Annotated in this window: 53 protein-coding genes (1 of these 53 running past the window's edge); 22 read left to right on the top strand and 31 right to left on the bottom strand. The window is 65.3% G+C overall.

Features of this window, described 5'->3' with window-relative positions; translation table 11 throughout:
- Positions 1-745 carry the 5' portion of a sulfite exporter TauE/SafE family protein gene (locus tag E8F11_RS14270; RefSeq protein WP_280289468.1) on the bottom strand. Its footprint begins 38 nt before the window's first position, so the window shows 745 of its 783 coding nt (coding positions 1-745); the start codon lies at positions 743-745; its stop codon lies off the left edge, out of view.
- 169 nt (positions 746-914) lie between these two features.
- Between E8F11_RS14270 and E8F11_RS14265 the strand changes: the two genes are divergently transcribed.
- Positions 915-1,667: an NRDE family protein gene (locus E8F11_RS14265; RefSeq protein ID WP_280289467.1), complete on the top strand. Its 753-nt coding sequence runs from the start codon at positions 915-917 to the stop codon at positions 1,665-1,667.
- Positions 1,668-1,820: 153 nt separating this feature from the next.
- Here E8F11_RS14265 and ptsP read toward each other — a convergent pair whose 3' ends face one another.
- Positions 1,821-4,100 (bottom strand): phosphoenolpyruvate--protein phosphotransferase, encoded by a 2,280-nt coding sequence (gene ptsP / locus E8F11_RS14260; RefSeq protein WP_280289465.1) that lies wholly within the window; start codon positions 4,098-4,100, stop codon positions 1,821-1,823.
- 21 nt (positions 4,101-4,121) lie between these two features.
- Positions 4,122-4,601, bottom strand: a complete 480-nt coding sequence (locus tag E8F11_RS14255) for an RNA pyrophosphohydrolase (protein WP_083246036.1) — start codon at positions 4,599-4,601, stop codon at positions 4,122-4,124.
- Between the two features lie 144 nt (positions 4,602-4,745).
- On the opposite strand from E8F11_RS14255, the gene E8F11_RS14250 reads away from it, so the two are divergent.
- On the top strand, positions 4,746-5,399 hold the full coding sequence (locus E8F11_RS14250; protein WP_280289464.1) for an HAD family hydrolase: 654 nt from the start codon (positions 4,746-4,748) through the stop codon (positions 5,397-5,399).
- An 81-nt stretch (positions 5,400-5,480) separates the two neighbouring features.
- Here E8F11_RS14250 and E8F11_RS14245 read toward each other — a convergent pair whose 3' ends face one another.
- The 3 genes from E8F11_RS14245 to ilvA all read right to left on the bottom strand — a co-directional run bounded on the left by E8F11_RS14245 (position 5,481) and on the right by ilvA (position 8,004).
- On the bottom strand, positions 5,481-5,948 hold the full coding sequence (locus tag E8F11_RS14245; protein WP_280289463.1) for a DUF2269 family protein: 468 nt from the start codon (positions 5,946-5,948) through the stop codon (positions 5,481-5,483).
- A gap of 19 nt (positions 5,949-5,967) precedes the next feature.
- Positions 5,968-6,426, bottom strand: a complete 459-nt coding sequence (locus E8F11_RS14240; RefSeq protein WP_280289462.1) for a DUF2269 family protein — start codon at positions 6,424-6,426, stop codon at positions 5,968-5,970.
- A 63-nt stretch (positions 6,427-6,489) separates the two neighbouring features.
- Positions 6,490-8,004: a threonine ammonia-lyase, biosynthetic gene (ilvA, locus tag E8F11_RS14235; protein ID WP_280289461.1), complete on the bottom strand. Its 1,515-nt coding sequence runs from the start codon at positions 8,002-8,004 to the stop codon at positions 6,490-6,492.
- A gap of 131 nt (positions 8,005-8,135) precedes the next feature.
- Between ilvA and rpiA the strand changes: the two genes are divergently transcribed.
- Positions 8,136-8,807, top strand: a complete 672-nt coding sequence (gene rpiA, locus E8F11_RS14230) for a ribose-5-phosphate isomerase RpiA (protein WP_280289460.1) — start codon at positions 8,136-8,138, stop codon at positions 8,805-8,807.
- A 94-nt stretch (positions 8,808-8,901) separates the two neighbouring features.
- Positions 8,902-9,234 carry a YegP family protein gene (locus E8F11_RS14225; protein WP_280289459.1) on the top strand — a complete coding sequence of 111 codons (333 nt, stop codon included), beginning with the start codon at positions 8,902-8,904 and terminating at the stop codon, positions 9,232-9,234.
- Here E8F11_RS14225 and E8F11_RS14220 read toward each other — a convergent pair whose 3' ends face one another.
- Positions 9,235-10,158, bottom strand: coding sequence for an SdiA-regulated domain-containing protein (locus tag E8F11_RS14220; RefSeq protein ID WP_280289458.1), 924 nt, complete (start codon positions 10,156-10,158; stop codon positions 9,235-9,237).
- 118 nt (positions 10,159-10,276) lie between these two features.
- Here E8F11_RS14220 and E8F11_RS14215 point away from each other — a divergent pair, with 118 nt between their 5' ends.
- From E8F11_RS14215 to E8F11_RS14185, 7 genes are all read left to right on the top strand, one after another.
- Positions 10,277-11,293, top strand: a complete 1,017-nt coding sequence (locus tag E8F11_RS14215; RefSeq protein ID WP_280289457.1) for an AraC family transcriptional regulator — start codon at positions 10,277-10,279, stop codon at positions 11,291-11,293.
- 306 nt (positions 11,294-11,599) lie between these two features.
- Positions 11,600-12,649, top strand: a complete 1,050-nt coding sequence (locus E8F11_RS14210; protein WP_280289456.1) for an ABC transporter ATP-binding protein — start codon at positions 11,600-11,602, stop codon at positions 12,647-12,649.
- The gene (locus E8F11_RS14205; protein ID WP_280289454.1) at positions 12,646-13,560 is read left to right on the top strand and encodes an ABC transporter permease; all 915 of its coding nucleotides are present in this window, start codon (positions 12,646-12,648) and stop codon (positions 13,558-13,560) included. Before E8F11_RS14210 ends, E8F11_RS14205 begins: the two co-directional genes overlap by 4 nt.
- A complete protein-coding gene (locus tag E8F11_RS14200; RefSeq protein WP_280289453.1) occupies positions 13,557-14,345 on the top strand; it encodes an ABC transporter permease in 789 nt (262 codons plus the stop codon). The genes E8F11_RS14205 and E8F11_RS14200 overlap by 4 nt, the downstream gene beginning before the upstream one ends.
- 28 nt (positions 14,346-14,373) lie before the next feature.
- A complete protein-coding gene (locus tag E8F11_RS14195; RefSeq protein WP_280289452.1) occupies positions 14,374-15,417 on the top strand; it encodes an extracellular solute-binding protein in 1,044 nt (347 codons plus the stop codon).
- A 542-nt stretch (positions 15,418-15,959) separates the two neighbouring features.
- Entirely contained in the window at positions 15,960-17,351 is a 1,392-nt protein-coding gene (locus E8F11_RS14190) for an APC family permease (protein WP_280289451.1), read from the top strand.
- Between the two features lie 33 nt (positions 17,352-17,384).
- Complete coding sequence (locus E8F11_RS14185; protein ID WP_280289450.1) at positions 17,385-18,416, top strand: histone deacetylase family protein; 1,032 nt, start codon at positions 17,385-17,387, stop codon at positions 18,414-18,416.
- Positions 18,417-18,555: 139 nt separating this feature from the next.
- Here E8F11_RS14185 and E8F11_RS14180 read toward each other — a convergent pair whose 3' ends face one another.
- From E8F11_RS14180 to E8F11_RS14165, 4 genes are all read right to left on the bottom strand, one after another.
- Positions 18,556-18,903: a NirD/YgiW/YdeI family stress tolerance protein gene (locus E8F11_RS14180; RefSeq protein WP_280289449.1), complete on the bottom strand. Its 348-nt coding sequence runs from the start codon at positions 18,901-18,903 to the stop codon at positions 18,556-18,558.
- A 133-nt stretch (positions 18,904-19,036) separates the two neighbouring features.
- Positions 19,037-19,969: an SdiA-regulated domain-containing protein gene (locus E8F11_RS14175; protein WP_280289448.1), complete on the bottom strand. Its 933-nt coding sequence runs from the start codon at positions 19,967-19,969 to the stop codon at positions 19,037-19,039.
- An 86-nt stretch (positions 19,970-20,055) separates the two neighbouring features.
- Complete coding sequence (locus E8F11_RS14170) at positions 20,056-20,721, bottom strand: fumarylacetoacetate hydrolase family protein (protein WP_280289447.1); 666 nt, start codon at positions 20,719-20,721, stop codon at positions 20,056-20,058.
- A 61-nt stretch (positions 20,722-20,782) separates the two neighbouring features.
- Positions 20,783-22,174 carry an FAD-binding oxidoreductase gene (locus E8F11_RS14165; RefSeq protein ID WP_280289446.1) on the bottom strand — a complete coding sequence of 464 codons (1,392 nt, stop codon included), beginning with the start codon at positions 22,172-22,174 and terminating at the stop codon, positions 20,783-20,785.
- Positions 22,175-22,361: 187 nt separating this feature from the next.
- On the opposite strand from E8F11_RS14165, the gene serA reads away from it, so the two are divergent.
- Positions 22,362-23,591, top strand: coding sequence for a phosphoglycerate dehydrogenase (gene serA / locus E8F11_RS14160; RefSeq protein ID WP_280289445.1), 1,230 nt, complete (start codon positions 22,362-22,364; stop codon positions 23,589-23,591).
- A gap of 186 nt (positions 23,592-23,777) precedes the next feature.
- Here serA and E8F11_RS14155 read toward each other — a convergent pair whose 3' ends face one another.
- Positions 23,778-24,209 (bottom strand): DUF4399 domain-containing protein, encoded by a 432-nt coding sequence (locus E8F11_RS14155; protein WP_280289444.1) that lies wholly within the window; start codon positions 24,207-24,209, stop codon positions 23,778-23,780.
- A 127-nt stretch (positions 24,210-24,336) separates the two neighbouring features.
- Between E8F11_RS14155 and E8F11_RS14150 the strand changes: the two genes are divergently transcribed.
- Positions 24,337-24,873: a transporter substrate-binding domain-containing protein gene (locus tag E8F11_RS14150; protein ID WP_280289442.1), complete on the top strand. Its 537-nt coding sequence runs from the start codon at positions 24,337-24,339 to the stop codon at positions 24,871-24,873.
- 4 nt (positions 24,874-24,877) lie between these two features.
- Here E8F11_RS14150 and E8F11_RS14145 read toward each other — a convergent pair whose 3' ends face one another.
- Positions 24,878-25,369: a DUF523 domain-containing protein gene (locus E8F11_RS14145; RefSeq protein ID WP_280289441.1), complete on the bottom strand. Its 492-nt coding sequence runs from the start codon at positions 25,367-25,369 to the stop codon at positions 24,878-24,880.
- 224 nt (positions 25,370-25,593) lie between these two features.
- Here E8F11_RS14145 and E8F11_RS14140 point away from each other — a divergent pair, with 224 nt between their 5' ends.
- Positions 25,594-26,151 carry a DUF6160 family protein gene (locus tag E8F11_RS14140; protein ID WP_280289440.1) on the top strand — a complete coding sequence of 186 codons (558 nt, stop codon included), beginning with the start codon at positions 25,594-25,596 and terminating at the stop codon, positions 26,149-26,151.
- Positions 26,152-26,162: 11 nt separating this feature from the next.
- Here the strand turns inward: E8F11_RS14140 and E8F11_RS14135 are convergent, their stop codons facing one another.
- Positions 26,163-26,792: a 2OG-Fe(II) oxygenase gene (locus tag E8F11_RS14135; protein WP_280289439.1), complete on the bottom strand. Its 630-nt coding sequence runs from the start codon at positions 26,790-26,792 to the stop codon at positions 26,163-26,165.
- Between the two features lie 193 nt (positions 26,793-26,985).
- Between E8F11_RS14135 and E8F11_RS14130 the strand changes: the two genes are divergently transcribed.
- A complete protein-coding gene (locus E8F11_RS14130; RefSeq protein ID WP_280289438.1) occupies positions 26,986-27,741 on the top strand; it encodes a hypothetical protein in 756 nt (251 codons plus the stop codon).
- 46 nt (positions 27,742-27,787) lie between these two features.
- Here the strand turns inward: E8F11_RS14130 and E8F11_RS14125 are convergent, their stop codons facing one another.
- On the bottom strand, positions 27,788-28,729 hold the full coding sequence (locus E8F11_RS14125) for an alpha/beta hydrolase (protein WP_280289437.1): 942 nt from the start codon (positions 28,727-28,729) through the stop codon (positions 27,788-27,790).
- A gap of 122 nt (positions 28,730-28,851) precedes the next feature.
- On the opposite strand from E8F11_RS14125, the gene E8F11_RS14120 reads away from it, so the two are divergent.
- Positions 28,852-29,427, top strand: coding sequence for a DUF6436 domain-containing protein (locus E8F11_RS14120; protein WP_280289436.1), 576 nt, complete (start codon positions 28,852-28,854; stop codon positions 29,425-29,427).
- Here E8F11_RS14120 and E8F11_RS14115 read toward each other — a convergent pair.
- A complete protein-coding gene (locus tag E8F11_RS14115; protein ID WP_280289435.1) occupies positions 29,424-30,464 on the bottom strand; it encodes an AraC family transcriptional regulator in 1,041 nt (346 codons plus the stop codon). The two genes, E8F11_RS14120 and E8F11_RS14115, sit on opposite strands and share 4 nt — an antisense overlap.
- Before the next feature lie 110 nt (positions 30,465-30,574).
- Between E8F11_RS14115 and E8F11_RS14110 the strand changes: the two genes are divergently transcribed.
- Complete coding sequence (locus tag E8F11_RS14110; protein ID WP_280289434.1) at positions 30,575-32,956, top strand: penicillin acylase family protein; 2,382 nt, start codon at positions 30,575-30,577, stop codon at positions 32,954-32,956.
- A 340-nt stretch (positions 32,957-33,296) separates the two neighbouring features.
- On the opposite strand, the gene E8F11_RS14105 is transcribed toward E8F11_RS14110, so the two are convergent.
- From E8F11_RS14105 to E8F11_RS14070, 8 genes are all read right to left on the bottom strand, one after another.
- Positions 33,297-34,181 carry an ABC transporter permease subunit gene (locus E8F11_RS14105; RefSeq protein ID WP_280289433.1) on the bottom strand — a complete coding sequence of 295 codons (885 nt, stop codon included), beginning with the start codon at positions 34,179-34,181 and terminating at the stop codon, positions 33,297-33,299.
- 73 nt (positions 34,182-34,254) lie between these two features.
- Positions 34,255-35,136: an ABC transporter permease subunit gene (locus E8F11_RS14100; protein WP_280289542.1), complete on the bottom strand. Its 882-nt coding sequence runs from the start codon at positions 35,134-35,136 to the stop codon at positions 34,255-34,257.
- A gap of 23 nt (positions 35,137-35,159) precedes the next feature.
- Positions 35,160-36,302 carry a polyamine ABC transporter ATP-binding protein gene (gene potA, locus E8F11_RS14095; RefSeq protein WP_280289432.1) on the bottom strand — a complete coding sequence of 381 codons (1,143 nt, stop codon included), beginning with the start codon at positions 36,300-36,302 and terminating at the stop codon, positions 35,160-35,162.
- A gap of 140 nt (positions 36,303-36,442) precedes the next feature.
- Positions 36,443-37,516: a polyamine ABC transporter substrate-binding protein gene (locus tag E8F11_RS14090; protein WP_280289541.1), complete on the bottom strand. Its 1,074-nt coding sequence runs from the start codon at positions 37,514-37,516 to the stop codon at positions 36,443-36,445.
- Between the two features lie 158 nt (positions 37,517-37,674).
- Positions 37,675-38,775 (bottom strand): polyamine ABC transporter substrate-binding protein, encoded by a 1,101-nt coding sequence (locus tag E8F11_RS14085; RefSeq protein ID WP_280289431.1) that lies wholly within the window; start codon positions 38,773-38,775, stop codon positions 37,675-37,677.
- A 158-nt stretch (positions 38,776-38,933) separates the two neighbouring features.
- Complete coding sequence (locus tag E8F11_RS14080; RefSeq protein ID WP_280289430.1) at positions 38,934-40,301, bottom strand: aspartate aminotransferase family protein; 1,368 nt, start codon at positions 40,299-40,301, stop codon at positions 38,934-38,936.
- 63 nt (positions 40,302-40,364) lie between these two features.
- A complete protein-coding gene (locus tag E8F11_RS14075) occupies positions 40,365-41,723 on the bottom strand; it encodes a glutamine synthetase family protein (RefSeq protein ID WP_280289429.1) in 1,359 nt (452 codons plus the stop codon).
- Between the two features lie 144 nt (positions 41,724-41,867).
- A complete protein-coding gene (locus E8F11_RS14070) occupies positions 41,868-42,620 on the bottom strand; it encodes a gamma-glutamyl-gamma-aminobutyrate hydrolase family protein (protein WP_280289428.1) in 753 nt (250 codons plus the stop codon).
- A 278-nt stretch (positions 42,621-42,898) separates the two neighbouring features.
- On the opposite strand from E8F11_RS14070, the gene E8F11_RS14065 reads away from it, so the two are divergent.
- The 5 genes from E8F11_RS14065 (at position 42,899) to aguA (ending at position 48,582) form a co-directional block, all read left to right on the top strand.
- The gene (locus E8F11_RS14065) at positions 42,899-44,278 is read left to right on the top strand and encodes a glutamine synthetase family protein (RefSeq protein WP_280289427.1); all 1,380 of its coding nucleotides are present in this window, start codon (positions 42,899-42,901) and stop codon (positions 44,276-44,278) included.
- A gap of 149 nt (positions 44,279-44,427) precedes the next feature.
- A complete protein-coding gene (locus E8F11_RS14060) occupies positions 44,428-45,486 on the top strand; it encodes a polyamine ABC transporter substrate-binding protein (RefSeq protein ID WP_280289426.1) in 1,059 nt (352 codons plus the stop codon).
- A 182-nt stretch (positions 45,487-45,668) separates the two neighbouring features.
- Positions 45,669-46,313: a TetR/AcrR family transcriptional regulator gene (locus E8F11_RS14055; protein WP_280289424.1), complete on the top strand. Its 645-nt coding sequence runs from the start codon at positions 45,669-45,671 to the stop codon at positions 46,311-46,313.
- A gap of 197 nt (positions 46,314-46,510) precedes the next feature.
- Positions 46,511-47,389: an N-carbamoylputrescine amidase gene (gene aguB / locus E8F11_RS14050; RefSeq protein ID WP_280289423.1), complete on the top strand. Its 879-nt coding sequence runs from the start codon at positions 46,511-46,513 to the stop codon at positions 47,387-47,389.
- An 86-nt stretch (positions 47,390-47,475) separates the two neighbouring features.
- Positions 47,476-48,582, top strand: coding sequence for an agmatine deiminase (aguA, locus tag E8F11_RS14045; protein ID WP_280289422.1), 1,107 nt, complete (start codon positions 47,476-47,478; stop codon positions 48,580-48,582).
- A gap of 205 nt (positions 48,583-48,787) precedes the next feature.
- On the opposite strand, the gene E8F11_RS14040 is transcribed toward aguA, so the two are convergent.
- The 7 genes from E8F11_RS14040 to E8F11_RS14010 all read right to left on the bottom strand — a co-directional run.
- On the bottom strand, positions 48,788-49,003 hold the full coding sequence (locus tag E8F11_RS14040; RefSeq protein ID WP_280289421.1) for a molybdopterin-binding protein: 216 nt from the start codon (positions 49,001-49,003) through the stop codon (positions 48,788-48,790).
- 36 nt (positions 49,004-49,039) lie between these two features.
- The gene (gene ssuB, locus E8F11_RS14035) at positions 49,040-49,864 is read right to left on the bottom strand and encodes an aliphatic sulfonates ABC transporter ATP-binding protein (protein WP_280289420.1); all 825 of its coding nucleotides are present in this window, start codon (positions 49,862-49,864) and stop codon (positions 49,040-49,042) included.
- Positions 49,861-50,646 (bottom strand): aliphatic sulfonate ABC transporter permease SsuC, encoded by a 786-nt coding sequence (ssuC, locus tag E8F11_RS14030; protein WP_280289419.1) that lies wholly within the window; start codon positions 50,644-50,646, stop codon positions 49,861-49,863. Before ssuC ends, ssuB begins: the two co-directional genes overlap by 4 nt.
- Before the next feature lie 10 nt (positions 50,647-50,656).
- Positions 50,657-51,820, bottom strand: a complete 1,164-nt coding sequence (gene ssuD / locus E8F11_RS14025; protein WP_280289418.1) for an FMNH2-dependent alkanesulfonate monooxygenase — start codon at positions 51,818-51,820, stop codon at positions 50,657-50,659.
- 98 nt (positions 51,821-51,918) lie between these two features.
- On the bottom strand, positions 51,919-52,881 hold the full coding sequence (locus E8F11_RS14020) for a sulfonate ABC transporter substrate-binding protein (protein WP_280289417.1): 963 nt from the start codon (positions 52,879-52,881) through the stop codon (positions 51,919-51,921).
- A 100-nt stretch (positions 52,882-52,981) separates the two neighbouring features.
- Entirely contained in the window at positions 52,982-53,620 is a 639-nt protein-coding gene (locus tag E8F11_RS14015) for a peroxiredoxin (RefSeq protein ID WP_280289416.1), read from the bottom strand.
- Between the two features lie 313 nt (positions 53,621-53,933).
- Positions 53,934-55,235, bottom strand: a 1,302-nt coding sequence (locus E8F11_RS14010; protein ID WP_348529782.1) for an OprD family porin, incomplete at its 5' end; no start/stop codon positions are given.

Here is a 55,235-nt window from a genome sequence, read left to right as displayed (position 1 = left end):
GGGCGAACAGGCGTTTCAGCAGGCGCGGCGACAGCCGATGGGCCAGGCGCGCGCCGAAACGGGCGAAAAACATGCTGGTGACGGCGATGCCCACCAGCGCCGGAAGGTAGACGAACCCCAGGCTCCAGGGCGGCAGGTGGGTTTCGTTCCAGCCCAGCACCATGAAGGACAGCGCGCTCGCCGCGGCGATCGGCAGCCCGCAGGCTGCGGACGTGGCCACCGCCTGCTGGATCGGTACGCTGCGCCAGGTCAGGAAGGGCACGGTCAGTGAACCGCCGCCGATACCGAAGATGGCCGAGGCCCAGCCGATCACCGCTCCCGCAAGGGTCAGCCCCGGCTTGCCGGGCACGTCGCGGCTCGCCTTGGGCTTCAGGTCCAGCCCCATCTGCAAGGCTACCAGTATGGCGAAAACCCCGATGATCCTTTGCAGCATCGGACCCTGGATCGCCGCCGCCGTGAGGGAGCCGAGGCCGGCACCGAGAAGGATGCCCACGGCCATCCAGGCGAAGATCGGCCAGCGCACGGCGCCCTTGCGATGATGCTCGCGCACCGAGTTGATCGAGGTGAAGATGATGGTCGCCAGCGAGGTGCCGACGGCCAGGTGGGTGAGGATGCTGGAATCGAACCCCTGCGCCGTGAAGCTGAACACCAGCACCGGCACGATGATCATGCCGCCACCGACGCCGAACAGCCCGGCCAGTACTCCAGCGCAGGCGCCGAGCACCAGATAGAGCAGGAATTCCATGGACACCCCCGAAAACAAAGCGGCATGTTAACGGAAGGCCGTTCTACGCTCCACTTGGGACGATGGACGCTTGCCAAAACCTGCCGATAACCCAGAGGAAATCCTTTTGCAGCTGATGTAGTTTTCCTACAGGCTGCTACACTCCGGCTCATAAAAAGGAGACGACTCCATGTGCTTGATCGTATTCGCATGGCGCCCCGGACACGAAGTCCCGCTGGTGCTCGCTGCAAACCGCGATGAATTCTACGCACGTCCCACCCTCCCCCTTGCGAAGTGGGAAGACGCGCCCGGTGTACTCGCAGGCCGAGACCTGGAAGCCGGAGGTACCTGGCTCGGCGCAGGATCCAAAGGCCGCTTCGCCGCCCTCACCAATATCCGCGACCCGCGAACGCCTCCGGTCGGTCGTACCCGCGGCGAACTCTGCGTGCAGTTCCTGCGCGGCGAGATGGGGCCAGGCGAGTTCCTCGCCGATGCGCTGCGACGGGCGGGCGACTATTCAGGCTTCAACCTGCTGGTGGGCGACGACCGCGAACTCTGGTTCCTCAACCCGCGCAGCGGTGGGCCGATCAACCTCAAGGCGGGTATCTACGGCATCTCCAATGCCGACCTGGACACGCCCTGGCCCAAGGTGGAACGCGGCAAGGCGGCCCTCGCCGAATGCCTGGACCCGCCGTCCACCGACTCCCTGTTGAACCTGCTGCATGACCCGGAGCAGGCTCCAGACCACATCCTGCCGGAGACCGGCGTGGGGCTGAACACCGAGCGCATGCTCTCCAGCGTGTTCATCGCCACCCGCACCTACGGAACCCGCGCCAGCTCGGCACTGATCGTCCGCGCCGACGGCAGCCGCGAACTGGTGGAGCGCAGCTATGGCCCCTATGGCGCCAAGCTGGGGGATGTACGCATGGAGCTGCGCGACTGATCTGTCGCCCGGGGCGGGGCGGGCGACGCTCCGCCCTGCCTCCTGACGGTTTTTCCTGGCAAGGCTCGATGCAGTTGCGCTATTGCTTGGCGCGATAGAGCTGCTTCCAACCATGAGCACAGCACATGCGCTGGCCAGCTGCCTGCCGGCGGCTCAGGCCTGGATGGTAGCCGCCGGGTTGATCACTCGGCCGAGGCCGAGGTTGCGCAGGGCGAGATGCAGCGAACTGTGGATGACCTGCGGGTTGTCGATGGCGAGCAGCTGCGCCAGCAGCTCCCTGGCCTTGCTCATGGTCACCTGGCGCAGCAGCCACTTCACCTTGGGCAGGTTGGTGGCGTTCATCGACAGGCTGTCGAAGCCCATGGCCAGCAACAGCACGGCGGCAGCCGGGTCGCCCGCCATCTCGCCGCAGATGCTCACCGGCTTGCCTTCGGCGTGGGCGTCGTCCACCACCTTCTTCAGGGCCTGGAGCACCGCGGGGTGCAGGTAGTCGTAGAGGTCGGCCACGCGCGGGTTGTTACGGTCCACGGCCAGCAGGTATTGGGTCAGGTCGTTGGACCCCACCGAGAGGAAGTCGACCTGGCGCGACAGCTCCTTGGTCTGGTACACCGCCGCCGGAATCTCGATCATCACGCCGACAGGCGGCATGGGGATGTCCACGCCTTCGTCGCGCACCTCGCCCCAGGCGCGGTGGATCAGGTGCAGCGCCTCTTCCAATTCATGGATGCCGGAGATCATCGGCAGCAGGATTTTCAGGTTGTCCAGGCCTTCACTGGCCTTGAGCATGGCGCGCACCTGGACCAGGAATATCTCCGGGTGGTCAAGGGTGACGCGGATGCCGCGCCAGCCGAGGAAGGGGTTGCTTTCCTTGATCGGGAAGTAGGACAGCGCCTTGTCGCCGCCGATATCCAGGGTGCGCATTGTCACCGGCAGCGGATGGAAGGCGGCGAGTTGCTCGCGGTAGATGGCGAGCTGCTCCTTTTCGCTGGGGAAGCGCTCGTTGATCATGAACGGCACTTCGGTGCGGTACAGACCCACGCCCTCGGCGCCACGCTCCTGGGCGCGGGTCACGTCGGCCAGCAGGCCGGTGTTGACCCAGAGTGGCATGCGGTAACCGTCGAGGGTTTCGCAGGGCAGGCTGCGCAGGGCCTCCAGGCCCTTGACCAACTGGCGGTCTTCCTCCACCACGTCGCTGTACTGCTTGCGCAGCTCGACCGAGGGGTTGGTGAAGACTTCACCGTGGTAGCCGTCGACGATCATTTCGATGCCGTCGACCTTGGAATACGGCAAGTCGACCACGCCCATCACGGTGGGGATGCCCATGGCGCGGGCGAGGATGGCGACGTGGGAGTTGCCCGAACCCAGCACCGAGACCAGGCCCACCAGCTTGCCTTCCGGCACTTCGCCGAGCATGGCCGGGGACAGCTCCTCGCTGACCAGGATGGTGTTCTCCTGGTAGACCAGGTTCTGCTTGCGCTCTTCCTGCAGGTAGGCGAGCAGGCGACGGCCGAGGTCCCTGACGTCGGAGGCACGCTCGCGCAGGTAGGCGTCGTCCATCAGCTCGAAGCGGGTGACGTGCTCCAACACCACCTGGCGCAACGCACCCTGAGCCCATTGGCCGGTACGGATCACGCGCTTGACCTCCAAGCCCATGGAGGCGTCGTCGAGCATCATCAGGTAGACGTCGAACAGCGCGCGTTCCTCGGGGCGCAGCTGGGTCTCGAGCTTGCTCGAGAGTCGACGCATGTCCGCGCGCACGGCTTCCAGGGCCTGTTTGAAACGTTCAACCTCGGCCTCGATGTCGTCGACCGTGCGATCAGGCACCACATCGAGATCAGCTGGCGGCAGCACCACCACGGCCTTGCCCACGGCCGCACCGGGAGAACCCGGTACGCCGACGAACTTGGCTTCCTGGATGCCCTTGCCCTGGCGACCCAGGCCGCGAATGGAACCCGTGGCCTCGGCATGGGCGATGACGCCGGCGAGTTGCGCGCTCATGGTGACGAGGAAGGCTTCTTCGCCCTCGTCGAACTGACGACGCTCCTTTTGCTGCACCACCAGTACACCCATCACCCGGCGGTGGTGGATGATCGGCGCACCGAGGAAGGAGGCGAAGCGCTCTTCACCGGTTTCGGCGAAGTAGCGATAACGGGGGTGATCGGCGGCGTGCTCGAGGTTCAGCGGCTCTTCGCGGGTGCCCACCAGACCCACCAGACCTTCATTGGGGGCCATGCTGACCTTGCCGATGGAGCGCTTGTTCAGGCCCTCGGTGGCCATGAGCACGAAACGGTTGGTCTCTGGATCCAGCAGGTAGACCGAGCAGACCTGGCTGCCCATGGCCTCCTTGACCCGCTGCACAATGATCGCCAACGCCGCCTTCAGGTCCTTGGCGGCGTTCACTTCCTGGACGATCTTGCGCAGGGTATTGAGCATGGCTAGGCAGCCTTTCTCCGGTCAGTCTTGCGCCAGCAGGCGCGGTGCTAGTTCCTTGAGGGCTCGGCGATAGACTTCACGCTTGAACGTCACCACCTGACCCAAGGGGTACCAGTAACTGACCCAGCGCCAGCCGTCGAACTCGGGCTTGCCGGTCAGGTCCATCCGTACCTTGTTCTCGTCCGACTGCAAACGCAGCAGGAACCACTTCTGTTTCTGGCCGATGCATAGCGGCTGGCTGTTGGTACGCACCAGGCGCTGGGGCAGACGATAGCGCAACCAGCCGCGAGTGCAGGCAAGAATCTTCACATCCTGCTGTTCCAGGCCGACTTCTTCGTTCAACTCCCGGTAAAGGGCCTCTTCGGGTGTTTCCCGCGGATTGATCCCGCCCTGCGGGAACTGCCAGGCATCCTGATTGATACGCCGCGCCCAAAGCACCTGCCCGGCATCATTGGCGAGAATGATGCCGACATTCGGGCGGAAACCATCGGAATCGATCACGGCACACAACCTCGCAAACGCATGTTCCGGCATTGTTCCATAAAGCCCGTAAATGCGGCAATGCGAGCATTTCGCGCAATGGGCAGCCCTGGTAAAAGCCGCTATTCTGGCCGCCTTCCGAAGCTCTGCTGCAAGGTAAACGACGTGCGTTTGGCTCTTTTCGATCTCGACAACACCCTGCTGGCCGGCGACAGCGACCACGCCTGGGGAGACTACCTGTGCGAACGCGGCATCCTCGACGGGATCGCCTACAAGGCACGCAACGACGAGTTCTATCAGGATTACCTGGCCGGCCGCCTGGACATCCAGGACTACCTCAACTTCAGCCTGGAAATCCTCGGGCGCACCGAAATAGCGCAACTCGACCAATGGCATCGCGAGTTCATGCGCGACTGCATCGAGCCGATCATCCTGACCAAGGGCGAGGCCCTGCTGGCCGAACACCGCGCCGCCGGCGACAGGCTGCTGATCATCACCGCCACCAACCGTTTCGTCACCGGCCCCATCGCCAGGCGCCTGGGTGTCGAGACCCTGCTCGCCACCGAATGCGAGATGCAAGACGGGCGCTACACCGGCCGCACCACTGACGTACCCTGCTTCCGCGAAGGCAAGGTGACACGCCTCGCGCGCTGGCTCGAAGAAAGCGGCCTGAGCCTGGAGGACAGCAGCTTCTATAGCGACTCGCTGAACGACCTGCCGCTGCTGGAGCAGGTAACTCGCCCGGTCGCGGTGGACCCGGACCCGAAACTGCGCGCCGAAGCGGAAAAGCGCGGCTGGCCGGTCGTCTCCCTGCGCTAAGACATGACGGTAGGGTGCGCCATGCGCACCATGGGCCTCGCGCCCGGATTTCGGTGCGCGCAGCGCACCCTACGGTTGACGTCAGAGCGGCTTGACCACCATCAGCGCGTACACCGCCACCAGCAGCGCCAACGCCAGCACCGCCAGCCAGCTACGCAGCGCCACCTGGCGGGCCACCTGCGAAGCGAGAGGCCTGCCGTCCCGCAATGCCTGGCGCGCCTGGTTGCGGATGCGCACCTGCAGCCAGAACAGCAGCAGCCAGCAGAGCGCCGCCAGCAGGTAGATCCCGGCACTCCACAACAGCCAGAGCTGGCCCAGCGGCCACCCGCCCACCTTGGCCAGGGCCAGGCCACTGAGCGGCAACAGCAGGGCGGAGCTGGCGACGAACCAGAGTTCCAGTCGCACCAGTGAAGAGAAAGTGGCGGCTATTTGCTGGAGATCGCCGCTTTTCCATGCACGAAGCACGAAGAACAGCCCGCCCAACGCTGTGCCGACAAGCACTGCGGCGAGCAGGCCATGGAAGGTCTTGAGCAGGAAGTAGAGGGTCATGCCAGGAGCGGCAGCCGCATCAGAGCGGTTTGGCCAGCATCAGCGCCAGCACCGACAGGAACAGCAGCAGGCCGACCAGGCCATAGGCGGCGCCGAACTTGAGGCTGCGCCGGACCTGGGCCGAGCCCGGCCCACCTTCGGCCTGGGCCTGCTCGCGCAGCCGTGACAGGCGGCCAAACAGCAGCAACCAGGCGATGCAGCCGAACAGGTAGAGGATGGCGCCGCCCAGCAGCCAGGTCTGGCCCAGGGGCAGGCCGGCCATATCCACCATCCACCAGCCACTGACCGGCAGCGCCACGGCACTGAGAATCAGCAGCGGCACACCGAACAGGAGGATGCGCCGCAAGCTCAGGCCGACCAGCGCGGCATCGCCGGCGCGAAAGTTGCGCCAGCCATACCAGCCGAGCCCCGCCAGCCCGCCGAAGAACAGCAGGGTGGCAGCGCCATGGAGGATTCGGAACAGGAGGTAGTTTTCCATCGAACGCGTCCTTGTCAGCGTGGGCGGCTGAGTCCAAGCCTAGCAGCCGCCACTCCGGAGCTCTCAGCCGAGGAAGAGCTGGTAGGCCGGGTTATCGCTCTCATCCCAGTGGGGGTAGCCGATCTCTTCCAGGGCTGCGTGCACCAGGGCGCGCTCCCCGGCCGGCACCTGCAGGCCGGCAACCACGCGACCGTCGGCGGCGCCGTGGTTGCGGTAGTGGAACATGGTGATGTTCCAGCGCCCGCCGAGCTTGTTGAGGAAGTTGAACAGCGCCCCGGGGCGCTCGGGGAACTCGAAGCGGAACACCATCTCGTCGCTGATGCGCACGGCATGGCCGCCGACCATGTGACGGATGTGCAACTTGGCCAGCTCGTTGTCGGTCAGGTCCAGCACCGGGAAGCCCTGGCTGCGCAGGTTCTCCACCAGCGCCGCACGCGGGTCGGTGTCCGGGTGGGTCTGCACGCCGACGAAGATGTGCGCCTCGGCATCGGTGTTGTAGCGGTAGTTGAACTCGGTGATCTGGCGCTTGCCGATGGCCTCGCAGAAGGCCTTGAAGCTCCCCGGCCGCTCCGGGATGGTGACGGCGATGATGGCTTCGCGCTTCTCGCCCAGCTCGGCGCGCTCGGCCACATGGCGCAGGCGGTCGAAGTTGATGTTGGCGCCGGAATCGATGGCCACCAGGGTCTGGTCGCGCGCGCCCTCGCGCTCCACGTACTTCTTGATCCCGGCCACCGCGAGGGCGCCGGCGGGCTCGGTGATGGAGCGGGTGTCGTCGTAGATGTCCTTGATCGCCGCGCAGATCTCGTCGGTGCTGACGGTGATGACTTCATCGACATGGTGTTTGCAGATATCGAAGGTGTGCTGGCCGATCTGGGCCACGGCGACGCCGTCGGCAAACAGCCCGACCTGGTTCAGCACCACACGCTCGCCGGCGGCCATGGCGGCCTGCAGGCAATTGGAGTCGTCGGGCTCGACGCCGATCACCTTCACCTCGGGGCGCAGGTATTTGACGAAGGCGGCGATCCCGGCCACCAGGCCGCCACCGCCGACCGGGACGAAGATGGCGTCCAGCCGGCCCGGGTGCTGGCGCAGGATCTCCATGGCCACGGTGCCCTGGCCGGCGATCACTTCCGGGTCGTCATAGGGATGGATGTAGACGAAGCCTTTCTCTTCCACCAGCTTCAGCGAATAGGCCAGGGCCTCGGGGAAGGCGTCGCCGTGCAGCACCACTTTGCCGCCGCGGGCGCGCACGCCCTGCACCTTGAGATCGGGGGTGGTGCGCGGCATCACGATGGTGGCCTTGATCCCCAGCTCGCGGGCCGCCAGGGCCACGCCCTGGGCATGGTTGCCGGCCGAGGCGGTGACCACGCCGCGGGCCAGTTCCTCGGGGGACAGCTGAGCGATCTTGTTGTAGGCGCCGCGAATCTTGAAGGAGTAGACCGGCTGCATGTCCTCGCGCTTGAGGAGGATCTGGTTGCCCAGGCGCTCGGTGAGCTGGCGGGCGAGCTGCAGCGGGGTTTCCACGGCGACGTCGTAGACGCGCGAGGTCAGGGTCTTCTTCACATATTCTTCGAGCATCTGGGCTTCACTGGCGGGCATTTCACGGGTGGGCGGAGTCTACCCCAGGGATTCGTCGGGCGACCACATGGATTGCGGGGTTTAGCGGCTATAATCCGCGCCCTCGACACTCCTCCATTCGGACCCCCAGCATGACCCAGGACCAGCTCAAGCAGGCCGTCGCCCAGGCCGCCATCGACTTCATCCTCCCCAAGCTCGATGAGAAGAGCATCGTCGGCGTCGGCACCGGCTCCACCGCGAATTTCTTCATCGACCTGCTGGCCCAGCACAAGATGGCCTTCGACGGCGCCGTGGCCAGCTCCGAAGCCACCGCCCAGCGCCTGAAGGCCCACGGCATCCCGGTGTACGACCTGAACAGCGTCAGCGACCTCGAGTTCTACGTGGATGGTGCTGACGAGAGCAACGAGCGTCTCGAACTGATCAAAGGCGGCGGCGCCGCGCTGACCCGCGAGAAGATAGTCGCGGCCGTGGCCAAGACCTTCATCTGCATCGCCGACGAGAGCAAGCTGGTACCGCTGCTCGGCGCCTTCCCGCTGCCGGTGGAAGTCATCCCCATGGCCCGCAGCCACGTGGCCCGCCAGCTGGTCAAGCTGGGCGGCGACCCGGTCTACCGCGAAGGGGTGCTGACCGACAACGGCAACATCATCCTCGACGTGCACAACATGCGCATCGACAGCCCGGTACAACTGGAAGAGCAGATCAACAACATCGTCGGCGTAGTCACCAACGGCCTGTTCGCCGCCCGCCCGGCCGACCTGCTGCTGCTCGGCACCAAGGACGGCGTGAAGAGCATCAGCCTCTGAGGGCCGCCTCCCGGCCTGCGGTAAACCGTCTAGATTTGATGGCTACGGCGCCCCATGCGGTGCCGTCTTCCGCCACTGAATCAGGAGAAACCCCATGGCCGGGAAATTCCATCTGAAGAAGGCCAACGATGGCCAGTTCCATTTCAACCTGAACGCCGGCAACGGCGAGACCATCCTTACCAGCGAACTGTACAAGGCCAAGGATTCCGCCTTGAACGGCATCGACTCGGTGCGCAAGAACGCCATTCGCGAAGGCGCCTTCGAAAGCAAGACGGCCAGCAATGGCAAGTTCTACTTCGTGCTCAAGGCCAGCAACGGCCAGGTCATCGGCCAGAGCCAGATGTACGCCAGCGCCGCCAGCGCCACTGCGGGCATCCAGTCGGTGAAGAGCAACGCCCCGGACGCCACCCTCGACGACGACAGCTGATCAATCGCGGGGCTGTTTGCGGAACGCGTAGAACAGGTTCGGTTCGCTGACGACGTAGAGATTGCCGTCGTTGTCCATCGCCACGCCCTCGGCCTGCGGCACTGTCTGCTGCAGGCCGTGCATGCCGCGCAGCAGCGACAGGGTGCTGATCGGCCGGCCATCGGCGTTCAGCTCCAGCACCAGCCGCGATTCGTCCGACAGCGCCAGCAGGTGGCCGCTGCGATCGTCGTACTGCAGGCTGGAAAGGTCGCGGAGGAAGAGCCGGGCATCGCGCTTCGGGTCATCCACCACATGCACGGCGAACGGCTTGTCCGGGTTGGTGTGGGGGAAGCCGTGGATCTCGTAGATGCGCACCGGGTCGCGCTCCTTGGCAACGAACAGCCGTTGCCCGGCCGTGTCGTAGGCCAGCCCCTCGAAACCCTTGTTGCCGGAAAGGCCGATGCCCAGGGACAGCTGCTGGGCTTCGTCGGCATCGATGGACCTGGTGTTCTCATCCAGGCGCACCTTGATCAGGCGCTGCCGGCGCTCGTCGGTGATGACGTAGACGCCCTTGCTGATGTACTCGATGGCCTCGGGATCGCCGAAGCCCACCAGCGGGATGCGGCGAATCAGATGGCCGTCCAGGGACAGCTCGATGAGTTCCGGGCGCTGGTTGGTGACGGTGAAGAGGCTGTGGCGGTCCGGATCATAGGTCAGGGCGGAAACATCGTCCGACAGGCCTTCGATGGGTTTGGCCTCGATGACCACCTGGTAGTCGGGCAGCCAGATGGAACGATCCCGCCACTCCGACGCATGGCGCCATTCTTGCAGGTTGAAGAAGCCCCGCTCGAACAACCGGAACTGCTGGGCGGCGACGCCAAGCAGCGCCAGCACCAGGAGCAGGAGAGAGATGACCAGCCGCCACGGGGTCAGAAGTGAACGCATCGATAGGGACTCTGGGGTTCAGGGCGCAACGAGGATACAGAGCGCGCAGGGCTTCTACCTGAATTGAAGCTTAATGCCCGGAAACCGGACATCACGGGCGTTACAAAAGGGGACGGAAATGGCCACTGCACTGCTACCGGAAGAGCGCGCGCTCACCACCTTGCACACCATTGCCCTGGCGGTGGCGACCCTGGCCAGCAGCGGCATTCCCCGCGAGTGCCTGCTGGAGGGCAGCGGCGTCGCTTGTACCGACCTCGATACCCCCGACAAGCTGATCAGCCATGCCCAGGAACTGCGCGTCTTCGCCAATGCCCTGGCCTGCACCCAGGATGCGGCCCTCGGCCTGTCCCTCGGCCTGCGCATGCATGTCTCGGCCTACGGCATCCTCGGCTACACCATGCTCGCCAGCCGTACCCTGCGCGATGCCCTGACCCTGGCCCTGGGTCATTCGGCACTGCTGGGCACCTACTTCAAGCTGAGCCTGGAAGAGGACGGAGAAGAGGCGCGCCTGGTGGCCGGCGGCTACCGCTACGCACCGGAACTGACGGTATTCAACAGCGAGCTCTGCCTGACCTCGCTGCTGACCGTGGTGAAGGACCTGCTGGGCATGGCCATAGGCCCGACGCGGGTCTGCCTGTCCTACCGGCCACCGCTGCATGCCGCCGGCTACGAACAGCTGCTGGGTTGCCCGGTGGAATTCGGCGCATCCGGCAATGCCCTCTGCTTCGATGCCGGGCTGCTCGACCGCCCCCTGCCCCTGGCCGACCCGGTGACCTGCCACTACGGCCTGCAGCAATGCCTGAAACTGGACGCCCAGCTCAACAGCCGCCACGACGTGCTCGACCAGATCCGCCAGCACCTGGCCGGCAACCTGCGCGAGGCCCGCGACCTGGACAGCGTGGCGCGCCAGCTGCACCGTTCCGAGCGAACCCTGCGCCGCCACCTGCAGCAGCTGAACACCAGCTTCCAGCGCCTGCTGGACGAAGTGCGCTACGACAAGGCGCGCCAGTTGCTGATCCAGACCGACCTGCCCATCTACCTGATCGCCGAGCAGCTCGGCTACAGCGAGACCGCCAGCTTCCGCCACGCCTTCCAGCGCTGGAGCGGGCAGTCGCCGAGCCTGTATCGGCGGTAGGGTTGCCCCGGGGTCAGAATCCCTTATGGGGGCGAATTCATTCGCGAAGGGCGGCGAAGCTGCCCCTGCGATGCCGAAGGGCAGACCTGCGGTCTGCTTAGCGAATGAATTCGCCCCCACAGGTGTTTCCCGTCCTCTCTGCAAGCTTCACCAGGGTTCACAACTTGGCCGAAAATATCCCCTTTTGACCTGAACTATCGTTCTGCACCAACTAGGCTGCTGACAGAATCGGGACAAACAAGCGCCGCTTCACCAGCAGAAAAATAAAAGCCCAATAAGAACAAATCCTTAGAGCTTGTGATAAGCATGACCAGCGCGATCAGTGTCGACCGTGTGTGCATGGAGTTCGGTGATCCGGGGCAGGGCGTGAAAGCCCTCGACGATGTTTCCCTGGAGATCCGCGCCAACGAGTTCTTCACCCTCCTCGGCCCGTCCGGCTGCGGCAAGACCACCCTGTTGCGGCTCATCGCCGGCTTCGAGCAGCCCAGCTCGGGGGCCATCCGCCTCTATGGCGAACCCATGCAGGGCTTGCCGCCCTTCCGCCGGCCGGTCAACACCGTATTCCAGAGCTACGCCCTGTTCCCCCATATGACGGTGGCGCAGAACATCGCCTTCGGCCTGGAAATGCGCGGCCTGAGCCGCAGCGAAATCGACGCGACGGTGCAGCGCATGCTGGAGCTGGTGAAGCTGCCGGATGTCGGCCGGCGCCGCGCCGACCAACTCTCCGGCGGCCAGCAGCAACGCATCGCCCTGGCCCGCGCCCTGGCCAACCAGCCCAAGGTGCTGCTGCTCGACGAATCCCTCTCGGCGCTCGACCAGAAGCTGCGCAAGGACATGCAGATCGAGCTCAAGCGCCTGCAGCACGAGACCGGCATCACCTTCATCTTCGTCACCCACGACCAGGAAGAAGCCCTGACCATGTCCGACCGCATCGCGGTGATGAGCCGCGGCCGCATCCTCCAGGTCGGTACACCGACGGAAATCTACGAGGCGCCGCTGAACCGCACGGTGGCGGACTTCATCGGCGAGACCAACTTCCTCGAGGGCGAGGCCCTGGAGCGCGGCGTGCTGCTGCCCGACGGCCAGTTGCTCAGCGCCTTCAGCCCCAGGCGCGGCGCCGTCACCCTGGCGATCCGCCCGGAACGCACCAGCCTCGACGAGCAAGGCAACCTCGCCGGCGAGATCGAGAACGTGGTCTATGTCGGCACCGACACCGTCTACCACCTGAATATCGCCGGACAGAGCGGCTTCCGCGTGCGCCAGCAGAACCGTAACGGCGCGCTGAACGCCTACGCCGCCGGCGAACGGGTGCGGGTGCAGGTGCCCAGCGAAGCCATCCGGGTCCTGACCGAATGAGCACCCTGCGCATCCAGGCGGAACGCCGCCAGCTGCGCCGGCGCCTGCTGCTCACCAGCCCGGCCATGCTCGCCCTGCTGGTGTTCCTGGTGCTGCCGCTGGGGATCATGTTCCTGGTCTCGGTGCTCGCACCCGGCGACTACGGCGGCGTGAAGTGGGACCAATATTCGCTGGAGGCCTACATCAACTTCCTCTACGAACGCGACCTGGACGACAGCCTGGTGTTCAATACCGACTACCTGCAGATCTTCCAGCGCTCCTTCTGGCTCTCGGTACTGACCACCTTCGGCTGCCTGCTGATCGGCTTCCCCACCGCGCTCTACCTGGCGCTGCAGAGCGAGCGCAAGCGCAACCTGCTGCTGTTCCTGGTCACAGTACCCTTCTGGACCAACCTGCTGGTGCGGGTCTATGCCTGGATTCTGCTGCTGCGCAACGGTGGCCTGGTGGACAGCGGCCTCGGCGTGTTCGGCCTCTCCGACGGCGCCCTCGGCCTGCTCTACACCGATGTCGCAGTGGTGATCGGCCTGCTCTACACCTTCCTGCCGTTCATGGTGCTGCCCATCTACACCAGCCTGGAGAAGCTCGACTGGCGCCTGGTGGAGGCGGCCTTCGACCTGGGCGCCAACCGCTTCCAGGCCCTGCGCCGGGTGATAGTCCCGCTGGCCATGCCAGGCATAGTGGCCGGCGCGATCCTGGTGTTCATTCCCTCGCTCGGCAACTACATCATCCCCGAGCTACTGGGGGGCGGTAAGGCGCTGATGATCGGCAACCTGATCCAGCTGCAGTTCGGCGCCTCGCACAACTGGCCGCTGGGGGCGGCGCTGTCCTTCGCCCTGCTCGGCTTCGTGCTGCTGGCGATGCTGCTCTACAGCCTGCGCTTCAAGCAGCCCACCGCAGGGGGCCATCCATGAACCTGCAGAACCCGCTCTGGCGCTTCACCGGCGTGCGGCCGACCGCCTGGTTGTTCTTCGCCTTCCTCTATGTGCCGATCCTGGTGCTGGTGGTGCTCAGCTTCAACGGCGGACAGTCGGCGACCATCTGGGAAAGCTTCAGCCTGAAGTGGTACGCGGTGGTGGCCAACGACCCGGAGATCGTCCGCGCGGCGAAGAACTCGCTGATAGTCGCCACCTTCGCAACCCTGATCGCCACCTCCCTGGCCACTCTCGCGGCGCTGGGCATGCGCGGCCGCGCCTTCCGTGGCCAGACGCTGATGAACGGGGTGCTCGGCCTGCCGCTGCTGGTGCCGGAGATCGTCACGGCGGTGGCCACCCTGATGTTCTTCGCCTTCATCGGCCTGAAGCTCTCGCTCTTCACCATCCTCATCGCCCACGTGGTGTTCTGCATCCCCTTCGCCTACCTGCCGATCCGCGCCCGGCTGGAGGGCATGGACCCGCGTCTGGCCGAAGCCGCCGCCGACCTCTACGCCTCGCCCTGGAAGGCCTTCTGGAAGGTGACCTTCCCGCTGCTGATGCCCGGCATCCTTTCCGGCGCCATGCTCGCCTTCATCATCTCGATGGATGACTTCGTCATCACCTACTTCGTCGCCGGCGCCGGCGCCACCACCCTGCCGGTGTACATCTTCAGTTCGATACGGATGGGCATTTCGCCGAAGATCAACGCCATCTCCTCGATCATCCTCGTTATTTCCATAGCATTCGTTGCATTGTCCTACTACGTCGGGCAGCGCAAGCGCTGACCCGTCACGACCAGCAAGGAGCTTGACCATGACCCGCCGTACCCCGCTTGCGCTCGCCATCCTGCTCGCCGCCGGCCTGGCCGGTTCCGCCCAGGCTGCAGGCACCCTGCATTTCGCCAACTGGTCGGACTACTACCCGCCGGAGCTGCTGAAGAAGTTCGAGCAGGACACCGGCATCAAGGCCACCCTGGACGCCTACGACAGCAACGAGACCCTGCTGGCCAAGCTCAAGGCCGGCGGCGGTGCCTATGACGTGGTGGTGCCGTCGGACAGTTTCATCCAGATCATGGCCGGCGACGGCCTGCTGCAGAAGCTGGACAAGAGCAAGCTGCCCAACCTGAAGAACCTCAAGCCCAACTTCCAGACCCTGGGCTTCGACCCCGGCCACGACTACAGCGTGCCCTACCTCTGGGGCACCACCGGCTACAGTTACGACGGCAAGCAGGTGCCGGGCGGCACGCTCGACGAGAGCTGGAAACCCTTCTTCGAGCCACCGGCCGAGCTGAAGGGCAAGGTGGTGGCGCTGAACTCGATCGAAGACCTGTACATCGCCGCGTCCCACTACCTGTCCATCGACCAGTGCACCGAGGACCCGAAGGACGCGAAGAAGATCCAGGACCTGCTGCTGGCGCAGAAGCCGCTGCTGGCCATGTACAACAGCGACGGCACCATCGAGCGCATGGCCGCTGGCGAAGTGGCCATGCACCAGCAGTGGAACGGCGCCTTCCACCGCGCCCACGCCCAGCGCGAGAGCCTGGTCTACGTCTATCCGAAGGAAGGCATCCACGTCTTCATCGACAACCTGGTGATCCCCAAGGACGCGGTGAACGTCGAGGAGGCCCACGCCTTCATCAACTGGATGATGCTGCCGGAAAACATCGCCGCCGCCTCCAACTTCGCCAAGTACAACAACGCCATCGAAGGCTCGGACAAGTTCATGGAGAAGGAGCTGTTCGACGACCCCGCGATCAATACCCCGCAGGACAAGCTGGACCGCCTGAAGACCTTCAAGCTCTGCTCGCCCAAGGCCCTGTCCCTGCGCAGCAAGGTCTGGACCAAGCTGAAGAAATAAGTACCGCGCCTCTGCTCCTGTAGGTTGGCGCAGAGCGCAGCGAAGCCCAACGCTTGGTGGCTCGCCCCGCTGATGGGTATCGCTGCGCTCCACCCATCCTACGAAGCTGGCCACGCTCACCCTGCGAGTCGCTGTCGACCCGTAGGGTGCGCCGTGCGCACCAGCCGGTCCGCGCGCAATCCACGGTGCGCACAGCGCACCCTACCCCATCAACCGGCCATTCAAGTTGGCCACTTCGATCCCTTTTTGACCCTTTGCAGGGTTCTGCCCCCGGTGCGGCGCTGACAGAATCGAAGCGCCAGGCGAACCACGGCCCGCTCGAACGAGGCCGATCGAACAAGAACAATCGCTAGAGAGATATGAAGATGTCCCGCGCACTTCCGATCCGCACCGCCTTCCCCTCTTCCGCCCAGCGGACGCCCATGCTCCCCCCTTACTGACTGCCCGCGCACAGCCGGATGCGCAACGGACCCGGCCCTGCACGCGCACGGATGGCTTGCAACGCGAACCAGACGCCGCCCAGTAAACCGGAGAGAACAATAATGGCTACCCCTTCCGCCAACCTCAGCACCAGCGGCAGCCTGCCGAACGACTACACCCACAGCGCCCAGGGCACGGCCCTGCGGCGGATACTCGGACTGCCCGCCCTGGTGTTCTTCGGCCTGGTCTACATGGTGCCGCTGACCATCTTCACCACCTACGGCGTGGTCACCGAGATGACCGGCGGGCGCACCGCCCCGGCCTACCTGGTCACCCTGCTGGCGATGATCTTCACCGCCTTGTCCTACAGCTTCATGGTCCGCCGCTATCCCATTGCCGGCTCGGCCTACTCCTACACCAGCCTGAGCTTCGGTCCCGGCGTGGGCTTCCTTGCCGGCTGGTCGCTGCTGCTGGATTACCTCTTCCTGCCGATGATCAATTACCTGGTGATCGGCCTGTTCCTCAATATCGCCTTTCCCGAAGTGCCGGCCTGGGTCTTCGTGGTCGGCTCCATCGCCCTGGTTACGGTGCTGAACATCCTCGGCATCAGCTCGGTGTCAGGGATGAGCAACCTGATCGTCACCGCCCAGGTGGTCTTCGTCCTGGTGTTCCTGGCCATGGCCGGCAAGAGCCTGATGGCCGGACCCATCGATTTCGCCGCGCCCTTCGTCGGCGACGGCAGCCAGCCTGGGCTGGCGCCGCTGATGGCCGGCGCTGCGGTGCTCTGCCTGTCCTTCCTCGGTTTCGACGCCGTCTCCACCCTGGCCGAGGAAGCCCGCGACCCGAGACGCGACATCCCTCGCGCCATCGTCATCACCACCCTGGGTGCCGGCGTGCTTTTCTTCGTGCTGGCCGTCGCCAGTCAGCTGGTGTTCCCCGGCAGCAGCTTCCAGGACGTGGACGCCGCCGCCAACGAGGTGATGCTGAAGGCCGGCGGCCAGTTCCTCGCCGCCTTCTTCACCGCCACCTATGTGGCCGGCGCGGCAGGTTCGGCCCTGGCCTCCCAGGCCTCGGTATCGCGCATTCTCTACAGCATGGGCCGCGACGGCATCCTGCCACGGAGCCTGTTCGGCACCCTCTCCGAGCGCTTCAAGACGCCCACCATCGCCATCCTGATCGTCTCCCTGGTGTCGCTGCTGGCAGTGGTCATCGACCTCGCCACCCTGGCTTCGATGATCAGCTTCGGCGCCCTGGTGGCCTTCTCCGCGGTGAACCTGGCGGTGATCCGCACCTACCTGTTCGACGGCCGCCCGCGCACTGGCGCCGACCTCCTGCGCTACGGGCTGATCCCGCTGATCGGCTTCGCCTTGATCGCCTGGCTCTGGACCAGCCTCTCCGCCCTGACCCTGGGCATCGGGCTCGGCTGGTTCGCCATCGGCCTGGCCTACCTGGCCGTGCAGACCGGCGGCTTCCGCCGCAAGGCGCCAGAAGTGCAATTCTCCGAATTCGAATGAACCCGATTGACCGCTAGCCGCGAGGAGACGCTGATGCTGACGATCTATTCCGACGACCACCACCTGCACCACGGCAAGCACGAGCTGATCGGTGGCCAGTTCACCCCCTGCTTCGAGAAGCCGAGCCGCGCCGACATGGTGCTGGACCGCGCCAAGGCGGTGAAGCTGGGCGCCATCCAGGCACCGGCGGACTTTGGCCTGTCACCCATCCTGCGGGTGCACAGCGAGGGGTTCGTCAATTTCCTGAAGAATGCCTGGAGCGACTGGCAGGCCAAGGGCCGCAGCCACGACATGCTGCCCATCGCCTGGCCGACCCGACGCCTGCGCCAGGTGGAACCTACCGATATCGACGGCCGTCTCGGCTACTACTCCTTCGACGCCGGCGCACCCATCACCGCCGGCACCTGGCAGGCCATCACCAGCTCGGCCAACGTCGCCCTCAGCGGCCAGGCCGAGTTGCGCAAGGGCGCGCGCGGCATCTTCTCCCTGTGCCGCCCGCCGGGCCACCACGCCGCCGCCGACTACATGGGCGGCTACTGCTACCTGAACAACGCGGCCATCGCCGTGCAGGCCATGCTGGATGCCGGCGCCAAACGGATTGCCGTGCTGGACGTGGACTACCACCACGGCAACGGCACCCAGGACATCTTCTACGACCGCGCCGACGTGCTCTTCACCTCGATCCACGGCGACCCGCGCTTCGAGTACCCCTACTTCCTCGGCTTCGCCGACGAGAAGGGCGCGGGCGCGGGAGCCGGGTTCAACTTCAACTACCCGCTCGCCGAGGGCAGCGACTGGGCGGTATGGAGCCTGGCCCTGCAGGACGCCTGCCGGCAGATAGCCGAATACGCCCCGGACGCGCTGGTGGTGTCGCTGGGTGTGGATACCTTCAAGGAAGACCCCATCTCGCAGTTCAAGCTGGACAGCCCGGACTACCTGCGCATGGGCGAGATCATCGGCAAGCTCGGCCTGCAGACGCTGTTCGTGATGGAGGGGGGTTACGCGGTGGAGGAGATCGGCATCAACGCGATCAATGTGCTGCAGGGGTTCGAAAGCGTGGCGTGACGCCAACTGAGGGCCCAATGAATGTGGGGGCGAATTCATTCGCTGAGCAGGCCGAAGGCTTGCCCTTCAGCATGTCAGGGGGGCAGCTGCGCTGCCCTTTGCGAATGAATTCGCCCCCACAGGATTTCGTCGCAGTGGATCAGTTCACCCGCTCGACGAACTCCACATCCACCTCGCGGCCCATCAGGTCGCGGTCCACTTCGCCGGTCAGCTTGACGGTGTCCTTCTCGCCGATGGCCTGGGGCGGCCAGTCTTCGTCGTCGATTTCCACCTTCATGGTGCCGGTGGCGTCCTTGAACTCGTAGATATCGCCTTTCACGCGGCGGACGATCTGGCCCTGCAGCACCACCGGGGCGTCGTCGGCGGCTTCCAGGGCGGCAGCGACGGTACTGATCTGGGCGGTGGCGCCGGGGCCGGTGTAGCTGCTGGCCATGACGGCGGTGGAGAACAGCGGGGCGGCCAGCAGGGCGAGGTATTTGGCTTTCATGGTGATGATCCCGTTTCGTTGTGAAGATGGGATCAGGCTAGGGCGGCTGGCTGAATCCAGGCTTAAAAGCGCCTTAAGCGAAACTTAACGGCGAAGCCGTCCCTTCCGCGACGCACCCTACCGAACCCCGACCTCAGCCGTTGTCGGCACGGGCTACCACGTCCTTGCGGAACACATAGAACAGGTTCGGCTCGCTGACGACGTAGATATCGCCACTCTCGTCCATGGCCACGCCTTCGGCGCGCGGGATATTGCGCTCCAGGCCGTTGAGGCCGGCCATCAGGCTGATGAAGCTGACCGGCTGGCCCTGCTCGTCCAGCTCCAGAAGCAGGTTGGATTGCGCCGAAAGCACCAGGATATGGCCGGTGCGCGGGTCGATGCTGAGGGCCGAGAGGTTGCGCATACCCAGACCGTAGCTGGGCAGCGGGCGCAGGGCGGCGCCCAGGCCCTGGTTGCCGTCGCTGCCAAGGCTGAACATGGCAGTAGGGCCACGCTCCTTGCCCAGCAGCAGGCGACCCTGGGCCGGGTCCCAGGCGATGCCTTCGAAGCCCTTGTTGCCGGAGTCGGGGAAGCCCAGGTCGAACTCGGGCACGCTGTCTGCGCTCAGCTCGCGGGTTTCCGGGTCCAGTTCGAAGATCGACAGGGTCCGCCGGCGCTCGTCGGTCACCGCCACGTGGCCGCCTTCCAGTACCGCCACACCTTCGGGGTTGGAGAACCCCTTCAGCGGAATCCTGCGCAGCACCTCGCCGTCGCGGCTCAGCTCCACCAGGGTCGGCGACTTGCCGGTGACGGTGAACAGGGTTCCGGTGACGGGGTTGTAGGCGAGGTCGGAGGTCTCGTCGTTTTCCAGGCCGGCCAGGGGCTTGCCCTGCAGGACGGCCTTGTAACCCGGCAGCCAGATGCTGGCGGCGCGCTGCTCCTGGCTCAGCTGCTGCTCGCCAAACCAGACCAGGGCGCGGTCATCCCAGTGCATGTAGCGGGTCAGCGCGGTAGCGCCTGCAATGACGGCAGCCACCCCCAGCAGCAGTCGGCGGCGACGAATGAATGGCAAGAGGCGGAATGGCATCGGCTACTACTCGATGAAGGAAGCAGGCAAGAGATAGCAAAATGCCACGAAAGTTCCGCGACATGTCGCGCCGCCGGTCGGACGAATCAGATGACCCGGCTTTCGAAGGCGCTGTGGCCCACCAGCTCCAGCACCAACTCGTCGCCCGGGTTGAGCGGGCCGACGCCCACCGGGGTTCCGGTGAGGATGACATCGCCCGGCTGCAGGCTGAAGTGCCCGGCCATGTGCTGGACCAGCGGCAGGATGGGGTTGAGCATGTCGCGGCTGTTGCCGTCCTGGCGTACCTCGCCGTTGATGGTCAGGCGGATGCCGATATCGTCCAGCTGCTCGGGCGCGTCACCCGGTACGAAGGGCGCCAGCACGCAGGCGCCATCGAAGGACTTGGAGATTTCCCAGGGCAGGCCCTTTTCCTTGAGCCTGGCCTGTACGTCGCGCAGGGTCAGGTCCAGCGCCGGGGCGAACCCGGAGATGGCATCGCGCACTTCCTCGTCGTCCGGATGGCGCGACAGCGGCTTGCCGATCAGCACGGCGATCTCCGCCTCGAAATGCACTGCGCCGCGGTCCTGGGGAATGCTGAAGCCACCGACCAGGGGCACCACGCAGGAACCCGGCTTGATGAACAGCAGAGGCTCAGTGGGCACGGGGTTGTTCAGTTCCTTGGCGTGCTCGGCGTAGTTGCGGCCGACGCAGACCACCTTGCCCAGGGAAAAGTGGATCGGGGTGCCATCGACATACTGGTGCTGGTAGCTCATTGACCGACTCCTGAACGATTCCATGCGAAACAGGCGGTGGATTGCTCCACCGCCTGCCTGCTCAATTGAAGATCTTGCCGGGGTTCATGATGCCGTTGGGATCGAACACCGCCTTGATCGCCTTCATCACGGCGATCTCCGGCTCCGAGCGGCTGTAGCCGAGGTAGTCACGCTTGGTCATGCCCACGCCGTGCTCGGCAGAGATGGAGCCGTTGTACTTCTCGACGGTCTCGAACACCCACTTGTTGACGGTGGCGCACTTGGCGAAGAACTCGTCCTTGGACAGGTTTTCCGGCTTGAGGATGTTCAGGTGCAGGTTGCCGTCGCCGATGTGGCCGAACCAGACCACTTCGAAGTCCGGGTAGTTGGCTTCGACAATGGCGTCGATGTCGTGCAGGAAGGCCGGCACCCTGGAAACCGTGACCGAAATGTCGTTCTTGTACGGCGTCCAGTGGGAGATGGTCTCGGAGATGTACTCGCGCAGCTTCCAGAGGTTCTGCAGCTGCTGCTCGCTCTGGCTCATCACGCCGTCCAGCACCCAGCCCTGCTCGACGCAATGCTCGAAGGTGGCCAGGGCGTCGTTGGCGATCTCCTCGCTGGCGGCTTCGAACTCCAGCAGCGCGTAGAAGGGGCAATCGGTCTCGAAGGGCGCCGGCACGTCGCCACGGGCGAGGACTTTGGCCATGGCCTTGTCGGAGAAGAATTCGAAGGCGGTCAGATCGAGCTTGCTCTGGAAGGCGTGCAGCACCGGCATGATCGAATCCAGGTCCGGCGACCCCAGCACCATGGCGGTGAGGTTCTTCGGCGCGCGATCCAGGCGCATGGTGGCCTCGACCACGAAGCCCAGGGTGCCTTCCGCGCCGATGAACAGCTGGCGCAGGTCGTAGCCAGTGGCGTTCTTGATCAGGTCCTTGTTCAGCTCCAGCAGCTCGCCAGCGCCGGTGACGACCTTCAGGCCAGCCACCCAGTTGCGGGTCATGCCGTAGCGAATCACCTTGATCCCCCCGGCATTGGTGCCGATATTGCCGCCAATCTGGCTGGAACCGGCGGAGGCGAAGTCCACCGGGTAGTACAGGCCCTTGTCCTCGGCGAAGTTCTGCAGCTGCTCGGTGACCACGCCCGGCTGGCAGACCACGGTGCGGTCGAACTCGTTGAACCCGAGGATCTGGTTCATGTAGTCGAAGGCGACCACTACCTCGCCGTTGGCCGCAACCGCCGCGGCGGACAGGCCGGTACGGCCGCCGGAGGGGACCAGCGCGACCTTGTGCTGGTTGGCCCAGCGGACGATGGCCTGCACCTGCTCGATGCTCTTGGGGAAGACGATGGCGCTGGGCGCAGGGGCGAAATGCTTGGTCCAGTCCTTGCCGTAAGCCTCCAGGGATGCGGCGTCGGTCAGTACCTTGCCGGGTTCAACCAGGGTCTTCAGCTCTTCGATCAGGGCAGCGTTGGTCATCAGCGGAACTCTCAAATCATTCATGGTCGCCCTGAGAACGATTCAGGTCGCAACCGAGCAAGGAAAAAGGAGTTCATGCTAGCATACGCACCCCGCGAATCGTGCTCTCCAGGCGATTTTCCGGGTAGCAGCCCGCTTCCCCCACGGCCCGCTTCTGTCATTTTTACCGGGATACATAGGTACGCAGATGAGCAAGACCTCTCTCGAAAAGAGCAAGATCAAGTTCCTTCTCCTCGAAGGCGTCCACCAGAACGCCGTGGACACCCTGAAGGCCGCCGGTTACACGAACATCGAGTACCTCAAGGGCGCCCTCTCGGGTGACGAACTGAAGGAAAAGATCGCCGACGCCCACTTCATCGGCATCCGCTCGCGCACCCAGCTCACCGAAGAGGTGTTCGACTGCGCCAAGAAGCTCATCGCTGTCGGCTGCTTCTGCATCGGTACCAACCAGGTCAACCTGGCTGCCGCCCGCGAACGCGGCATCGCGGTGTTCAACGCGCCCTACTCCAACACCCGCTCGGTAGCCGAGCTGGTCCTGGCCGAGGCCATCCTGCTGCTGCGCGGCATTCCGGAGAAGAACGCCTCCTGCCACCGCGGCGGCTGGATCAAGTCCGCGGCCAACTCCTTCGAGATTCGCGGCAAGAAGCTCGGCATCGTCGGCTATGGCTCCATCGGCACCCAGCTGTCGGTACTGGCCGAAGCCTTGGGGATGCAGGTGTTCTTCTATGACACCGTGACCAAGCTGCCGCTGGGCAACGCCACCCAGGTAGGCAACCTGCACGAGCTGCTGGGCATGTCCGACATCGTCTCCCTGCACGTGCCCGAGCTGCCGTCCACCCAGTGGATGATGGGCGAGAAGGAAATCCGCGCGATCAAGAAGGGCGGCATCCTGATCAACGCCGCCCGTGGCACCGTGGTCAAGCTGGACGCCCTGGCCGAAGCCATCAAGGACGAGCACCTGATCGGCGCTGCCATCGACGTGTTCCCGGTCGAGCCCAAGTCCAACGACGAGGAGTTCGAGAGCCCGCTGCGTGGCCTGGATCGCGTGATCCTGACCCCGCACATCGGCGGCTCCACCGCCGAGGCCCAGGCAAACATCGGCCTGGAAGTGGCCGAGAAGCTGGTCAAGTACAGCGACAACGGCACCTCGGTGTCCTCGGTCAACTTCCCGGAAGTGGCTCTGCCGTCCCACCCGGGCAAGCACCGCCTGCTGCACATCCACCAGAACGTGCCGGGCGTGATGAGCGAGATCAACAAGGTGTTCGCCGACAACGGCATCAACATCTCCGGCCAGTACCTGCAGACCGACGAGAAGGTCGGCTACGTGGTAATCGACGTCGACGCCGAGTACTCGGACCTGGCGCTGGAGAAGCTGCAGCACGTGAACGGCACCATCCGTAGCCGCGTCCTCTTCTAAGCAAGGACTGCTGCGCGTCGGCGATACTGCGTTGGAAACAGCCTCGGAGTGCTCATTTACAGTCGTAAACTCCGCGCTCCTCGGCTGTTCCCGCCTTGTCTCGCTCTAGCTCGCGAGCCCTTGGAAGACACCTGCTGGATATGAAAAAGGGAGGCCGAGGCCTCCCTTTTTCTTTTTCGCACGTCTTTACTGGACGATCACCGTGATCTCTTTCGAGACCACCGGAGCATCCAGCGGAACATGGTTCTTGTCGCCCACCAGCAGTTGCAGCTTGTGCTTGCCGGGCGGCAGGTTCAGCTGGGTCTCGGTCTGGCCCTTGCCGAAGTGGCGGATGCCGTCGGTCATGGGCAGCGGCATGTTCATCGCCGGCTGCTCGTCCTGGTCGATCAGCAGGTGGTGGTGGCCGGTGGCGGGCGCATCGACGCCAGCCGGCGCGACGCCCATGCCCTTGAGACCGAACTTGACGGTGAAGGTCTGGCCGACGGTGGCGCCGTCAGCCGGTTCGATGAAGTACACCTGCGCGCCTTCGGGCGCCGGGGTACGTGGAATGGCCGCCAGGGTGGCGGTGGCGGCGCCGAGCAGCAGGGCGCCAAGGCTCAGGCAAGACAAAGTCCTCATGACACTTCTCCATGTTTTTGTGAGCCAGACACCAGACCTCATGCAACCAGATAGGTTCATCTGCTGTCCGAGCAAGGCGTTGCACCCGCGCCCGCCGAAGAACCGATAACGAAACGAGGAAGTCCCCATGCGTTTGCTGTACTGCCTGCCCGCCCTGTTCGCCCTGCTGAGCCCCCTGGCCCAGGCCGAACTGCTCGACGATATCTGGGAACGCGGCAGCCTGCGCATCGCCCTGGCGGACAACAGCCCGCCCTACAGCTACCGCGCGGACGGCAAGCTGACCGGCTTCGAGGTGGAGGTAGGCCGGGCCCTCGCGGCGGCGCTGAATGTGGATGCGGAATTCGTGGTGGAAGAGGACGGCAAGCTGCTCGACGGCCTCAAGGCCGGACGCTACGACATCGCCCTGGATCAGTTCGCGGCGCCAGCCCAGGGTCGGGACGGGCTGGAGTTCAGCGAACCCTATGCCTTCCCCCTGGCCGAGGCCGAAGGCGATATCGGCGTCGCCCAGCCCATGGCGATTCCCTTCCAGCAAGGCAGCCCGGCCTTCCGCGACACCCTCAACCGCGCCCTGGACAAGCTCAGGACCGACGGCCAGCTGGGCACCCTCTCCGAGCAATGGCTGGGCAAGGACCTCAGTCAGCCGCCGGCGGCCGCCTCGCGCTGACCCTTCAGAGGCCTTCCAGTTCGGCCAGGCGCGCCGCCGCCTCGGCCAGCTCTTCCTCGCTGAACACTTCGACACCCGCGCGGCGCAAGGCCGCCGCGGTCACGCCCTCGCCGGCAACCCGGGTGCCGCTGAAACTGCCGTCATAGTTCTCGCGGTTGCCGCAGGACGGGCTGCGCGCCTTGAGCAGGGCGATGCGGATGCCGTGGGCAGCTACCAGCTCCAGGGCGATGCGCGCCCCGGCGACGAACTCGGCAGTGACATCCTCCCCGTCGTCGGTGAGCACCGGCAGCTCCCCATCCAGCACGCCGGCGCCGCGGCCGCCGGAAATCTCCGCCGGCGCCCGTGGCGTCGGCAGGCCGCCAGCCACCTCGGGACAGAGCGGTACGATGCGGCCCTCGGCCTGCCAGCGCTCCAGCAGGTGGAACGGTCCATGGGCGCCGCCGTCATAGCGCACCCGTTGCCCCAGGAGGCAACGGCTGACCAGGATCTTCTGCATCTTCATCTCCTCGTAGGGCGCCGCTAGCAGTCACCCCGGGTAATACGGCGGGCACTGGCGGCGACCGCGCCCTGATCGAAGGTAGGGCAGCAGGCCGGCAATTGCCAAGCCGTTCGCGGCGCGGCCGGCCGCCGCCCCATCCTTAGGCGGGAAGCGCCGCGCGCCACTGGCCGCCTCCCGCGCCACGCTCCAGACTCAGCGCGCCAAACGCACAGGAGCGTGCCATGCCCATGACAACAAACAACCTCCGCCTTGCCCTGGCCTGCTGCACCGCGCTGCTCAGCGGTCCCGGCCAGGCCGCCCTCGAATCCCTGGACAACCAGGCGCTGAGCCAGATCACCGGCCAGTCCGGGATCAACCTGCGCCTGGACGTGATGGCTCGCATCGACAGCCTGAGCTGGAACGACGACGGCGGCAGCCTGTCGCTGCGCAACATCCGCATCGACAACGGCTGCGGCAAGCCTGGCGACTGCCCCAACGGCAGCGGCGGCAGCTTCGCCCTGGGTCCGGCGCAACTCGGCCTGACCGTGCCGATACTCGGCGTCGACCAGCCGACCCTGAAGCTCGACGTGACAAAATCCGCCTCCGGCACCCAGCAGGTCCGCCTGGAGCTGCCGGACCTCACCACCATCAACGACCAGCTACTGGGCAGCGGCATTCCGGCCCAACGCATCCGCGTGCGGGTCGGCGCCGACATGCACATTGGTGACAGTCGCATCGGCAGCCTGGAAATCCGTGATATCACCGACCTGCGCGGCACCTTCAAGGTCTGGGGCCACTGAGGCCCGCCGGATCAGAGCGGACCGCTACCGCGGCGGCGGAACCAGCCGGTCAGGGACAGGCGCTCGCGGCTGGCCGGCAGTACCTCGTGGGGCAGTTCGGCGGAGAGGAAGACCACCAGGCTGCCGCCTTCGGGCAGCACATCATGCTCTCCCTCGGCCAGGTGGAGGCGCAGGGCGCCGCCCTGCTCCGGCCGCCAGTCGGCATTGAGGTAGGCCACCACTGAAACCGCGCGACGGTCGTCATCGCGGAAGCGATCCAGGTGCTTCTGGTAGAAGGCGCCGGGCGGATAGAGGGCGAAGTGGCACTCGAAGTCCTCCAGCCCCAGGTACAGCTCGCGGTTGAGCCGCTCGCGCAGTTCATCCATCAATCCCAGGTAGGCATCGCTGGCCACCGACTGGCCGGGCTCCAGCCAGTGGATGCGATCGCCGCGTATGCCTTCGCGGAGCTGCTGGCCATCGCCGCGTCCCACCGAGGCCGGCTCCAGGCTTCCGGCGGCGGCACGGGCACGGCACTCCCCGGCCAAAGCAGCGGTGAGTTCGGCGGGCAGCGCCAGGCTCTGATGGGACCAGCCCTGGCTGGCCAGGTCGTCGACGATCGGAGCAAGTTGTGGGAAATCGGCGGGGGCATTCATGCGGCGCATTCTACCAGTGCGCAGGATTGTTCCCACATGAATTGAGGCCGTTTCCGAAGCCTCGACAATAAAGCCCGAGTCCGCAGAGAATAGCCGCACGCTCAACCCCGCCCTGCCCGACCGCCACCGCCTTCCCCCGCCGAACCGATGCCGTACGAGTGGGTCCGATACGAACAGCGGACTGCGTCACCAAGGAGATTCCATGCGCCTGCTCTTCGCCGTCACCCTCCTGCTCCTCGGCCTGCCGGCCCTGGCCGACGACCATGCCAGCCTTTACCAGGCGGCCGGTTGGCCGGAACAGCGGGCGCATTTCAACGATGCCCTCACGGCAGCCCAGCAGCGCTACCAGCAGACCCTGCCGCCGGCGGTCTACCAGGCGCTGGTGGAGAACAGCAATCGTCGCTTCCAGCCCCAGGCCATCGACCAGCGCGCCCAGACCGCCCTGCGCGGCCAGCTCAACGACCCGCGTCCGGCCCTGGCGTTCTTCCAGTCGCCGCTGGGACGCAAGATCATCGCCGCGGAAACCCTGGCCACCCGCCGTGACCAATTGGCGAAGCACACCAATGGCTTGCCGCGCATCGAAGCGGATGCCACCCGCCGGCTGCTGATTCGCCACCTGGCCCAGGCCATCCCGGCGCGCGAAGCCGGCGCCGAAGTCAGTCTGGCCCTGGCTGGCGTCGCCGCGGACAGCCTGAGCCAGATGCTTCCCGGCCTGCTCGGTGGCGGGCAGGCCCAGGGCATGATCGACGGCCAGCGCCAGCGCCTGATGGAACAGATCGGCAACGACCTGGACAACACCCTGCTCTATGTCTATCGCGATCTGTCCGATCCGGAGCTGGAAGAGTTCGTCACCTTCGCCGAGTCGGCTGACGGCAAGGCCTACTACCAGGCCGCCCTCGCCGCCGTGCGCGCCGGCCTGGCCGTGGGCCAGGACGCCTCCGCGCAGCAGGGCCTCTGAGCCGTCGCGCAACGACGCCTACGAACGCCTCTCCCCCGCCTTTTCGCTACCCCAGCCTCTCCCGCAGGAAGCCGAAGTAGCGGGCCCGATAGGCCGGCAGCTCGTTCACCAGATGGTGCCCGGCCCCTTCCAGCATCAGCACCTCGGGCCGATCGAACTTGTCGGCCAGCACCCCAAGGTTGTGCTTCCAGTCCACCGTCATGTCGCCATCGCCCTGGATCACCAGCGGCCGGCGGCTGCAGCGCGGCGCGGATTCGATGCGCGGCACCCAGCGCGCCAGCGCGCCGACCCAGGCGGTGGGCAAGGTCTGCGGCTGCAGGGGGTCATGGTGCTGGACGAACTCGATGAACTCGGCGTCGCCCGAGTTGACGCTGAAGCGCCGCGGAATGCCCTCGACGAAGGGGCGCAGCAGCCGGTAGCTGAACTTCGACCAGCCCCAGGCGCGCGGGCGCACCAACGGCGCGAAGAGCAGGGTTTCGCCCAGCCCCGGGCGCGGCGTGCCGGTCAGCAGGTAGTCCAGCAGGATGGCGCCACCGGTACTCTGCCCGGCCAGGTGCCAGGGCTGCGGCAGGTCCAGGACCGCGGCCTCGCCCAGCAGGGCGTCGAGGGCGGCCTGGTACTCGGCGAAGTCGCCGATGCTGGCCCGCGCGCCACTGGATAGGCCGTGGCCGGGCAGGTCGCAGGCGATCACCGCGAAGCCCATGCCCAGCGCCCAGTCCACCAGGTGTCCATAGAGGCCCATGTGGTCGTAGTAGCCGTGCAACATCACCAGGCTGGCGCGCGGCTCGGGCGGCAGCCAGAGCTGGGTGGCCAGGGTATGGCCGGCCGCCTCGACGCAGCCCAGGCGAGTCGAAAGACCCGGGTAGCGCGTGGAGAAGTCCATCCGGTAGAACGCGCGATAATTCTGCGCCAGCCGCAGGTCGGGGGCGCCTGCGGCCAAGGGTCGCAACAGCGAGCGCAGGAGATCGGGCTGGAAGTGGTCTGGCATCGGGCTTTCCCTGGGTGCAGCGTGAATATCCACAGGACCGCCTGGGTCCCTGGCCGGCTGCCGATATTCAGCTGCCCGGCGCAACGTGGCAAGCTACGCGCCTTCGCAAAGGCCCCCTTTCCATGCGCGCACCCCGACTCAAGACCCTGTTGACCAGCCTCTTCCTCCTGGCCTGCGTCAGCGCCATCCTGCTGGCCTTGCGCTGGTACGAAACGCGCTACGTCCGTCCCTTCAACGACCAGGCCACGGTCTTCTCCGGCGAGCACCTGCGCCTGCCGGCGAGCCTCGCCGGACAGGGACCGATTCGCCTGGTGCACTTCTGGGACCCGGCCTGCCCCTGCAACGCCGGCAACCAGCAGCACCTGGCCGAGCTGATCCAGCGCTTCGCACCCCAAGGCGTGGCCTTCTACGCGGTACAGAAGCCCGGCAGCAAGGGCCGGCTGCCGCCTGGCCTGGAGGCCCTGCAGCCGCTGTCCGAGCTGCCTGGCGCCGAGCAGCTGCCGGCGGTCCCCGCCGTCGGCATCTGGGATAGCGACGGCCGCCTGGCCTACTTCGGCCCCTATAGCGAGGGGGCGGTGTGCAACTCGGCCAACAGCTTCATCGAACCCATACTCGAAGCCCTGATCGACAAGCGCCCGGTGAGTGCTGGCAGCACCCTGGCGGCTGGGTGTTTCTGCGCCTGGCGCGAGCCCTCCTAGCCTGTGCTCAGGCGCGCCCGGTAGGCCTCCGGCGGCGCACCGTACCAGCGCCGGAAGGCGCGGTAGAAGGGCGACAGCTCGGCGAAGCCACAAGCCTTGGCCACCTCCCGCACCGCCCGGCCCTCGCGCAGCAGCTCCAGGGCGCGCGCCTGTTGTACCGCTTCACGCACCCGCCGCAGGTTGCTGCCCTGCTCGGCCAGGGCGCGCTGCAGCGCGCCGGCGCCAAGACCCAGCTCGGCACCGCAGGCTGCCAGCGAGCAGTCCACCTGGCCCAGGCGCACGCCCAGCAGGTAGCGCAGACGGTTGAGCAGGTCATTGCCCTCCAGCGCGACCAGCTGCTCCTCGGCGTGTCGCCAGAGTAGCTGGTGCAGCTCGGGATTGGCCGTCCGCGAGGGGCGTTTCAGCAAGGCTGCGGGGAACAGCAGCACATCGTGCTCGCAGCCGAACTCGGGCAACAGGCCGAACAGCCGCTTGTGTTCGACCACCCGCGCCGGCCGGGCATGGCGGAAATGCACCCCGTCCAGGCGGAACTCGCCATCGGTGACCGAACCCAGCAGCTTGATCAGCAGCAGCGCCAGGCATTCCATCTGCTGGCGCAGGGAAGCGAAGCCCAGGTAGTTGAGGTCGATCACCAGCCGCGCCTGCCCGGTGTCCTCCTGCAGCTGGGCGACGAAACCACCGGACAGGATGTGCTGGAAACGCAGGAAACTCGCCAGCGCCTCGCCCAGGTCGCGGCTGGCCAGCAGCAGGTAACCCACGACGTCGAGCAGGCGCGGCTTCATCACCTCGCCCAGGTGCAGGCCGATATCGGGGTCGCCGGTCAGGCCCTCGGCAGCCATCCAGAACTGTGGCGCATCATCGTGGCGCAAGCGCCCGTCCACTGGCGGCGGGCGCAGGCGGCGGTGCTGATTGACGCCGCGGTAGATCTCCGCCGGGTCCAGGCCGAGGTCCGCCAGGGCCTCGTAGAGCAGGCGGCGCAGGGTGGCGGAATGGGTCAGCGGCGCACTGGGTGCGGAGTCGGGATGGACATCGGACATGGCGGGCTCCACGGAATTGACCGAAGACTTCCAGCTCGCACGTCGCAGGTCAATGCCTGGGCGGCCCGCTCTTGAGCAGAATGCGCCGACTACAACAAGGAGAGCCGTGCATGAAACGCACCCTGACCGCCCTGGCTGTCATCATCGCCGCTGCCGCCGCCGGCGCCACCTGGTATAGCGAAAGCAGCAAGCCGCAACGCAGTGGCGAACTGGCCCTGGAGCACCTCTCGGCGCCCGTCACGGTGCGCTACGACGAGCGTGGCGTACCGCATATCCAGGCCGCCAACGAGGCGGACATGTACCGCGCTCTCGGCTTCGTCCACGCCCAGGACCGCCTGTTCCAGATGGAGATGCTGCGCCGCCTGGCCCGCGGCGAACTTGCCGAAATCCTCGGCGCCCGCCTGGTCGATACCGACCGCCTGTTCCGCACCTTGGGGATCCGCGCCCACGCGGACGAATACGCACGCAAGCTGGACCGGGACAGTCCGGCAGCCAAGGCCCTCCTGGCCTACCTGGATGGCGTGAACCAGTTCCAGGACAGCCGTCCCGCGCCGGTGGAGTTCGACCTGCTGGGCATCGAGAAGCGCCCCTTCACGGTCGAGGACACCCTCTCCGTGGTGGGCTACATGGCCTACAGCTTCGCCGCCGCCTTCCGTACCGAACCGGTGCTGACCTACGTGCGCGACGAACTGGGCGCCGACTACCTGAAGGCCTTCGATCTCGACTGGCATCCTGAAGGCGTGGTCGGCCAGCCGTTGGCCAGCACCGACTGGCAGGACCTCAACCGCCTGGCCCACCTCAGCCAGCAGGCCCTGGTCGAGGCCGGCCTGCCGCAGTTCGAAGGCAGCAACGCCTGGGCCGTGTCCGGCAGCCGCACCGCCAGCGGCAAACCGCTGCTGGCCGGCGACCCGCACATTCGCTTCGCCGTACCCGCGGTCTGGTACGAGGCGCAGCTGAGCTATCCCGGCTTCAACCTCTACGGCCATCACCAGGCGCTCAACCCGGTCGCGTCGCTGGGGCACAACGAGCAGTTCGCCTGGAGCCTGACCATGTTCCAGAACGACGACCTCGACCTGGTCGCCGAGAAGACCAACCCGGACAACCCCAACCAGGTCTGGTACCAGGGCCGCTGGGTGGACATGGAAAGCCGCGAAGAGGCCATCCAGGTCAAGGACGGCGAGCCGGTGCGGCTGACCCTGCGCCGCTCGCCCCACGGCCCGATCATCAACGATGCCCTCGGCGCCGCCGCCGGCAAGACGCCGATCGCCATGTGGTGGGCCTTCCTCGAAACCGAAAACCCCATCCTCGACGCCTTCTACCAACTCAACCGCGCCGACAGTCTGGGCAAGGCCCGCGCCGCCGCCGAGAAGATCCACGCGCCGGGGCTGAACGTGGTCTGGGCCAATGCCGGCGGCGACATCGGCTGGTGGGCCTCCGCCCGGCTGCCGCAGCGCCCCGACGGGGTGAACCCCTACTTCATCCTCGACGGCAGCACGGGCGAGGCGGACAAGCCCGGCTTCCAGCCCTTCAGCGCCAACCCGCAGGAGGAGAACCCGCCACGCGGCTATATCGTCTCCGCCAACTACCAGCCGCAGTCGCCCACCGGCGTCGCCATCCCCGGCTACTACAACCTGCCGGACCGCGGCCAGCGCCTGGACCAGAAGCTGGCCCAGCCCGGCGTGAAGTGGGACCTGAGCAACAGCCAGGCGCTGCAACTGGACCCGGGAAGCGGCTACGCCCCGCGCCTGCTCGCCCCCATTCTCGATGAGCTGCGGGCGGCTGCCACGAACCAGGAGGAGCAGCAACTGGTCGAGCGACTGGCGGACTGGAACGGCGACCACGAACTGGACTCCATCCCCGCGACCTTGTTCAACCAGCTGGCCTATGAGCTGACCCGCGTCGCGATGCAGGACGAACTGGGCGACGCCTTCTTCGACAGCCTGCTGCAGACCCGCGTACTCGACGTCGCCCTGCCGCGCCTGACCGCGGACGACCAGTCGCCCTGGTGGGACCGACGCGGCACCGCGCCCGTCGAGAGCCGGGCCGAGATCGTCAAGGCAGCCTGGCAGGCGAGCCTCGCCCACCTGCGCACGACCCTCGGCGCGGACAGCGCCAAATGGGACTGGGGGAAGGCGCACACCCTGACCCACAACCACCCGCTGGGCCAGCAGCAGCCGCTGGACCGGCTGTTCAACGTCGGCCCCTTCGCCGCACCGGGCGGACACGAGACGCCGAACAACCTCTCCCACCGCGTCGGCCCGGCACCCTGGCAGGTGGTTTACGGCCCCTCGACGCGCCGCCTGATCGACCTCGCCGACGGCGCCCACGGCCTGGGCATCAACCCGGTCGGCCAGAGCGGCGTGCCCTTCGACCGTCATTACGCCGACCAGGCCGAGGCCTACATCAAGGGCGAGTACCTGCCGATGCACTTCAACGAGGAAGAGGTGAAGGCCAACAGCCGGGAAACCCTGGTGCTCAAACCCGCCAACTGAGGCAGGCATCCTGCAGGGGGCCAAGCCTACCCTCGCATTCGACGTACCACTCCGGCGCTTGGCCCACTGTAGGGTGCGCTGCGCGCACCGATTGCGCGATCGGCTCCCGCGCGACGCTCAACCACTGGTGCGCACGGCGCACCCTACCGGCCGGCTACGTCGCTCAATCCAAACCACTTGAGTCGTGACAGGCAGAGCCGGTTGCTCATGGCCACGTCTCAAGGGCGTGGTCTCCCAAGTTCAAATGAATCAGCTTGCCCACAGCCCCTCCTTGCACCGCCGAATTGCCCACAACGACAAAGGCCACCCGAAGATGGCCTTTGTCTTTTGCAGCGCTGGATCAGGCGGCCTGGGTGGAGGTCGGCTTCCAGGTGGAGGCGGAGGCTTCCTCGGCCATGGTTTCCATCGCCTGCTGGATCGCGCGCTTGCGACGTTCCTCGGCCTGGCGGGTGAAGAACCAGGCGAAGAAGGTGAAGAGCGAGACGGTCAGCAGGATCAGGCTGGCCACGGCGTTGATCTCCGGTTTCACGCCCAGGCGCACGGCGGAGAAGACCTCCATCGGCAGGGTGGTGGAGCCGGGACCGGAGACGAAGCTGGCCAGGACCAGGTCGTCCAGGGACAGGGCGAAGGACATCATGCCGCCCGCCGCCAGCGACGGTGCGATCATCGGGATGGTGATCAGCAGGAACACCTTCCACGGCCGCGCGCCCAGGTCCATGGCCGCCTCTTCGATGGACAGGTCCAGCTCGCGCAGGCGCGCCGACACCACGATGGCCACGTAGGCCGAACAGAAGGTGGTGTGGGCGATCCAGATGGTGACGATGCCACGCTCCTGGGGCCAGCCGATCAGTTGCGCCATGGCCACGAAGAGCAGCAGCAGCGACAGACCGGTGATCACCTCGGGCATGACCAGCGGCGCGGTGACCATGCCGCCGAATACGGTACGGCCACGGAAGCGCGGGATGCGGGTCAGCACGAAGGCGGCCAGGGTACCCAGGGCCACCGCGGCGATCGCGGTGTAGCAGGCGATCTCCAGGGAACGGCCCACCGAGTTCATCAGCTGGGTGTTGTCCAAGAGGCCCACGTACCACTTCACCGACCAGCCGCCCCAGACAGTCACCAGCTTGGAGGCGTTGAAGGAGTAGATGACCAGGATGACCATCGGCAGGTAAATGAACAGCAGACCCACCCACAGCATCAGGGTGGAGAAACTGAAGCGCTTCATACCTTGCCCTCCAGTTCTTTCGCCTGATTCTTGTTGAAGAGGGAAGAAGTGGGGGCGATCAACAGAGTGATGCTCATACCTTGCCCTCCAGCTCTTTCGCCTGGTTCTTGTTGAAGAGGATGATGGGCACCAGGAGGATCGCCAGCATCACCACCGCCAGGGCGGACGCCACCGGCCAGTCGCGGTTGTTGAAGAACTCCTGCCAGAGCACCTTGCCGATCATCAGCGTCTCGGGGCCACCGAGCAGTTCCGGAATCACGAACTCGCCCACCACTGGGATGAACACCAGCATGCTGCCGGCGATGATGCCGTTCTTCGACAGCGGCACGGTGATCTTCCAGAAGTTGTTGAAGTTGCTCGAACCGAGGTCGGAGGCAGCCTCCAGCAGGCTCGGGTCGTGCTTCACCAGGTTGGCGAAGAGCGGGAGGATCATGAACGGCAGGTACGAATAGACCACGCCTATGTACACCGCGATGTTGGTGTTGAGGATCTGCAGCGGCTCACTGATCAGCCCCATGCTCATCAGGAAACCGTTGAGCAGGCCGTTGTTGCTGAGGATGCCCATCCAGGCGTAGACGCGGATCAGGATCGCGGTCCAGGTCGGCATCATGATCAGCAGCAGCAGCACCGTCTGGGCTTCCTTGCTGGCGCGGGCGATGGCGTAGGCCATCGGGTAGCCGATCAGCAGGCACATCAGGGTGCTGAAGAAGGCGATCTTCAGCGAGCCGAAATAGGCCGCCAGGTACAGCTCGTCCTCGTTGAGCAGCAGGTAGTTGCCCAGGTTGAGGATGAGTTGGAACTGGTTGTCCGCCCAGGTGTAGATATCCGTGTAGGGCGGGATCGCCACGTCGGCTTCGGCGAAGCTGATCTTCAGCACGATGGCGAAAGGCAGCAGGAAGAACAGGAACAGCCAGAAGAACGGAACCCCGATGACGAGGTGCCGGCCAGTCGGCAACAGGTTTTTCAGTTTGGGGATTCTCATGACCGCAGTACCACGCCGCTGTCGTCTTCCCACCAGACAAAGACTTCGTCATCCCAGGTCGGACGGGCGCCACGGCGCTCGGCATTGGCGACGAAGGACTGGACGACGGTGCCGTTGGGCAGCTTGACGTAGAACACCGAGTGACCGCCCAGGTAGGCGATGTCGTGGACCCGGCCGCGCGACCAGTTGTACTCGCAGGTGGGCTGCTCGGTGGTGACCAGCAGTTTCTCCGGACGCAGGGCGTAGGTGATGCGCTTGTCCTGCACCGAGGTGGTCACGCCGTGGCCGACGTAGATCGGCCGCTCCAGTTGCGGGCAGGCGATCAGCGCATGGGCCTCGGCATCCTCTACCACTTCACCTTCGAACAGGTTGACGTTGCCGATGAACTCGCAGACCTGCCGGCTGATCGGCGTTTCGTAGATGTCCACCGGGCTGCCGATCTGCTCGATGCAGCCCAGGTGCATGATGGCGATGCGCTGGGCCATGGTCATGGCCTCTTCCTGGTCGTGGGTCACCATCACGCAGGTCACGCCCACGCGCTCGATGATCTCCACCAGTTCCAGCTGCATCTGCGAACGCAGTTTCTTGTCCAGGGCACCCATGGGCTCGTCGAGCAGCAGCAGCTTCGGACTCTTGGCCAGGGAACGGGCCAGGGCAACCCGCTGGCGCTGACCACCGGACAGCTGGTGCGGCTTGCGCCTGGCGTACTGGGTCATCTGTACCAGCTTGAGCATCTCGTTGACGCGCGCGTCGATTTCAGCGGCTGGCAGCTTGTCCTGTTTAAGTCCGAAGGCGATGTTCTGCGCAACAGTCATATGCGGGAAGAGCGCATAGGACTGGAACATCATGTTGATCGGGCGCTCGTAGGGGGGCATGTCGGTGATGTCGACGCCATCGAGGAAGATGCGCCCCTCGGACGGCCGCTCGAAGCCCGCGAGCATCCGCAGCAAGGTTGATTTACCCGAACCGGAGCCGCCGAGCAAGGCGAAGATCTCACCCTTCTTGATGTCCAGGGACACGCTGTCCACGGCCACCGTCTCGTCGAACTTCTTGGTCACCCGGTCGATTTTCACCAGCACCTCTTTGGGTTGCTGGTTGCCCTCGAGGGCTTTCTTGTAGGCACCGGAGGCTATTGCCATTACCACAACTCCCAGAATTTGCTACCCGACCACCGCGGACGGGCGCGTCTATACAGCATGGGCGCGAGCTGGGCATCCTGCCTGCTTCCGCCTGGTTGATCCGGCGGGCCCGCCACACGGCGAGCGCCACCGGCCTTGCGTCATTTGCCCGACTTGACCTTGGTCCAGCTGCGGGTCATCAGCCGCTGGACCTTCGGCGGCAGCTCCGCCGAAACGTAGAGCTTGTCCAGCACCGCTTGTGGCGGGTAGACGGACTCGTCGGTGCGTACTTCCTGATCCATGAACTCTCCAGCCTTGAGGTTGGGGTTCGCGTAGCCAACGTAGTCGCTGACCTTGGCGATCACCTCGGGCTTGAGCAGATAGTTGATGAAGGTATGGGCTTGCTTGGCGTTCGCCGCGTCGACCGGAATGGCCAGCATGTCGAACCAGAGGTTGCCGCCTTCCTTCGGGATCGCGTAGGCGATCTGGATACCCTTGCCGGCTTCCTCGGCGCGCGAGGCGGCCTGGAAGATGTCACCGGAGAAGCCGGCCGCGACGCAGATGTCGCCATTGGCCAGGTCGCCGATGTACTTGGAAGAGTGGAAATAGGTGACGTAGGGGCGTACCGCCAGCAGCTTCTCCTCGGCTTTCTTGTAGTCGTCGGGATTGGTGCTGTTGGGGTCCAGGCCCATGTAGTTGAGAACGGCCGGGATCATCTCGTCGGCCGAGTCGAGGAAGGCCACGCCGCACTGGCTGAGCTTCTTGATGTTCTCGGGCTCGAAGATCATCGCCCAGGAGTCGATGCTGTCGACGCCCAGCACGGCCTTGACCTTCTCGACGTTGTAGCCGATGCCGTTGGTGCCCCACAGGTAGGGGACGGCGTACTGGTTGTCCGCATCGTTGCGCTGGAGCTGCTTGAGCAGGTTGGGGTCCAGGTTCTGCCAGTTGGGCAGCTGGCTGCGGTCGAGTTTCTGGAACGCGCCCGCCTTGATCTGCTTGCCGAGGAAATGGTTGGACGGCACGACGACGTCATAGCCGGTGTGGCCCGCCAGCAACTTGCCTTCCAGGGTCTCGTTGGAGTCGAAGACGTCATACACCGGCTTGATGCCGGTGTCCTTCTGGAAATCCGCCAGGGTGGTCTCGCCGATGTAGTCCGACCAGTTGTAGATATGCACCGTCTGGTCCGCCTGGGCCTGGCTGGCCAGGGTCAAGGTGGCGGCGACAGTGATCATCATCTTGCGGCTGGGGAAGTGCACAGATTCGTCCTCTTGATGTGTCCGGCCCTGCCGGAAGGAGCCCGGGTCTATCCCGCAACCCGGGCAACTGAACTCGCGGTTCGCTGCAGCGCGGTCCGGGCACCGGCGGGGCTCCCCGCCGGGCACGGCAGCCGTACTTACTTGCCCGACTTGATGGTGGTCCAGGTACGAGTCATGGCGCGCTGCACCTTGGCCGGCAGGTCCGGGAAGGCGTAGAGCTTGGCCATGGTCTCCGAGGTCGGGTAAATGCCCGGGTCCTTGCGGATCGCCTCGTCCACCAGTTCGGTCGCGGCGGCGTTGCCGTTCGGGAACTGCACGGAGTTGGTGATCTCGGCCATGATTTCCGGCTTCATCAGGAAGTTCATGAAGGCGTAGGCGCCTGCCGGGTTCGCGGCATCGGCCGGAATGGCGACCATGTCGAAGAAGGTGCCAGCGCCTTCCTTCGGAATGTTGTAGGCGACTTTCACGCCAGCCTTGGCCTCTTCGGCGCGGGACTTGGCCTGGTAGACGTCACCCGAGTAGCCGACCGCCACGCAGATGTTGCCGTTGGCCAGGTCGCCGATGTACTTCGAGGAGTGGAAGTAGGTCACGTACGGACGGATCTTCAGGAACAGCGCCTCGGCTTCCTTCAGCTCCTTGGGATCCTGGCTCAAAGGGTTGTAGCCCAGGTAATGCAGGCCGATCGGCAGGATCTCGGTCGGCGAGTCGAGGAAGGACACGCCGCAGGACTTCAGCTTCTCGATGTTTTCCGGCTTGAACAGCAGGTCCCAGGAATTGACCGGAGCGTTGTCTCCCAGCGCGGCCTTGACCTTGTCGGGGTTGTAGCCGATGCCGATGGAGCCCCACATGTAGGGGAACGCGTACTGGTTGCCCGGATCGGAGACCTCGACGGTCTTCAGCAGGTTGGTGTCCAGGTTCTTCCAGTTCGGCAGCTTGGACTTGTCCAGCGGCTGATAGACCTTGGCCTTGATCTGCTTGGCCAGGAAGTTGTTGGACGGCACCACGATGTCGTAACCCGACTTGCCCGCCAGAAGCTTGGCTTCGAGGGTCTCGTTGGAGTCGAAGACGTCGTAGACGACCTTGATGCCGGTTTCCTTGGTGAATTTCTCGACGGTGTCCGGAGCGATGTAGTCCGACCAGTTGTAGACGTGCAGCACCTTGTCGTCAGCCTGGGCCATGCCGGCCACGGCAGTCGCCAGGGTCATGGCGAGCAGGGTCTTGCCGAAGGTTTTGATCATGCGGGTAGCTCCATTTTTGTTGAAGTGTCCGAGTGGCGTCGTACCGAATACGCCACCACTCGGTGAGCCTGGCCAACGCACCAGCGAAGTCTGGCAAGGTAGAGGGCTTGCTTACAACAGGCGGCATCTCGAAATGCCACCACCCAGCCCTCTTTTTCTCAGCCTTTTACTTCAGCCAGGGTGAGGTCGAGGCACTTGCGCGCCTTGGTCACCAGTTCGTCGACTTCGTCTTTGCTGATCACCAGCGGCGGCGAAATAATCATAGTGTCGCCAACCGCGCGCATGATCAGGCCGTTACGGAAGCAGTGCTCTCGGCACAGCATCCCCACGCCACCCTCGAAACGCTCACGGGTCTTCTTGTTCTTGACCAGTTCCAGGGCGGCGACCATGCCGACCCCACGCGCCTCGCCAACCAACGGGTGGTCGGCCAGCTCCTGCCAGCGCTGCTGCAAATAAGGTGCCGTTTCGGCCTTGACCTTCTCGACGATCTTCTCTTCCCGCAGGATGCGGATGTTCTCCAGGGCCACCGCCGCCGCTACCGGATGACCAGAGTAGGTGAAGCCGTGGTAGAACTCACCACCCTCATTCAGGGTATGGACGATCTCGTCACGCACGATCACGCCGCCCATGGGGACGTAGCCGGAGGTCAGGCCCTTGGCGATCGGCATCAGATCCGGGGCATTGCCGTAGTACTGGCTGCCGAACCACTCGCCGGTACGGCCGAAGCCGCAGATCACTTCGTCGGCGATGAAGAGGATGTCGTACTTGGCGAGGATCTCGCGGATCTTCGGCCAGTAGGTTTCCGGCGGAACTATCACGCCGCCGGCGCCCTGGATGGGTTCGGCGATGAAGGCGGCGACCTTGTCTTCGCCGACTTCGAGGATCTTCTTCTCCAGCTGCTCGGCGGCCCAGACGCCGAACTCGGCCGGCGCCATGTCGCCGCCCTCACCGAACCAGTAAGGCTGGGCGATGTGCTCGATGCCGGGAATCGGCAGGTCGCCCTGACCGTGCAGGGCCTTCATGCCGCCCAGGCTGACACCAGCGACGGTGGAGCCGTGGTAGCCGTTCCAGCGGCCGATGATGACTTTCTTCTGCGGCTGCCCCTTGATCGCCCAGTAGTGGCGGACCATGCGCAGCACGGTGTCGTTGGCTTCCGAGCCGGAGCCGGTGAAGAACACGTGGTTCATGCCTTCCGGCGCGATCTCGGCGATCGCCTTGGAGAGTTCCACCGCCGGCGGGTGCGCGGTCTGGAAGAACAGGTTGTAGAAAGGCAGTTCACGCATCTGCCGGGTCGCCGCCTGCACCAGCTCCTCGCGGCCGTAGCCGACGTTGACGCACCAGAGGCCGGCCATGCCGTCGAGGATCTTGTTGCCCTCGCTGTCCCAGATGTACACGCCTTCGGCCTTGGTGATGATCCGCGCACCCTTGGCGTTCAGCGCCTTGTAGTCGGTGAACGGCGGCAGGTGGTGGTCACGACCGAGCGCTTGCCATTCAAGGGTCTTGGGGTTGGTCACTTGGCTATTCATATCCTTACCTCAATCAACACACATCTGGAGGGCCGGCCGGGGCGGCCGGCCTTCCGTTTCTGATCAGACGGAGAGCAGCAGGAACTCGCGTTCCCAGGAGCTGATCACCCGTTTGAAGTTCTCATGCTCGGCACGCTTGACCGCCACATAGGCCGTCACGAACTTGCCGCCCAGGTATTCCTCGATATCCCGGCAGGCCTCCATCCGCTCCAGCGCCGCCTCGATGGTGATCGGCAGGCGCAGGTTGCGGCGCTCATAGCCACGGCCCTTGACCGGTGCACTGGGCGTCAGGCCTTGTGTCATGCCGATGTAGCCGCACAGCAGACTGGCGGCGATGGCCAGGTAGGGGTTGGCGTCGGCGCCGGCGAGGCGGTTCTCCACGCGGCGGTTTTCCGGACCGGCATCCGGAACACGCAGGCCCACGGTGCGGTTCTCCTCGCCCCATTCCACGTTCACCGGCGCGGAGGTGTCCGGCAGGAAACGGCGGAAGGAGTTCACGTTCGGCGCGAACAGCGGCAGCACTTCGGGGATGTATTTCTGCAGGCCGCCGATGTGGTGCAGGAACAGCTCGCTCATGGAACCGTCATCGTTGGAGAAGATGTTCTTCCCGGTCTTGATGTCGATCACGCTCTGGTGCAGGTGCATGGCGCTGCCCGGCTCGTCGGTGATCGGCTTGGCCATGAAGGTCGCCGCCACGTTGTGCTTGAGCGCGGCCTCGCGCATGGTGCGCTTGAACACCAGAATCTGGTCGGCCAGCTCCAGGGCGTCGCCGTGACGGAAGTTGATTTCCATCTGCGCCGGGCCTTCCTCGTGGATCAGGGTGTCGAGGTCCAGGTCCTGCATCTCGCACCAGTCGTACATGTCCTCGAACAGCGGGTCGAACTCGTTCGCCGCGTCGATGGAGAAGGACTGGCGGCCGGTTTCCGGACGGCCCGAGCGGCCCAGCGGAGCCTGCAGCGGGAAGTCCGGATCGTCGCAACGCTTGGTCAGGTAGAACTCCATCTCCGGCGCCACGATGGGTTTCCAGCCCTTGTCGGCGTATAGCTTGAGTACACGCTTGAGCAGGTTGCGCGGAGACAGCTCGATGGGGTTGCCCTGCTTGTCGAAGGTGTCGTGGATCACCATCGCAGTGGGCTCGATGGCCCAGGGCACCAGGTAGACGGCGTTCTCGTCCGGTCGGCAGAACATGTCGATGTCGGCCGGGTCGAGCAGCTCGTAATAGATGTCGTCTTCGACATAGTCGCCGGTAACGGTCTGCAGCAGCACACTCTCGGGGAGGCGCATGCCCTTCTCGTCCAGGAACTTGTTGGTCGGCGAGATCTTACCGCGGGCAATGCCGGTAAGGTCACTGATCATGCATTCAACTTCGGTGATTTTGCGTTCTTTCAGCCAGCTGGTCAGCTGGTCGAGCTTGGTAGTCATAAAGACCTCAGGGTTGAGAGCTTCACTAGGAGGCTTCTGCAGGTTCGCGCCGAACGCGCCCGATGAGGCGGCCCATCGCGGTCAGTACAGTCCGAACTCCGCGACACGGCAACTTCGTTGGTTTCCTGCAGTTGGGTCTCCCGCTCAGCGTTGCCCCGCCTTCTTCCTGCAAGCCTCACCAAAGGCCTGAAAGATGGCGAGATAGTTCGGGTTGGTCCGCACTTGCCACTCGGGGTGCCACTGCACGCCTAAAGCAAAATTCCTGGCGCCTTCGACCGAAAAGGCCTCGACCAACCCATCTGGCGCCAGAGCCTCTACACGCAGGCCCGGCGCCAGACGTTCAACGCCCTGGCCATGAATGGAGTTGACCTGGATCTCGGACGGCAAGCCGATGCCGTCGAGAACGCCACCCGGCTGCACCCGCAGCAGGTGGCGGGGAGCGTATTGCACCTCGAGGGGCTGGTCGCCCGGCTCGCGGTGGTCCATCAATCCTTCTATCTCATGTACGCGCTGGTGCAGGGAACCGCCGAAGGCCACGTTCATTTCCTGGAAACCACGGCAGATGCCCAGGACCGGGATACCAGCGGCCACGGCCGCACGGACCAGCGGCAGAGTGGTGCGGTCACGTTCGGGATCGTGCTTGGTGCCGGGCGCGGAAGCGGGCCCTAGATAATGATGGGGCTCCACATTGGACGGGGAGCCGGTAAAGAGAAGACCGTCCAGACTGGCCAGGAGGGTCGTCTGGTCCATCAGTTCAGCCAGGGCCGGAATCACCAGCGGCACACCGCCAGCTCCGACCGCCACCGCACGAACATACTTGTCACCAGCTATATGATAGGTCTGAGGACCAATCTCTCTGGTGCAAGCGGTTACGCCGATCAACGGCAGGCGAGACATGAGACACCCGTTTTATTTGTCTGTTATGGGTTTCGGCCGAGCTTAGCGTTGTTCATTTTATTACACAATAGGGCTGTAAAAAATTGAACACGCCCCACTGAGCACCGCAGCCGATATGGTTTAGAGAGGGATTCAAAGGCCCCGGAACGCCCCAAAACTGGCCATCGAGCCCATTTTTAGGGCATAATAGGCGTCACTTGACAGCTAGGGGTGTTTCAGATTGACTCACACCTTAGCTAGAACGTGATTGATATTTTTAACAATAAAGGTGTTGCATCATGTCGGTACCCCCGCGTGCCGTTCAGCTTCAAGAAGCGAACGAGTTCCTTAAGGAGCATCCTGAGGTCCAGTTCGTCGACCTACTGATTGCAGATATGAATGGAGTCGTACGAGGCAAGCGAATAGAGCGTGCCAGCCTCCACAAAGTCTACGAAAAAGGCATCAACCTCCCCGCTTCGCTCTTCGCCCTCGACATCAATGGTGCCACCGTCGAAAGCACCGGCCTCGGCCTGGACATCGGTGACGCGGACCGTATCTGCTACCCCATCCCCGGTACCCTCAGCGACGAGCCCTGGCAGAAGCGCCCCACCGCTCAGCTGCTGATGACCATGCACGAGATCGAAGGCGAGCCGTTCTTCGCCGACCCGCGCGAGGTCCTGCGCCAGGTGGTGGAGAAGTTCGACGCCCTCGGCCTGACCATCTGCGCAGCATTCGAACTGGAGTTCTACCTGATCGACCAGGAGAACATTAATGGCCGTCCGCAGCCGCCACGTTCCCCTATCTCCGGCAAACGCCCGCAGTCCACCCAGGTCTACCTGATCGACGACCTGGACGAGTATGCCGACTGCCTGCAGGACATCCTCGAAGGCGCCAAGGTCCAGGGCATCCCGGCCGACGCCATCGTCAAGGAAAGCGCCCCGGCGCAGTTCGAGGTCAACCTGCACCACGTCGAGGACGCTATCGAGGCCTGCGACTACGCAGTCCTGCTCAAGCGCCTGATCAAGAACATCGCCTACGACCATGAGATGGACACCACCTTCATGGCCAAGCCCTACCCGGGCCAGGCGGGCAACGGCCTGCACGTGCACATTTCGCTCATCGACAAGAAGACCGGCAAGAACATCTTCACCTCCGATGATCCCGAGCAGAACGCCGCCCTGCGCCACGCGGTCGGCGGTGTGCTCGAGACCATGCCTGCTTCCATGGCGTTCCTCTGCCCGAACGTGAACTCCTATCGCCGCTTCGGCGCGCAGTTCTATGTGCCGAACGCACCGAGCTGGGGCCTGGACAACCGTACCGTCGCCCTGCGCGTGCCCACCGGCAGCGCGGACGCCGTGCGCCTGGAACACCGCGTGGCCGGTGCCGACGCCAACCCCTACCTGATGATGTCGGCCATCCTGGCCGGTATTCACCACGGTCTGACCAACAAGATAGAACCGGGTGTGCCCATCGAAGGCAACTCCTACGAGCAACTGGAACAGAGCCTGCCGAACAACCTGCGCGATGCCCTGCGCGAGCTGGACGACAACGAAGTTCTGAACAAGTACATCAGCCCGGATTACATCGACATCTTCGTCGCCTGTAAGGAAAGCGAGCTGGAGGAGTTCGAGCACTCGATCTCCGACCTCGAGTACAACTGGTACCTGCATACCGTGTAAGCGAGTCCACAACGCCGGCCCCAGGGCCGGCGTTGTCGTATCTGCACCTTGGCAATACCCGGCACGGCGGTCCATTCCGGCCCTCCGCGGCCTCGCTGTACCCGAATAACAACAACCAGAAACCGCATGCTCATACCAGGGAGGACGTCATGCCCCGCTTGCTCGCCCCGCTGTTGCTCGCATTGCTGCCCGCGCTGGCCCAGGCCGAAGACCTGATCCACGTGTACAACTGGAACGACTACATCGCCCCGCAGGTGCTCGAGGACTTCCAGAAGGAAACCGGCATCCGCGTCGAGTACCACACCTTCAGCAGCGCGGAGGAGCTCCACAAGGCGCTCGCCGGCGGCGAACCGATCGATATCGCCGTGCCCTCCCACAACGACCTGCCCCGGCTGATCAAGGACGGTCGCCTGCAACCCCTGGACTTCACCCGCCTGCCCAATCGCCAGCACCTGGACAAGCAGCTGCTGAGCAAGCTGGCCGCCATGGACCCGAACAACCAGCATGCGGTGCCCTACCTCTGGGGCGCCGTCGGCCTGGCGGTGAACACCCCACAGGCAGAGAAAGCCTTCGGCGGCCCGCTGCCCCACAGCTGGAGCCTGCTGTTCGACGCCGAACAGAGCGCGCGCCTCGGCCAGTGCGGCATCAGCCTGCTGGACGCCCCCGACGAAACCCTGGCCGTGCTGCTCAACTACCAGGGCCACAACCTCGCCCGCAGCGCGCCGAGTCGGCTCAAGCGCAGCGCCGAAGCCCTCACCACCCTGCGCCCGCACCTGCGCTACATCGACAGCGAGCGCTACATCGCCGACCTCAACGCGGGCAATCTCTGCGTCGCCATGGCCTGGGTCGGCGACGCCCTGAACGCCGCCGCGGCGGGCCAGCCGGTGACCTTCATGGTGCCGGACGAAGGCTCGGTGCTGTTCATCGACAACCTGGTAATCCCCAGCAGCGCCAAGCGCTCCGACCTGGCCCACAGGTTCATCGACTACATGCTGCAGCCCCAGGTGGCGGCAAAGATCACCAGCGCGACGCTCTACCCGAACGGCAACGCCGACGCCCGCCAGTACCTGGACGACGCCCTGCGCAACCAGCCGGGCCTCTACCTGGACAAGGACACCAAGCGCCGCCTGTTCCCGGTCGAGCCCGTGCCGGAAAAGCTCAGCGCCACCCGCGACGAAGTGTGGACCGCCTTCCGCGAAGGAAAATGACCCGTAGGGTGCGCTGCGCGCACCGGAACTCCTGCGCAAGCGCCCTGGTGCGCACGGCGCACCCTACGACCAGACCCTGTGGGCGAATTCATCCGCGATGGCGGCCCACGGGCCTGCCTCTCTCTCTTGCTCCGACCCCACCGCCTGACGTCCAATAGCGGCTCTTCGGAAAGGAGCCGCCCATGTCACGCCCCGCCACCGCCCGCAAGCCGCGCGCCAGCAGCCAGCTGCGTATCGCCGGGATTCTCGATGCCGCCCGCGCCCTGCTGGCCGAACAGGGCGTGGCCAACCTGTCCATCTACAGCGTCGCCGAGCGCGCGGAGATGCCGCCCTCCTCCGTCTACCACTTTTTCTCCAGCGTGCCGGCGATCCTCGAAGCCCTGACCGCCGACATCCACGCCGCCTTTCGCGCCTGCCTGCAGCAGCCCATCGAGCATGACGGCCTGCGCCACTGGCACGATCTTTCGCGGCTGGTGGAAGAACGCATGCTGTCGATCTACGCCGCCGACGCCGCTGCGCGCCAGCTGATCCTCGCCCAGCACGGCCTCACCGAAGTCACCCAGGCCGATCGCCAGCACGACATCGAACTGGGCCGGCTGATGCACGTCCTCTTCGAGCGCCACTTCGAGCTGCCGGTGCTGCCCGACGATATCGACGTCTTCGCCCTGGCCATGGAGCTGGGCGACCGCGTCTACGCCCGCTCGGTGCAGATGCACGGCGAAATCACCCCGCGCCTGGCCGAGGAAGGCATGCGCGTATTCGATGCCTACCTCGGCCTCTACCTGCCGCCCTACCTGCCGAAGCGGACGACTGCCCTGGCGATCTGAGACGACAGAAACCCGATATTTATCTGCAAATAAATCAGAATTCACCTTCTGATAGAAAAATCACGCTTCAAATACAGATTTTTATCGGATATAAAGTCGCCATCCGCACGGCGGCCCGCTTCCCGCCAGCACGGAAATACCCCGATTGCCGATAGATATCCGGCAATCGGCCCGAATTCGTCTGACGAGGTGTCTCCATGTCCCGCATCGTTACCGTCGCCGCCACCCAGATGGCCTGCTCCTGGAATCGCGCCGCGAATATCGCCAACGCCGAAAAACTGGTCCGTCAGGCCGCCGCCAAGGGCGCGCAGATCATCCTGATCCAGGAACTCTTCGAGACCCCCTACTTCTGCCAGAAGCCGAACCCGGACTACCTGCAGCTGGCGACCCCGACCGAGACCAACGAAGCCATCGCGCACTTCCAGAACCTCGCCCGCGAACTGCAGGTGGTGCTGCCCATCAGCTTCTTCGAGCAGGCCGGCCGCGCGCGTTTCAACAGCATCGCCATCATCGATGCCGACGGCAGCAACCTCGGCGTGTACCGCAAGAGCCATATCCCGGACGGCCCCGGCTACCACGAGAAGTACTACTTCAATCCGGGCGACACCGGCTTCAAGGTATGGAACACCCGCTACGCCAAGATCGGCGTGGGCATCTGCTGGGACCAGTGGTTCCCGGAAGCCGCCCGCAGCATGGCCCTGCTGGGTGCCGAGATCCTCTTCTACCCGACCGCCATCGGCAGCGAGCCGCACGACCCGAACATCACCTCCCGTGACCACTGGCAACGCGTGCAGCAGGGCCATGCCGGTGCCAACCTGATGCCGCTGGTGGCTTCCAACCGCATTGGCAAGGAAGAGCAGGACGGCTACGACATCACCTTCTATGGCTCCTCCTTCATCGCCGACCAGTTCGGCGCCAAGGTCGAGGAACTGAACCAGACCGAGGAAGGCATCCTGGTGCACAGCTTCGACCTGGAAAAGCTGGAGCATGTGCGCAGCGCCTGGGGTGTGTTCCGCGATCGCCGCCCGAATCTATACTCCCCGATCAAGACTCTGGACGGCTTCCTCGAGTCGTAATGCTCGAATTCAGGGGCCAGCCCGATGGCGATGCACTGTTCGCCAGCGGGTTGGCCCCTGCCCCTTTTCAGATCGATGGTGGATCAATGAACACTCTCAATACCCTTCCGCGCGACGACGGCTTCCACATGCCGGCCGAGTGGGAAACGCATACCCAGACCTGGATGGTCTGGCCCGAGCGCCCCGACAACTGGCGCCTGGGCGGCAAGCCCGCGCAGGTCGCCTTCACCGCCGTGGCCAAGGCCATCGCGCGTTTCGAACCGGTGACCGTCTGCGTCTCCGCCGGCCAGTACGAGAACGCCCGCGCGCGCCTCGACGAGCCGAACATCCGCGTGGTGGAGATCAGCACCGACGACGCCTGGGTCCGTGATACCGGCCCGACCTTCGTGGTCAACGACCAGGGCGACGTGCGCGGTGTGGACTGGACCTTCAACGCCTGGGGCGGCTTCGACGGCGGCCTCTACTTCCCCTGGAACCGCGACGACCAGGTGGCACGCAAGATCCTCGAGATCGAGCACAGCAAGCGCTACCGCACCGATGGTTTCGTACTGGAAGGCGGCTCCATCCACGTCGATGGCGAAGGCACCCTGATCACCACCGAAGAGTGCCTGCTGAACAAGAACCGCAACCCGCACCTGTCCCGCGAGCAGATCGAAGCGGTGCTGCGCGAGCAGCTGGCCGTGGAGACCGTGATCTGGCTGCCGGATGGCCTCTACAACGACGAGACCGACGGCCATGTGGACAACTTCTGTTGCTACGTGCGTCCGGGTGAAGTGCTGCTGGCCTGGACCGACGACCCGCAGGACCCGAACTACCCGCGCTGCCAGGCGGCCATGAAGGTGCTGGAAAGCGCCCGTGACGCCAAGGGCCGCCAGCTGGTGGTGCACAAGATGCCGATCCCCGGCCCGATCTACGCCACCGAGGAAGAATGCGCGGGCGTGGACCTGGTGGAAGGCACCCAGGAACGCGATCCCTCGATCCGCCTGGCCGGCTCCTACGTCAACTTCCTGATCGTCAACGGCGGCATCGTCGCGCCCAGGTTCGACGACGCGAAGGACGCCGCGGCCGAAGCCATCCTCAAGCGGGTCTTCCCGCAACACGAAGTGGTGATGGTGCCCGGCCGCGAGATCCTCCTCGGCGGCGGCAACATCCACTGCATCACCCAGCAGCAGCCGGCGCCGCAAAAGCGCTGAGGCTGAGCTGAAAAAACGAACCCCCGCGAATGCGGGGGTTTGTTTTTGGGGCGGGTACAGAATTGCAGGGTGGCCTTGCTCTTGTGGGGGCGAATTCATTCGCTGAGGACCGCGTAGCGGTCCCCGACCCAGCCGGGCAGTCCCGCGGACTGCTTAGCGAATGAATTCGCCCCCACAGGAAAAGCAGCCCAACCTCCCTGGAGCCTCACAGCTTGGCGATGGACACCTCCGTGGACTTCACGAAGGCGATCACTTCGGAACCGACCCCCAGCTCCAACTCGCGCACGGAGCGGGTGGTGATGACCGAGGTGACGATTCCGGCGGCGGTCTGCACGTCGATCTCGGAGAGCACCGGGCCCTCGACGATTTCCTTGATGGTGCCCTTGAACTGGTTGCGGACGTTGATGGCTTTGATGGTCATGGCGGTTCTTCCTTTGCTCGGGATATGGGGTTTAGGTCAGAGCGCCCAACGCAATTGCGTGGGCAGGGGGGAAAGGGGTTCGGGTTCCGGAGGCGCGGCCGGGAGCGCCAGCACCCGGTCCAGCACTTCCGCTTCCAGTGCGGCCAGGCGCGCCGAGCCACGGGCGCGGGGGCGCGCCAGCTCCACCGGCAGGTCGAGGCCGATGGCGCCGTCCTCGATCAGGATCACCCGGTCGGCGACGGCCACCGCCTCGTTCACGTCGTGAGTCACCAGCAGCACGGTGAAGCCATGCTGCTGCCAGAGACGCTCGAGCAGCTGCTGCATCTCGATGCGGGTCAGGGCATCCAGCGCGCCCAGGGGCTCGTCCAGCAGCAACAGGCGCGGCTGGTGGATCAGCGCACGGGCCAAGGCCACGCGCTGCTTCTGCCCGCCGGACAGCGCCGCCGGCCACTCCTTGGCGCGGTCGGCCAGACCCACAGCTTCCAGCGCTTCCAGGGCGTGCGGGCGCCAGTCGCCGGAAAGGCCCAGGCCAACGTTGTCGATCACCCGTTTCCAGGGCAGCAGGCGTGCGTCCTGGAACATCAGGCGGGTGTCCTCGCGGGCATCCTCCAGCGGTGCCGAGCCGGCCAGCAGGTCGCCACGGGACGGCTGGTCCAGGCCCGCCAGCAGACGCAGCAGGGTGCTCTTGCCGCAACCGCTGCGGCCCACCACGGCGACAAACTGGCCGGCGGGGATCAGCAGATCGATGCCCTTGAGCACCTCGCGCTCGCCGAAGGATTTGCCGATGTCACGCAGCGCCAGCGGGGTGCCGCCCAGCGAGATACCGCGCTTCAGGCGTTGTGGCGTCTGCAGGGCGGTCATGCGGCACCTCCCTTGGCCTGGTAGGCCGGGTGCCAGCGCAGCCAGACACGCTCCAGGCCACGGGCAGCGACGTCCGCGAGCTTGCCGAGCACGGCATAGAGCAGGATCGCCAGCACGACGACGTCTGTCTGCAGGAATTCGCGGGCGTTCATCGCCAGGTAGCCGATGCCGGAACTGGCGGAAATGGTCTCGGCGACGATCAGGGTCAGCCACATGAAGCCGAGGGCGAAGCGCACGCCGACCAGGATCGAGGGCAGCGCGCCGGGCAGGATCACCTGGCGGAACAGCGAGAAGCCGGACAGGCCGTAGCTGCGAGCCATCTCCACCAGCGTCGGGTCGACGTTGCGGATGCCGTGGTAGGTGTTGAGGTAGATGGGGAACAGGGTGCCGAGGGCGACCAGGAAGATTTTCGCCGACTCGTCGATGCCGAACCACAGGATTACCAGCGGGATCAGCGCCAGGTGCGGCACGTTGCGGATCATCTGCACCGAGCTGTCGAGCAGGCGTTCGCCCCACTTCGACAGGCCGGTGATGAAGCCCAGCAACAGGCCCAAGCCGCCGCCAATGGCGAAGCCGATGCCGGCGCGCCAGCCGCTGATGGCCAGGTGGGTCCAGATCTCGCCGCTGGCGAGCAGGTCCCAGCCCGCCTCCAGCACGGCGCTCGGCGCCGGCAGGATGCGGGTGGAGAGCAGGCCGGTCGCCACCGCGCCCTGCCAGATCGCCAGCAGCGCCACGGGCAGTGCCCAGGGCGCCAGGCGCAGGAGTATCGAATCGAGCTTCATCCCCGCGTCCTCAGCTCTGCGATGCGACGTTGTGCAGCTTGGGTTCGGGCAGCGCCTCGTTGGCCACCATCTCGCCAAAGGGGCTGACGAAGGCCAGGCCGTCGTTGTTCTGCGGCCGCGCCACATCCAGGTGCGGGAACAGCAGTTCGGCGACGCGGTAGGACTCTTCCAGGTGCGGGTAGCCGGAGAAGATGAAGGTGTCGATGCCCAGATCGGCATATTCCTTCACCCGTGCGGCCACGGTCGGGCCGTCGCCCACCAGCGCGGTACCGGCGCCGCCGCGTACCAGGCCGACGCCGGCCCAGAGGTTGGGGCTGACTTCCAGCTGGTCTCGCCTGCCGTTGTGCAGGGCGGCCATGCGCTGCTGGCCCACCGAGTCGAAGCGGGCGAAGGCGGCCTGGGCCTTGGCGATGGTCGCGTCGTCGAGGTTCTCGATCAGGCGGTCGGCAGCGGCCCAGGCGGCCTCAACGGTTTCCCGCACAATCACGTGCAGACGGATGCCGAAGCGGACAGTGCGGCCCTGCTTGGCGGCCTTGGCGCGTACCTGTTCGATCTTCTCCTTCACCGCCGAGGGCGGCTCGCCCCAGGTCAGGTACAGCTCGACCTGCTCGGCCGCCAGGTCCTGGGCTGCTTCGGAAGAGCCGCCGAAGTACAGCGGCGGGCGCGGCTGCTGCAACGGCGGGTAGAACAGCTTGGCGCCCTTCACCTGGATGTGCTTGCCGTCGTAGTCGACGGTTTCGCCTTCCAGCACGCGGCGCCAGATACGGGTGAACTCGACCGAGGCTTCGTAACGTTCTTCATGATTCAGGTGCAGGCCGTCGGCGGCCAGCTCGTCCGGGTCGCCGCCGGTCACCAGGTTGAACAGGGCGCGGCCGCCGGACAGGCGATCCAGTGTGGCCGCCTGGCGCGCGGCCACGGTCGGCGAAATGATCCCGGGGCGCAGGGCCACCAGGAACTTCAGGCGCTGGGTCACGGGAATCAGCGAGGCGGCCACCAGCCAGGAGTCCTCGCAGGAGCGCCCGGTGGGGATCAATACGCCGCCGAAGCCGAGGCGGTCTGCGGCCTGGGCGATCTGTTGCAGGTAGCCGTGGTCGACGGCGCGGGCGCCCTCGGATGTACCGAGGTAGTGGCCGTCGCCGTGGGTCGGCAGGAACCAGAAGATGTTCAAGCTCATGGAGTGGTCTCCTTAAATACTCCCCTCTCCTCTTCAGGGAGAGGGGCCGGGGGAGAGGGAAGCACCAGACGGCACCGCCCTCACCCAGTGCTTCGGAATTACTGCTGCGCGACCTTGGCCGGCGGACTCCAGATCACGTCGGCGATGCTGAGTTTTTTCGGGATCAGCTTCAGCGCGGTGAAGGTATCGGCAATCTTCTGTTGCGCGGCGATCACCTCCGGGGTCAACGGCTGGGCGCCGTAGCCCTGGCGTTTCACCGCGATGGAGGTGATGTCCGCAGGCAAGCCCAGCAGCGGCGCGACCTGTTCGGTGACCTTGTCCGGATCGGCCCTGGAGTCCTCGCCCACGGCGCGCACTTCCTCGATCAGGGTGCTGATCACCTGCGGGTGCTTCTGGGCGTAGTGGCGGGTGGCAAGGTAGAACTGGTGGTTATCCACAAGCCCCTCGCCATTGCGCAGGGTGCGCGCTTCAAGCTGTTGCTCGGCGGCGGCCTGGAAGGGGTCCCAGATCACCCAGGCGTCCACGCTGCCGCGCTCGAAGGCGGCGCGGGCATCGGCCGGCGGCAGGTAGACGGGCTGGATGTCGCCGTACTTCAGGCCGGCCTCTTCCAGGGCGCGCACCAGCAGGTAGTGGACGTTGGAGCCCTTGTTCAGGGCGACCTTCTTGCCGGCCAGCTCCTTGACCGACTGGATGGGCGAGCCCTTGGGCACCAGGATCGCCTCGCTCAGCGGCGCCGGCGGCTCATAGGCCACGTAGAGCAGATCGGCACCGGCGGCCTGGGCGAACACCGGCGGGGTTTCGCCCGTCACGCCGAAGTCGATGGAGCCGACGTTCAGGCCCTCCAGCAGCTGCGGCCCGCCAGGGAACTCGGTCCACTTCACCTCGATGCCCTGGTCCGCCAGGCGCTTCTCCAGCGAGCCCTTGGCCTTGAGCAGCACCAGGGTGCCGTATTTCTGGTAGCCGATTCGCAGGGTCTCGGCCTGTGCCTGGGTGATGGCGCCGAAAGCCAGGGCAGCCGCGAACAGGGCAGCCAGGCTCCGACGCAAAGTGATGGTGCGCATGGCGCTCTCCTCATGACTTTGCTTGTGGTGTCGTTGCCTGCTGGCCCGTTGGCGGGTGAGTAAGGCGGGGTCGTTCTGTGCGCGGAATGCGCCGAGTGGATCAGCGGTTGGGTTGCGGGGTCAGGCGCAGGTAGGGCCGGACCGCCTTGTAGCCACGCGGGAAGCGCTGGCGGATTTCGTCCTCGTCCTTGAGCGAGGGCACGATCACCACGTCATCGCCGTCCTGCCAGTTGGCCGGGGTGGCGACCTTGTGGTTGTCGGTCAGCTGCAGGGAGTCGATCACCCGCAGGATCTCGTTGAAGTTGCGCCCGGTGCTCGCCGGGTAGGTGATGATCAGGCGCACCTTCTTGTTCGGGTCGATGATGAACAGCGAACGCACGGTGAGGGTGTCGTTGGCGTTCGGGTGGATCAGGTCGTAGAGGTCGGAAACCTGGCGGTCGGCGTCGGCGATGATCGGGAAGTTGACCAGGGTGACCTGGGTCTCGTTGATGTCCTCAATCCAGCGCTGGTGGGAGTCCACCGGGTCCACGGAGAGGGCGATGACCTTGACCCCGCGGGCGGCGAATTCATCCTTCAGCTTGGCGGTAAAGCCGAGCTCGGTGGTGCACACCGGGGTGAAGTCGGCCGGGTGCGAGAAGAGCACGCCCCAGCTGTGGCCCAGCCATTCATGGAAGCGAATGCGACCTTCGCTGGAGTCCTGTTCGAAGTCGGGGGCGATGTCGCCGAGGCGGATACTCATGGTGCTGCTCCTGTGTACTGGTGTCGTTCCGTGGGGCTCACTATGCGCAGCGGCGCTGAAAATTAAAAAGAATAAATAACGATTTATTTATTACTTATTGAGCTATTGAATTTCACCCGTGAAAACGCCGGGAAACCGTCTGGAATGAGGTTCCCGGCACATATCTGTGGGAGCGAATTCATTCGCGAAGGGGCCGCCACCCTCTCCCCAACCCTCTCCCTGAAGGGAGAGGGGGCTGTCCGTGCCTCGGGGCGCTCTTCCTGTAGGGGCGAATTCATTCGCCAAGCAGGCCGCAGGCCTGCCCAATACGCCCTTACAGCAGCGTCAGGGTGTAACTGAGGATCAACCGGTTCTCGTCCTGGTCGCGCACCGCATCGCTGCGCAGCGATGCGTTGCGCCAGGACACGCCCAGGCCCTTCAGCGGGCCGCTCTGCAGCACGTAGTCGAGGCGCAAATCGCGCTCCCACTCGCCCTGGTCATCGCCCTGGGTCTCGATGTTGCTGCCCCTGAGGTAGGTCGCCTGGGCCTTCAGCCCCGGCACCCCGAGCTTGGCGAAGTCGTAGCCGTACTCGGCCACCCAGGTGCGCTCGCCCGCGCTGAGGAACTTGCCGATCTGGCGGTCGGTGATCAGGTAGGCGGTGGCGCCGTCGCCCTGGTTGAGGAAGGGGAAGGCGCTGTCGCCGGAGAGCTGCTGGTAGCCCAGGCTCGCCGCGTGGCCGGCCAGGCTGTAGGTGAACAAGGCGCTCCAGGTGCGGTTGTCGACTTCGCCGCGGTGCGGGTCGTTGGCCGCCCAGTTGCCGCTGCTGACAAAGCCTTCGCGACGCCCGGCGGCGCTGCCGTTCTGGCCGTCGGCGCTGTTGTGGAAGTAGCGCAGGTCGGACTTCAACGCGCCCACTGGCAGCGCCCAGGTGTGGGTCAGGCCGAGGAAGTGCTGCTGATAGAAGTCTTCCAGGTTGCCGTAGTAGTACTGCGCGAGCAGGGCGTCGCTGACCTTGTAGTCGCCGCCGGCGAAGTAGAACTTGTTGACGAACTGGCCGCTGCGGGCGTTGTTCGCACCGGCGATGGAGAGGCCGCGGGCGTCGCTGGAGTTACGCCCCTTGGCGTGTTCCAGCTGGCCGCCGACCAGGGTCAGCCCGGCGATCTCGTTGGCGGTGATCTGCCCGCCCTCGAAGGTCTGCGGCAGCAGGCGGCCATCGTTGTAGGTCACCACCGGCAGCTTCGGCAGCAGGGTGCCCAGGCGCGCCTCGGTCTTGGAGAAGCGCAGCTTGCCGGTCACCCCGAGGCTGCCGAAATCGTCCTTGGCGCGGCCGTCGTTGTCGGTGGGGAACACCGTACCGCCGTAGTTGGCGCTGGTCGGGTTGTAGTGGCGGCCCTTGCCGGAGTCCAGTTTGACGCCGAGCAGACCGAGGGCGTCGACGCCGACGCCGACCGTGCCCTCGGTGAAGCCCGAGGCGTAGTTGAACAGGAAGCCCTGGCCCCACTCCTCCTGTTTGGAGGGCGCGGCGGTGCCTTCGCGGTTGTCCGAGTTGATGTAGAAGTTGCGCAGGGCGAGGCTGGCCTTGCTGTCCTCGATGAAGCCGCCGGCGGCGGCCTGCTGGGCCAGGACACCCAGGGC

Source organism: Pseudomonas sp. BN417 (genome assembly GCF_029871205.1).
Taxonomy (GTDB): domain Bacteria; phylum Pseudomonadota; class Gammaproteobacteria; order Pseudomonadales; family Pseudomonadaceae; genus Metapseudomonas.
Note: the sequence above shows the minus strand (reverse complement) of the source record. Positions and strands in the feature narration are given on the sequence as shown.

What these genes read in the sequence shown, in the direction of transcription:
- E8F11_RS14245 (WP_280289463.1), bottom strand. Translation starts at nt 5,948, where the DNA reads ATGACCCTCTACTTCCTGCTCAAGACCTTCCATGGCCTGCTCGCCGCA.
- E8F11_RS14085 (WP_280289431.1), bottom strand. Translation starts at nt 38,775, where the DNA reads ATGATCAAAACCTTCGGCAAGACCCTGCTCGCCATGACCCTGGCGACT.
- E8F11_RS14265 (WP_280289467.1), top strand. Translation starts at nt 915, where the DNA reads ATGTGCTTGATCGTATTCGCATGGCGCCCCGGACACGAAGTCCCGCTG.
- E8F11_RS14205 (WP_280289454.1), top strand. Translation starts at nt 12,646, where the DNA reads ATGAGCACCCTGCGCATCCAGGCGGAACGCCGCCAGCTGCGCCGGCGC.
- E8F11_RS14065 (WP_280289427.1), top strand. Translation starts at nt 42,899, where the DNA reads ATGTCGGTACCCCCGCGTGCCGTTCAGCTTCAAGAAGCGAACGAGTTC.
- E8F11_RS14105 (WP_280289433.1), bottom strand. Translation starts at nt 34,181, where the DNA reads ATGAAGCGCTTCAGTTTCTCCACCCTGATGCTGTGGGTGGGTCTGCTG.
- E8F11_RS14115 (WP_280289435.1), bottom strand. Translation starts at nt 30,464, where the DNA reads ATGTCCGATGTCCATCCCGACTCCGCACCCAGTGCGCCGCTGACCCAT.
- E8F11_RS14215 (WP_280289457.1), top strand. Translation starts at nt 10,277, where the DNA reads ATGGCCACTGCACTGCTACCGGAAGAGCGCGCGCTCACCACCTTGCAC.
- E8F11_RS14090 (WP_280289541.1), bottom strand. Translation starts at nt 37,516, where the DNA reads ATGATGATCACTGTCGCCGCCACCTTGACCCTGGCCAGCCAGGCCCAG.
- ssuB (WP_280289420.1), bottom strand. Translation starts at nt 49,864, where the DNA reads ATGACCGCCCTGCAGACGCCACAACGCCTGAAGCGCGGTATCTCGCTG.
- aguA (WP_280289422.1), top strand. Translation starts at nt 47,476, where the DNA reads ATGAACACTCTCAATACCCTTCCGCGCGACGACGGCTTCCACATGCCG.
- E8F11_RS14240 (WP_280289462.1), bottom strand. Translation starts at nt 6,426, where the DNA reads ATGGAAAACTACCTCCTGTTCCGAATCCTCCATGGCGCTGCCACCCTG.
- ssuC (WP_280289419.1), bottom strand. Translation starts at nt 50,646, where the DNA reads ATGAAGCTCGATTCGATACTCCTGCGCCTGGCGCCCTGGGCACTGCCC.
- E8F11_RS14225 (WP_280289459.1), top strand. Translation starts at nt 8,902, where the DNA reads ATGGCCGGGAAATTCCATCTGAAGAAGGCCAACGATGGCCAGTTCCAT.
- E8F11_RS14075 (WP_280289429.1), bottom strand. Translation starts at nt 41,723, where the DNA reads ATGACTACCAAGCTCGACCAGCTGACCAGCTGGCTGAAAGAACGCAAA.
- E8F11_RS14150 (WP_280289442.1), top strand. Translation starts at nt 24,337, where the DNA reads ATGCGTTTGCTGTACTGCCTGCCCGCCCTGTTCGCCCTGCTGAGCCCC.
- E8F11_RS14055 (WP_280289424.1), top strand. Translation starts at nt 45,669, where the DNA reads ATGTCACGCCCCGCCACCGCCCGCAAGCCGCGCGCCAGCAGCCAGCTG.
- E8F11_RS14070 (WP_280289428.1), bottom strand. Translation starts at nt 42,620, where the DNA reads ATGTCTCGCCTGCCGTTGATCGGCGTAACCGCTTGCACCAGAGAGATT.
- E8F11_RS14125 (WP_280289437.1), bottom strand. Translation starts at nt 28,729, where the DNA reads ATGCCAGACCACTTCCAGCCCGATCTCCTGCGCTCGCTGTTGCGACCC.
- E8F11_RS14195 (WP_280289452.1), top strand. Translation starts at nt 14,374, where the DNA reads ATGACCCGCCGTACCCCGCTTGCGCTCGCCATCCTGCTCGCCGCCGGC.
- E8F11_RS14140 (WP_280289440.1), top strand. Translation starts at nt 25,594, where the DNA reads ATGCCCATGACAACAAACAACCTCCGCCTTGCCCTGGCCTGCTGCACC.
- ssuD (WP_280289418.1), bottom strand. Translation starts at nt 51,820, where the DNA reads ATGAGCTTGAACATCTTCTGGTTCCTGCCGACCCACGGCGACGGCCAC.
- potA (WP_280289432.1), bottom strand. Translation starts at nt 36,302, where the DNA reads ATGGCAATAGCCTCCGGTGCCTACAAGAAAGCCCTCGAGGGCAACCAG.
- E8F11_RS14120 (WP_280289436.1), top strand. Translation starts at nt 28,852, where the DNA reads ATGCGCGCACCCCGACTCAAGACCCTGTTGACCAGCCTCTTCCTCCTG.
- E8F11_RS14060 (WP_280289426.1), top strand. Translation starts at nt 44,428, where the DNA reads ATGCCCCGCTTGCTCGCCCCGCTGTTGCTCGCATTGCTGCCCGCGCTG.
- serA (WP_280289445.1), top strand. Translation starts at nt 22,362, where the DNA reads ATGAGCAAGACCTCTCTCGAAAAGAGCAAGATCAAGTTCCTTCTCCTC.
- E8F11_RS14145 (WP_280289441.1), bottom strand. Translation starts at nt 25,369, where the DNA reads ATGCAGAAGATCCTGGTCAGCCGTTGCCTCCTGGGGCAACGGGTGCGC.
- E8F11_RS14080 (WP_280289430.1), bottom strand. Translation starts at nt 40,301, where the DNA reads ATGAATAGCCAAGTGACCAACCCCAAGACCCTTGAATGGCAAGCGCTC.
- E8F11_RS14170 (WP_280289447.1), bottom strand. Translation starts at nt 20,721, where the DNA reads ATGAGCTACCAGCACCAGTATGTCGATGGCACCCCGATCCACTTTTCC.
- E8F11_RS14155 (WP_280289444.1), bottom strand. Translation starts at nt 24,209, where the DNA reads ATGAGGACTTTGTCTTGCCTGAGCCTTGGCGCCCTGCTGCTCGGCGCC.
- ptsP (WP_280289465.1), bottom strand. Translation starts at nt 4,100, where the DNA reads ATGCTCAATACCCTGCGCAAGATCGTCCAGGAAGTGAACGCCGCCAAG.
- E8F11_RS14200 (WP_280289453.1), top strand. Translation starts at nt 13,557, where the DNA reads ATGAACCTGCAGAACCCGCTCTGGCGCTTCACCGGCGTGCGGCCGACC.
- E8F11_RS14185 (WP_280289450.1), top strand. Translation starts at nt 17,385, where the DNA reads ATGCTGACGATCTATTCCGACGACCACCACCTGCACCACGGCAAGCAC.
- E8F11_RS14130 (WP_280289438.1), top strand. Translation starts at nt 26,986, where the DNA reads ATGCGCCTGCTCTTCGCCGTCACCCTCCTGCTCCTCGGCCTGCCGGCC.
- E8F11_RS14175 (WP_280289448.1), bottom strand. Translation starts at nt 19,969, where the DNA reads ATGCCATTCCGCCTCTTGCCATTCATTCGTCGCCGCCGACTGCTGCTG.
- E8F11_RS14190 (WP_280289451.1), top strand. Translation starts at nt 15,960, where the DNA reads ATGGCTACCCCTTCCGCCAACCTCAGCACCAGCGGCAGCCTGCCGAAC.
- E8F11_RS14110 (WP_280289434.1), top strand. Translation starts at nt 30,575, where the DNA reads ATGAAACGCACCCTGACCGCCCTGGCTGTCATCATCGCCGCTGCCGCC.
- rpiA (WP_280289460.1), top strand. Translation starts at nt 8,136, where the DNA reads ATGACCCAGGACCAGCTCAAGCAGGCCGTCGCCCAGGCCGCCATCGAC.
- ilvA (WP_280289461.1), bottom strand. Translation starts at nt 8,004, where the DNA reads ATGCTCGAAGAATATGTGAAGAAGACCCTGACCTCGCGCGTCTACGAC.
- E8F11_RS14180 (WP_280289449.1), bottom strand. Translation starts at nt 18,903, where the DNA reads ATGAAAGCCAAATACCTCGCCCTGCTGGCCGCCCCGCTGTTCTCCACC.
- E8F11_RS14015 (WP_280289416.1), bottom strand. Translation starts at nt 53,620, where the DNA reads ATGAGTATCCGCCTCGGCGACATCGCCCCCGACTTCGAACAGGACTCC.
- aguB (WP_280289423.1), top strand. Translation starts at nt 46,511, where the DNA reads ATGTCCCGCATCGTTACCGTCGCCGCCACCCAGATGGCCTGCTCCTGG.
- E8F11_RS14020 (WP_280289417.1), bottom strand. Translation starts at nt 52,881, where the DNA reads ATGCGCACCATCACTTTGCGTCGGAGCCTGGCTGCCCTGTTCGCGGCT.
- E8F11_RS14165 (WP_280289446.1), bottom strand. Translation starts at nt 22,174, where the DNA reads ATGACCAACGCTGCCCTGATCGAAGAGCTGAAGACCCTGGTTGAACCC.
- E8F11_RS14220 (WP_280289458.1), bottom strand. Translation starts at nt 10,158, where the DNA reads ATGCGTTCACTTCTGACCCCGTGGCGGCTGGTCATCTCTCTCCTGCTC.
- E8F11_RS14040 (WP_280289421.1), bottom strand. Translation starts at nt 49,003, where the DNA reads ATGACCATCAAAGCCATCAACGTCCGCAACCAGTTCAAGGGCACCATC.
- E8F11_RS14210 (WP_280289456.1), top strand. Translation starts at nt 11,600, where the DNA reads ATGACCAGCGCGATCAGTGTCGACCGTGTGTGCATGGAGTTCGGTGAT.
- E8F11_RS14135 (WP_280289439.1), bottom strand. Translation starts at nt 26,792, where the DNA reads ATGCGCCGCATGAATGCCCCCGCCGATTTCCCACAACTTGCTCCGATC.